We start from the raw sequence: 56665 nt of genomic DNA, 5'->3' as shown, positions 1-56665 counted from the left end.
GGGCTGCTGGTCGCCGGTACCACCTCCGACGCCGGCAAGAGTGTCGTCACCGCCGGGATCTGCCGGTGGCTGGTGCGGCAGGGAGTGAAGGTCGCGCCCTTCAAGGCGCAGAACATGTCCCTCAACTCGTTCGTGACGAGGGAGGGGGCCGAGATCGGGCGGGCCCAGGCCATGCAGGCGCAGGCCTGCCGGGTCGAGCCGACCGCGCTCATGAACCCCGTGCTGCTCAAGCCGGGTGGCGAGCAGAGCAGTCAGGTCGTGCTGCTCGGGAAGCCCGTGGGCGAGTTGAGTGCCCGGGGGTATCACGGCGGGCGGCAGCAGCAGCTTCTCGGGACGGTGCTCGACTGTCTCGCCGAGTTGCGGGGCACGTATGACGCGGTGATCTGTGAGGGGGCCGGGAGTCCGGCCGAGATCAATCTGCGGCGCACCGACATCGTCAACATGGGCATCGCCCGCAACGCCGGGCTGCCCGTGCTGGTCGTCGGGGACATCGACCGGGGCGGGGTCTTCGCCTCCTTCTTCGGGACCGTCGCGCTGCTCTCCCCCGAGGACCAGGCGCTGATCGCCGGGTTCCTCGTCAACAAGTTCCGGGGTGACGTCTCGCTGCTCGAACCCGGGCTCGACATGCTCCACGGGCTCACCGGGCGCCGTACCTACGGTGTGCTGCCCTTCCAACACGGGCTCGGGATCGACGAGGAGGACGGGCTGCGGGTCTCGCTGCGGGGCACGGTCCGGGAGTCGAACACCGCTCCGCCCGTCGGGGAGGACGTCCTGCGTGTCGCCGTCTGTGCCGTTCCCCTGATGTCCAACTTCACCGACGTGGACGCCCTGGCCGCCGAACCCGGCGTCGTGGTGCGGTTCGTGGACCGGGCGGAGGAGTTGGCGGACGCCGACCTCGTCGTGATCCCGGGGACCCGGGGGACCGTCCGCGCGCTGAAGTGGCTGCGGGAGCGGGGGCTCGCGGAGGCCATCGGCCGCAGGGTCGCCGAGCAGCGGCCCGTCCTCGGCATCTGCGGCGGGTTCCAGATCCTCGGCGAGCACATCGAGGACGAGGTCGAGAGCCGTCAGGGGCATGTCGAGGGGCTCGGAGTCCTGCCCGTGCGGGTGCGGTTCGCCCGCGAGAAGACCCTCACCCGGCCGGTGGGCGAGGCCCTCGGCGAGCACGTCGAGGGGTACGAGATCCATCACGGGGTCGCCGACGTCAGCGGCGGAGAAGCCTTCCTCGACGGCTGCCGCGTCGGCCAGACCTGGGGCACGCACTGGCACGGTTCGCTGGAGTCGGACGGGTTCCGGCGGGCGTTCCTGCGGGAGGTGGCGGCCGCCGCGGGCCGCCGGTTCGTGCCGGCCCCCGACACCTCGTTCGCCGCGCTGCGCGAGGAGCAGCTCGACCGGCTCGGCGACCTGATCGAACAGCACGCGGACACGGACGCGCTGTGGCGGCTCATCGAGTCCGGTGCGCCGCAAGGACTGCCTTTCATTCCACCGGGAGCGCCCGCATGAGCACAGTGTTGTTGTTGTCGACCGCCGACACGGATCTGCTGGCGGCCCGGGCCGCCTCGGATGCCGGGTACCGGATCGGCAACCCGACGCGCGTCGACGTCACGGACGAACTGCCCGCGCTCCTCGACGGCGCGGACATCGCCGTCGTACGGCTGCTCGGCGGCAAGCGGGCCTGGGAGGACGGGCTGGCCGCCCTGCGGTCCTCGGGCATCCCTACCGTGCTGCTGGGCGGGGAGGCCGTCCCGGACGCCGAGTTGATGGCGGACTCGTCGGTGCCCGCCGGTGTTGTGGCCGAGGCGCTGAAGTACCTCGTCGAGGGCGGGCCGGACAACCTCACCGAACTCGCCCGGTTCCTTTCCGACACCGTGCTGCTGACGGGCGAGGGGTTCGTCGAGCCGCGGAAGATGCCGGAGTACGGCGTCCACGGCTCGTACGCCTTCGAGGAGGGCCGTGCGACCATCGGCGTGCTCTTCTACCGGGCCCATGAACTCAGCGGCAACACCGCCTTCGTGGACACCCTGTGCGAGGCGATCGAGGCGCGCGGCGCCAACGCCCTTCCCGTGTACTGCGGTTCACTGCGCGGGGCCGACGCCGAGTTCTACGAGCTGCTGGCCAAGGCCGACTGCCTCGTCGCCACCGTCCTCGCCGCCGGCGGCACCCACGCCTCGCAGGCCTCGGCCGGCGGGGACGAGGAGGCCTGGGACATCGGCGCGCTGGCCGACCTCGACGTGCCGGTGCTGCAAGGGCTCTGCCTGACGTCGTCGAGGGCCCAGTGGGACGGGTCCGACGCGGCCCTCTCCCCCATGGACGCGGCGATGCAGGTCGCGATCCCGGAGTTCGACGGGCGGCTCATCACCGTGCCGTTCTCCTTCAAGGAGCAGGGACCCGACGACGTCCCGGTGTACGTGGCGGACCCGGAGCGGGCCGCGCGGGTCGCCGGGATCGCCGTGCGGCACGCGCGGTTGAAGTACAAGCCGAACGCGGAGAAGAAGCTCGCGCTGGTCTTCACCGCGTATCCGACCAAGCACTCGCGGGTCGGCAACGCGGTGGGTCTCGACACGCCCGCTTCGGCGGTGCGGGTCCTCGACTCGCTTCGGGACGCCGGGTACTCGCTCACCGAATACCCTTCAGGCGGCGACGAGTTGATCCACCGGCTCATCGAGGCCGGCGGTCACGATGTCGAGTGGCTGACCGAGGACCAGCTGGCGTCGGCGCCCGCGCGGGTGCCGCTCGCCGACTACCGGGCGTGGTTCGACACGCTCGACCCGAAGCTGCGGGACGCCATGCTGGAGGCGTGGGGCGAACCGCCGGGCTCGCTGTACGTCGACGGGGACGACATCGTGCTGGCCTCGCTGCAGTTCGGGAATGTCGTCGTGATGATCCAGCCGCCGCGCGGTTTCGGGGAGAACCCGATCGCGATCTACCACGACCCGGACATGCCGCCGTCGCACCACTACATGGCCGCGTACAGGTGGCTGGAGAACTCTTTCGGTGCCGACGCCGTCGTCCACATGGGCAAGCACGGCACGATGGAGTGGCTGCCGGGCAAGGGCCTTGGTCTCAGCGGGAGTTGTGCGCCGGACGCGGTGCTCGGTGAGCTGCCGTTGATCTACCCCTTCATCGTCAACGACCCCGGTGAGGGCACCCAGGCCAAGCGGCGCGGGCACGCCACCGTCGTCGACCACCTGGTGCCGCCGATGGCGCGTGCCGACACGTACGGCGACCTGGCCAAGCTGGAGCAGCTGCTGGACGAGTACGCGCTCGTCTCCGATCTGGACCCGGCCAAGGCCCCGGCCGTCCGGGCGCAGATCTGGACGCTGGTGAAGGCGGCCGAGCTCCATCACGACCTGCATGTCGACGAGCAGCCGGACGACACGGCGTTCGACGAGTTCGTCATGCACATCGACGGCTATCTGTGCGAGATCAAGGACGTGCAGATCCGTGACGGGCTGCACATCCTCGGCGGTGGTCCGGTGGGTGAGCCACGGGTCAACCTCGTGCTCGCCGTGTTGCGGGCCTCGCAGGTGTGGGGCGGTCAGGCCAACGCCCTGCCGGGGCTCAGGGCCTGCCTCGCGGCCCATTACGGGCTCGTGGAGAAGGAGTTGCTCGCCGAGCCGGGCGCTCCGGTGAAGGTCCCGGTCGAGCTGTCCGACCTCGTCGAGGGCCCGTCCCGTTCGGCCGCCGACGCGATCGACCTGCTGGAGCAGCTGTGCCGGCGCCTGGCGGAGCGGATGGAGGACCTCTCCTGGGACACGGCGGCGGCCGCGCCCCTCGTCCGTGACGTCCTCGGCACCGAACTCCCCGACGCCGTCGCGGTGTTGGAGTTCGCCTGCGACGAGGTCGTACCCCGGCTCGCGCGCACGACGGACGAGATCGACCACATCCTGAAGGCCCTGAACGGCGGCTTCGTCCCGGCGGGTCCTTCCGGTTCGCCGACCCGTGGGCTCGTCAACGTCCTGCCGACCGGCCGGAACTTCTACTCCGTCGACCCCAAGGCCATTCCCTCCCGGCTGAGTTGGGAGGTCGGACAGGCGCTCGCCGACTCCCTCGTGCAGCGGTACCTCCAGGACACCGGCGACTACCCGAAGTCCGTCGGCCTGACGGTCTGGGGCACGTCCGCGATGCGTACCCAGGGCGACGACATCGCCGAGATCCTGGCACTGCTGGGCTGCCGTCCGGTGTGGGACGAGGCCTCGCGCCGGGTCACCGGCTTCGAGGTGATCGGCCTCGCGGAACTCGGGCGGCCGCGCATCGACGTCACCGTCCGGATCTCGGGCTTCTTCCGGGACGCCTTCCCGCACGTGGTCGGGCTGATCGACGACGCCGTGCGCAGGGTCGCCGAGCTGGACGAGCCCGCCGAGCAGAACTTCGTGAAGGCGCACGCCGACGAGGACACCGCCGAGCACGGTGACCGGCGGCGGGCCACGGCCCGTGTCTTCGGGTCCAAGCCGGGGGCGTACGGGGCCGGGTTGCTCCCGCTGATCGACGCCCGCAACTGGCGTTCGGACGCCGACCTCGCCGAGGTGTACGCGGTGTGGGGCGGCTACGCCTACGGGCGCGGACTCGACGGGCGGGCGGCGCGCGGGGACATGGAGACCGCGTTCAGGCGGATCAACGTGGCCGCGAAGAACGTCGACACCCGTGAGCACGACCTCGTCGACGCCGACGACTACTTCCAGTACCACGGCGGCATGGTCGCGATGGTCCGCCACCTCACGGGCGCCAACCCCGAGGCATACGTGGGTGATTCGGCCACGCCCGACCAGGTGAAGACGCGGACGCTCGGCGAGGAGACCCACCGGGTCTTCCGGGCCCGCGTGGTCAACCCGCGCTGGATGGCGGCGATGCGTCGGCACGGCTACAAGGGCGCCTTCGAGATGGCGGCGACCGTCGACTACCTCTTCGGCTACGACGCCACGGCCGGCGTCGTCGACGACTGGATGTACGAGAAGCTCAGCGCGGAGTACGTCTTCGACCCGGAGAACCGGGACTTCATGAAGAAGTCCAACCCCTGGGCGCTGCGCGGCATCACGGAGCGGCTGCTGGAGGCCGCCGAGCGCGGACTGTGGGCCGAGCCGGACGCGGACACCCTGGAACGGCTGCGGGCCACCTACCTGGAGCTGGAAGGCGACTTGGAGGGCGACGACAAGTGAGTACCCCCTTTCCGTTCACGGCCGTCGTCGGCCAGGACGACCTGCGGCTCGCGCTGCTGCTGAACGCCGTGTCACCTGCGGTCGGCGGTGTGCTGGTGCGCGGCGAGAAGGGCACGGCCAAGTCGACGGCGGTGCGCGCCCTTTCGGCACTCCTGCCGGAGGTCGAGGTCGTCGCCGGCTGCCGTTTCTCCTGCGACCCGTCCGCTCCCGACCCCTCGTGCCCGGACGGCCCGCACGAGAGCGGGAACGGCGTCCGGCGCCCCTCCCGCATGGTCGAACTCCCCGTCGGCGCCTCCGAGGACCGGCTGGTCGGCGCCCTCGACATCGAGCGCGCGCTCGCGGAGGGCGTGAAGGCCTTCGAGCCGGGCCTCCTCGCCGACGCGCACCGCGGGATCCTCTACGTCGACGAGGTCAACCTCCTGCACGACCACCTCGTCGACCTGCTGCTCGACGCGGCCGCGATGGGGGCGTCGTACGTGGAGCGGGAGGGCGTCTCCGTGCGGCACGCCTCGAAGTTCCTGCTCGTGGGCACCATGAACCCCGAAGAGGGCGAGCTGCGGCCGCAGTTGCTCGACCGGTTCGGGCTGACCGTCGAGGTCGCGGCCTCGCGGGAGCCCGACCAGCGGGTGGAGGTCGTACGGCGACGGCTCGCGTACGACGACGATCCGGCGGGTTTCACGGCCCGTTGGGCGGACGAGGAGACGGCCGTACGGCAACGGGTCGTCGCCGCACGGGAGTTGTTGCCGTCGGTGCGGCTGGGCGACCCGGCGCTGCGGCAGATCGCGGCGACCTGCGCCGCGTTCGAGGTGGACGGCATGCGGGCCGACATCGTGATGGCCCGGACCGCCACCGCGCTGGCCGCCTGGGCCGGGCGGACGGACGTGCTCGCGGAGGACGTACGGCAGGCCGCGCTGCTCGCGCTGCCGCACCGCAGGCGCCGTAACCCCTTTGACGCGCCGGGACTCGACGAGGACAAGCTGGACGAGACGCTGGAGGAGTTCAGCGGCCCCGAGGACGATGACGAGCCGGATCCGGACGGACCCGGTGACGGCGGTGGGGACGGTGGGCAGCCGCCGTCGTCCGACGGGCCGCAGGCCGACGGTGACTCCGGTGCGCAGCCCGAGGCCGGTGAGGGCGGTGAGCCGCAGGCATCCGGCGCGGGGTCGGGTGAGCAATCCGCCGCGCGGGCTTCCGAGCCGTTCCGTACGAAGGTGCTCAGCGTGCCTGGACTCGGTGAGGGTGCCGCCGGGCGGCGGTCGCGGGCCCGGACCGAGCACGGACGGACGACCGGGGCGCGGCGGCCCCGCGGGGCCCTGACCAAGCTGCACCTGGCGGCCACCGTGCAGGCCGCGGCGCCGCATCAGCGGGCCCGGGGGCGGTCGGGGCGCGGTCTCGTCGTCCGGCGCGATGATCTGCGGCAGGCGACGCGTGAGGGGCGCGAGGGCAATCTCGTGCTGTTCGTCGTCGACGCCTCGGGGTCGATGGCGGCGCGGCAGCGGATGAGTGCGGTGAAGGGGGCCGTGCTGTCGCTGCTCCTCGACGCGTACCAGCGGCGGGACAAGGTGGGTCTGGTGACCTTCCGGGGGTCGGCCGCCGAGGTGGCGCTGCCGCCGACGTCGTCCGTCGATGCAGCGGCGGCCCGGCTGGAGACGCTGCCGACGGGTGGCCGTACGCCGCTCGCAGCCGGGCTGCTGCGGGCGCACGAGGTGCTGCGGGTGGAGCGGCTGCGGGATCCGGCCCGGCGGGCGCTGGTCGTCCTGGTGACGGACGGGCGGGCCACCGGAGGGCCCGAGCCGGTCGCCCTCGCGGGCCGGGCGGCCCGGCTGTTCGCCGCCGACGGGGTCGCCTCCGTCGTCGTCGACTGCGAGTCCGGGCCCGTGCGGCTGGGGCTGGCCGGGCAGCTCGCCGGTGAACTGGGAGGTACCGCCGTGACGTTGGACGAGTTGCGGGCGGACTCGATCGCAGGGCTCGTGAAGGACGTACAGAGGAGGGCCGCGTAATGCCTCAGGGGCAGCCGAGTGTGGTGCCGGAGGACGGACTGACGACCCGTCAGCGCCGTAACCGGCCGTTGGTGGTCGTGCACACGGGCGTCGGGAAGGGGAAGTCCACCGCCGCGTTCGGGCTCGCGCTGCGGGCCTGGAACCAGGGGTGGCCCATCGGGGTGTTCCAGTTCGTCAAGTCGGCGAAGTGGAAGGTCGGCGAGGAGAACGCGCTGCGGGTGCTCGGCGCCAGCGGTGAGGGCGGGTCCGTGGACTGGCACAAGATGGGCGAGGGCTGGTCCTGGGTCCAGCGGGACGCTCAGATGGACAACGAGGAGAAGGCCCGGGAGGGCTGGGAGCAGGTCAAGCGGGATCTGGCCGCCGAGACGTACAAGCTGTATGTGCTCGACGAGTTCGCGTACCCCATGCACTGGGGGTGGGTGGACACGGACGAGGTTCTTGATGTGCTGCGGGAGCGGCCCGGGACCCAGCACGTGGTCATCACCGGGCGGAACGCGCCCGACAAGCTCGTCGAATTCGCCGATCTCGTGACCGACATGTCCAAGGTGAAGCACCCCATGGACGCCGGGCAGAAGGGGCAGCGGGGTATCGAGTGGTGATGTCCTCATCCGATTCCGTCCCACGGCTGGTCATCGCCGCGCCCTCGTCGGGCAGCGGCAAGACCACCGTCGCCACGGGGCTGATGGCCGCGTTCGCCGCGCGGGGGCTCGCCGTGTCCCCGCACAAGGTGGGCCCGGACTACATCGATCCCGGGTATCACGCGCTCGCGAGCGGGCGGGTGGGGCGGAATCTCGACGCGTACCTGTGCGGGCCGGAGCTGGTGGCTCCGCTGTTCCTGCACGGGGCGCGGGGGTGTGACATCGCCGTCGTCGAGGGTGTGATGGGCATGTTCGACGGGGCCGCGGGGGAAGGTGAGCTGGCCTCCACCGCGCATGTGGCGAAGCTGCTGCGGGCGCCGGTGGTGCTGGTGGTCGACGCCTCCTCGCAGTCCCGGTCGGTCGCCGCGCTGGTGCACGGGTTCGCGTCCTGGGATCCGGAGGTGCGGGTCGGGGGCGTGATCCTCAACAAGGTCGCGTCGGATCGGCACGAGGCGTTGCTGCGGGAGGCGTTGGAGTCGGCCGGGGTGCCTGTGTTCGGGGTGTTGCGGCGGGTGGCCCAGGTGGACACGCCGTCCCGGCATCTGGGGCTGGTGCCGGTCGCCGAGCGGCGGGCGGCTGCGGTGGAGGCGGTTGCGGCGATGGCGGCGCAGGTCGAGCGCGGGTGTGATCTCGATGGGCTGATGCGTCTTGCGCGTGGCGCGGGGGTGTTGGCCTGTGCTGCTTGGGATGCGGCTGAGGTCTTGGTTTCCTCGCCCCCGCCGCCCCTACCCGTCCCGTCCTCCAGGGGCTCTGCCCCTTCGACCCCGCCCGGGGGGCTCCGCCCCCGGACCCCCGCTCCTCAAACGCCGGAGGGGCTGAGTCACCCAGGGGCGCGGGGAACTGCGCGACCAGCCCCCACTCAGCCGCACCAGACCGCCGACCGGCCCGTGAGGGTCGCCGTCGCCGGCGGCCCCGCCTTCACCTTCTCCTACGCCGAGCACAGCGAACTGCTCACCGCGGCCGGGGCTGACGTCGTCCCCTTCGATCCCTTGCGGGACGAGCGACTGCCCGACGGGACCGCCGGGTTGGTCATCGGGGGTGGGTTTCCCGAGGTGTACGCCGCTGAGCTGTCCGCCAACGAGCCGCTGCGGACGGCTGTTTCCGCGCTGGCGGAGAGCGGCGCTCCCGTCGCCGCCGAGTGCGCCGGGCTGCTCTACCTGTGCCGTGAACTCGACGGGCAGCCCATGTGCGGGGTGCTCGACGCCTCCGCGCGGATGGAGGAGACCCTCACCCTCGGGTACCGGGACGCCGTCGCCGTCAGTGACAGTTCGCTCGCCGTCGCCGGGACGCGGATGCGGGGGCACGAGTTCCACCGGACGGTCGTGGAACCGGAGGCGGGGGACGCCGCCGCGTGGGGTGTGCGGGTGCCCCGGCGGCGGCTCGAGGGTTTCGTACAGCGTGGTGTGCACGCGAGTTATCTGCACACGCACTGGGCCTCGGAGCCCGGTGTCGCCCGTAGGTTCGTGGAGAGGTGCCGGACGTCATGAGCAGCAGCAGGTTGATCGGGGTCGGGGTCGGGCCCGGGGATCCGGAGCTGGTGACCGTCAAGGGTGTCAACGCCCTGCGCGCCGCCGATGTGATCGTCGTGCCCGTCATGGACAGCGGGGAGCGGGGGCGGGCCGAGGCGACCGTTCTGCACTACGTGCCCGAGGACAAGGTCGTACGGGTCGTCTTCGCCCTCAACGAGCGCAGCGACCGGGGCCGGCGTGAGGCCGCCTGGGACGCCGCCGGGGAGCGGGTCGTCCAGTTGCTGGCCGCGCACTCGTCCGTCGCCTTCGCCACCATCGGCGACCCCAACGTCTATTCCACCTTCACCTATCTCGCGCAGACCATCGGCGAGCTCGTGCCGGACGTGGTCGTCGAGACCGTCCCCGGGATCACCGCCATGCAGGACCTCGCGGCCCGTTCCGGGGCCGTGCTGACCGAGGGCACCGAGCCGCTCGTCCTGGTGCCCGTCACCGCGGGGGCGGCCGTGCTCAAGGAGGCCCTGAGCGGGCCCGGGACCGTCGTCGCCTACAAGTTCGGGCGGCAGGCCGGCGAGGTGGTCGAGGCGCTGCGGGAGACCGGGCGGATCGAGGACGCCGTATGGGGATCGGCCCTGGGGCTGGAGGGTGAGTCCATTCGGCCCGCCGCGGAGCTCGACGGGGCCGCGTTGCCGTATCTGTCCACGCTCATCGCGCCCGCGCGGCGCGACGGTACCCGGGGCGGCAAACTGTGAGTCCCTCAAGAGCCGGCGGGTCAGCCCGCCAGGCCGACCACCAGCCAGATGAAGCCCACGCCCGCGACCGTGCACAGCAGGGTCGAGCGGGCGGGGTGTTCGTGGTGGGCCTCGGGGAGGATCTCGGCCGCCGCGAGATACAGGAGCGCGCCGCCGAAGAGGCCGAGATAGCCGCCGAGCAGGCCCTCCGGGATGGTCACGAACGCCGTCGAGGCCGCGCCCACGAGCGGGGCCACCGCGTCCGCGGCCAGCATGGCCAGCGCTTTGCGGCGGGCGTTCCCGTACAGGCTCGTGAGCGTGTACGTGTTGAAGCCGTCCGCGAAGTCGTGGGCGACCACGGCCAGCGCGACCGCCGTGCCCATGCCGCCGCCCACCTGGAAGGCCGCGCCGATCGCCACGCCGTCCATGACGCTGTGGCCGACCATCGCACCGGCGGCCGTCAGGCCCACCTCGGGCACCCGGCCGCCGTGCTCCGCACGTTCCTCGCCGCCGTGCGCGGCCTGGCGGGCGGCCAGCAGACGTTCCACCAGATGGGCCAGCAGGAAACCGGCCACGAAGAGCAGCAGGGCCGCCGGGACGCCGAAGATCTCCTCGCCTGCCGCGTGCAGCGCCTCCGGCAGCAGGTCCAGGCCGACCACGCCGAGCATCAGGCCGCCGGCCAGGCCCAGGACCAGATGACGGCGGTCGGTCACCCGCTGTGCCGTCCAGCCGCCGGCCAGCGTCATCAGGAACGCGCCGAGCGCGACGAAGACCGCCATAGGGCCTTGGTATCCGATCGACCCCCGTTCGCGCACATCCGGCCATCGCACCGGCGACACCCTTGACCCCTTTTGCAACGAGAGGACCGATTCCCATGGCCGATGCCCCCACCGGCAAGGTGACCTTCGTCGGTGCCGGCCCCGGCGCCGCCGATCTGCTGACGTTCCGGGCCGCGCGCGCCATCGCCGAGGCCGACGTCGTGATCTGGGCCGCGAGCCTGGTCCAGGCGGAGGTCCTCGACCACGCGCGCGCGGACGCGGAGATCCTCGACTCGGCGACCATGTCGCTGGAGGACGTGGTCGCGGTGTACGAGCGGGCCTGCGAGGAGGGTCTCAAGGTCGCCCGTATCCACTCCGGCGACCCCGCCCTATGGGGCGGCACGCAGGAGCAGCTCGACCGGTGTGCCCGGATCGGCATCGAGACGGAGGTCGTGCCCGGGGTCTCCGCCTTCTCGGCCGTCGCCGCGCTCGCCCAGCGCGAGCTGACGATCCCCGAGGTCGCGCAGTCCGTCGTCCTGACCCGGCTCGGTGGCGGCAAGACGCCGATGCCGCCCGGGGAGGAGGTGCGGGAGTTCGCCAAGCACGGCACCACCATGGCGATCTTCCTGTCCGCGGCACGCAGCGGGCAGCTGGTGCGGGAGCTGCTGGAGGGCGGCTATCCGACGTCCACCCCGGTCGTCGTCGCCTACCAGGCGACCTGGCCGGAGGAGCTCGTCGTGCGGTGCACGATCGAGACGCTGGAGGAGACCGTCAAGGAGCACAAGCTGTGGAAGCACACGCTGTTCCTGGTCGGCCCGGCGCTGGACGCCGAGGGCACCCGGTCGCACCTGTACCATCCCGGCCACTTCCACGGGTACCGCAAGGCCGACCCGGAGGCCCGGCGGGAGCTGCGGGCGCGCTCCGCTCGGGGGGCCGGTACATGATCACGGTCGTGGGTACGGGGACGGGGGCGCCGCCTCCGGAGTCCCTGGCCGGGGCCGAGCTGGTCGTGGGCGGGCGACGGCACCTGGACGCCGCGGCGGTCCCCGCGGATGCCGAGCGGGTCGTCCTCGGGCCGCTGGCACCGGCGCTGGACATCATCGAACGGCATCACGACAAGGGGAGTCGGATCGTCGTGCTGGCCTCCGGCGACCCCGGGTTCTTCGGGATCGTGCGGGTGCTGGCGGAGCGGTTCGGGTCCGATGCGCTGGATGTGCGGCCGGGGGTCTCTTCCGTCGCGGCCGCGTTTGCTCGCGTGGGGTTGCCGTGGGACGACGCGGTGGTGGTCAGCGCGCATGGGCGGGATCTGCGTACGGCGGTGAATGTGTGCCGGGCTCGTCCGAAGGTGGCGGTGCTCACGGGGCCGGGGGCCGGTCCTGCGGAGTTGGGAGCTGCGCTCGCGACAGGGGGTGCCGAGAAAGGTGGTCGGGCGACTGCGGCTGCGTCGGGGCTGGTCGCGCCCCGCGGCGGAGCCGCACATGGATACAGCCCCGCGCCCCTGGAGCGTGTTCTCGTGGTCGCTTCCGACCTGGGATCCGGCGACGAGCGTGTCGAGCGGCTCAGCCCCGCCGACGCCGCCGCCCGGGACTGGGGAACTGGTGTGAGTGTCGTGCTGTGTCTCGACGAGTCGCGGGTTCTCGGGGGTGTGCGTACCGTTGCCGGGCCTCCCCGGGCCCCCGCCCGATGGGCCCTGGAGGAAGGCGAGTTCGCGCACCGCGACTCGATGATCACCAAGTTCGAGGTGCGGGCACTGGCGCTGGCACGGCTGGGGCCGCGGCTCGGGGATCTCGTGTGGGACGTCGGGTCCGGGTCCGGGTCCGTGGCCGTGGAGTGTGCGCGGTTCGGTGCCGCCGTAGTCGCCGTGGAGAAGGCACCCGACGGAGTCGAGCGGATCCGTGCCAACGCGGCCGCGCACGGGGTCGACGTGCAGGTCGTGGAGGGGGCGGCGCCGGATGTGCTGACTCGACTCGACGATCCCGACGCCGTGTTCGTCGGTGGTGGTGGACACGAACTGCCCGGCATCGTCGCCGCCTGTGCGCGGCGGGCCCGGCGTGGTGTCGTCGTCGCCCTGGCCGCGCTCGACCGGGTGCCGGCCGTACGCGCGGCCCTCACCGGCGCCGGGCTGGACTGCGACGGCGTACTGCTCCAGTCGTCCCGGCTGGCGCCGCTGCCCGGGGACGTGACCCGGCTCGCGGCGACCAATCCGGTTTTCCTGCTGTGGGGCGTCAGAAACCCCGTGTATCGAGAGGGAGTTGCTCAGTGATCGGCCTTATTTCCGCCACCGCGGCGGGGGCGGCGGCACGCAACCGGCTGGCCGCGGCCTGGCCGGACCGCACGCGCGTGTACGACGGGCCCGTGGGGGACGCCGTACGGCGGGCGTTCGCGGAGTGCGAGCAGCTCGTGTGTTTCCTGGCGACGGGAGCGGTGGTACGGCTGATCGCGCCGCTGCTCGACTCCAAGGCGTCCGACCCGGGTGTGGTGTGTGTCGACGAGGGCGGCCGGTTCGCCGTGTCTCTGGTCGGCGGGCACGGTGGCGGTGCCAACGAACTCGCCCGCGAAGTAGGGGAGTTGCTGGATGCCGAGCCGGTGGTGACGACGGCGACCGACGCGGTGGGGATGCCGGGTCTTGACACCCTCGGGCTGCCGGTGGACGGTGCGGTGGCGGCCGTGTCGCGGGCCCTCCTGGACGGCGAACCCGTCGCCCTGCACAACGAGTCGGGCTGGCCGCTGCCCCCGCTGCCGGTGGCGGCGGACGGGGTCTACGGCATCCGTGTGTCGGACCGTCTCGTCGAACTGTCCGCACAGGAGGTCGTGTTGCGTCCGCCCACCCTCGTCGTCGGCGTCGGCGCCTCCAGGGGCGCGCCGGCCGAGGAGGTGCTGGAGCTGATCGAGGGCTCGTTGCGCGAGGCCGGGCTGTCCGTCAAGTCGGTCGCCGGGCTCGCCACCGTGGACGCCAAGGCGGAGGAGCCCGGGATCGTGGCGGCCGCCGAGCGGCTCGGCGTTCCCCTGATCACCTACTCCGCCGAGGAGTTGGCCGTCGTCGAGGTGCCCAACCCGTCGGAGGCGCCCCTCGCGGCCGTGGGCACCCCCTCCGTCGCCGAGGCCGCCGCACTGATCGGCGGCGGCGAACTCCTCGTCCCCAAGCGGAAGTCGGCCGCACAGCCCGCCATGGCGACCTGTGCCGTCGTACGGCGTCCCGTGCGCGGCAGGCTCGCGGTGGTCGGGCTCGGTCCTGGCGCCCGGGACCTGTTGACGCCCCGCGCGAAGGCCGAGCTCGAGCGCGCTTCGGTGCTGGTCGGGCTCGACCAGTACGTCGACCAGATCCGCGATCTGCTGCGGCCCGGCACCCTGGTCCTGGAGTCGGGGCTCGGGGCCGAGGAGGAGCGAGCGCGCACGGCCGTCGAAGAGGCCCGCAAGGGGCAGGCGGTCGCGCTCATCGGCAGCGGGGACGCCGGTGTCTACGCCATGGCCTCCCCCGCGCTCGCCGAGGCCTCCGACGACATCGACGTGATCGGCGTCCCGGGTGTGACGGCCGCGCTCGCCGCCGCCGCGATCCTCGGTGCCCCGCTGGGCCACGACCACGTGTCCGTCAGCCTGTCCGACCTGCACACGCCGTGGGAGGTCATCGAGCGGCGGGTGCGCGCTGCGGCCGAGGCGGACATCGTGGTCACCTTCTACAACCCCCGTTCCCGGGGCCGGGACTGGCAGTTGCCGAAGGCGCTCGCGATCCTCGCCGAGCACCGGGAGGCGACCACGCCGGTCGGTGTCGTACGGAACGCGTCCCGGCCGGACGAGTCCAGCCGGCTGACGACACTGGCCGCCCTCGATCCGGCGACGGTCGACATGATGACGGTGGTGACGGTGGGCAACACGGCGACCCGGGACATCGCGGGCCGCATGGTGACGCCGCGCGGCTACCGCTGGCAGGAGAGCGCGCGGCAGGAGGGCGCCCGGTGAACCGAGTGATCCATCCGATCGAGGTGGAGTCCTACCGGCGGCTGCGCGCCCGCCTGGACACCTCGCACTTCCCGCCGCTGACCCGGGCGGTGGTGGAGCGGGTCGTGCACTCCGCCGCCGATCTCGAGTACGCCACCGATCTCGTCCTGGACGAGGGCGAGTTGGAGAAGGCGCACGCCGCCCTGCACTCGGGTGCGCCCGTCGTCGTGGACGTCGAGATGGTCGCGGCCGGCATCACCCGGCGGGAGACCGTCTGCCGGCTGAGGGACGCCGAGTCCGGGCCGGGGCTGACCCGTTCGGCCCACGCGATCCGGCTCGCCCACGAGCAGGTCGGCCCGGGGGCGATCTGGGTGATCGGCAACGCCCCCACCGCGCTGGAGGAGTTGCTGACCCTGGACGCGGCACCGGCCCTCGTCATCGGGCTGCCGGTCGGCTTCGTCGGCGCGGTCGAGTCCAAGGCCGCGTTGCGCGAGAGCGGACTGCCCGCCGTGAGCAACGTGTCCGAGAAGGGCGGTTCGGCGGTCGCCTCCGCCGCGCTCAACGCCCTGCTGTACCACCCTCTTGAGGACCATCCTCTTGAGAAGCCCCTTGTCCGGAACACCGAGGAGACATCGTGACCACCCCCCAGCCCGCCCTGCTCATCGCCGGTCATGGCACCCGGGACGATGCCGGGGCCGAGGCGTTCCGTGACTTCGTCCGGGAGTTGGGGGCCCGCCACCCCGAACTGCCCGTCGCGGGCGGCTTCATCGAACTGTCGCCGCCGCCGCTGGGTGACGCGGTGGCGGAGCTGGTGGAGCGGGGCGTGCGCCGGTTCGCCGCCGTACCTCTCATGCTGGTGTCCGCAGGGCACGCCAAGGGCGACATCCCGGCGGCGCTGGCCCGCGAGAAGGAGCGGCACGTCGGCATCTCGTACACCTACGGCCGTCCGCTGGGCCCGCACCCGGCGCTGCTGAGCGTGCTGGAGCGGCGGCTCGAGGAGGCGCTGGGCGCCGGCGGGAACCGTGCGCCCCTGGACCGGGCCGACGTGACCGTGCTGCTCGTAGGCCGGGGTTCCACGGACCCCGACGCCAACGCCGAGGTGTACAAGGCGGCCCGGCTGCTGTGGGAGGGGCGCGGATACGCGGGCGTGGAGACGGCGTTCGTGTCGCTGGCGGCGCCGGACGTGCCGAGCGGCCTCGACCGGTGCGTGGCGCTGGGGGCCCGGCGGATCGTCGTACTCCCCTACTTCCTGTTCACCGGGATCCTGCCGGACCGGGTGAAGCAGCAGACCGAGGGCTGGGCGGCGGCGCATCCGGAGGTCGAGGTGTGCTCCGCGGAGGTCATCGGTCCGGAGCCGGAGCTGCTCGACCTGGTGATGGAGCGGTACCGGGAGGCCGTCGAGGGCGATCTGCGGATGAACTGCGACTCGTGCGTGTACCGCATCGCGCTGCCCGGCTTCGAGGACAAGGTGGGTCTGCCGCAGCAGCCGCACTTCCATCCGGACGACGACGGCCACCATCACCACGGACACCACCACGGCGCCCCCTCCCATGCGCACTGACCGGACCGGGAGCGGGCACGACCTGCGGCATCACGGCGACGCCGAGGTCCGGGACGACGGTGCGCGGCTGACCGACCTCGCGGTGAACGTGCGCGCGGACACTCCCCCGGTGTGGCTGCGGGAGCAAATCGCCGCGTCGCTCACGGGGCTCGCGGCCTACCCCGACGGGCGCCGGGCGCGGGCGGCGGTGGCGGCCCGGCACGAGGTACCCGTGGAACAGGTACTGCTCACCGCGGGCGCCGCCGAGGCCTTCGTGCTGCTGGCACGTGCGCTGACGGCCCGTCACCCGGTGGTCGTGCACCCGCAGTTCACCGAGCCGGAGGCGGCGCTGCGGGACGCCGGGCACACGGTCGACCGGGTGCTGCTGCGGGCCGAGGACGGCTTCCGGCTCGACCCGGCGGCCGTCCCCGAGGATGCCGACCTGGTGATCGTCGGGAACCCGACCAACCCCACGTCGATCCTGCACCCCGCCGCCTCGATCACCGAACTGGCCCGCCCGGGGCGGACGTTGGTGGTGGACGAGGCGTTCCTGGACGCCGTGCCGGGTGAGCGGGAGGCCCTGGCCGGGCGGACGGACGTGCCCGGGCTCGTCGTCCTGCGCAGTCTGACGAAGACGTGGGGTCTGGCGGGACTCCGGATCGGTTACGTCCTCGCCGCCCCGGAGACGATCGCCGAGCTCGAACGGGCCCAGCCGCTGTGGCCGGTGTCCACTCCGGCCCTCGCCGCGGCCCGGGCCTGCATGGAACCGCGGGCGCTCGCGGAGGCGGCCCACGCGGCCCACCGCATCGCCACCGACCGGGCCCATCTCGTCGCCGGGCTGCGGGAGTTCGCCCCGGACGGGCTCCGGGTGGTCGAACCGGCCGAGGGTCCCTTCGTCCTCGTACGACTGCCGAACGCCACCGCCGTACGACGTCAGCTGCGCGATCTCGGCTGGGCGGTGCGGCGCGGAGACACGTTCCCGGGGCTGGGTGAGGACTGGCTGCGGCTCGCGGTGCGGGACCGGGCGACGGTGAACCGGTTTCTGCAGGCGCTCGATCAGGCGGTGACCTTTGTGAGGAGTTGATGACTCGGCCTTTCCACAAGCGAAGTCGACCTTGGTGGTTGCTTGGGGCGACCTTGGTTGTCCGGGTCGGACACCGAGGGCGAGTCTGGATACGTCACGTGATCATGTGCGGGGGCGGGTCACGCGTGGCTTCCGGAGACCTGGAGACCTGGTACTCGCCGTCGCTGTGTGGACATGCCCTGTTTCTCCAGCGCAAAGGGTGGCCGTGCTCAGATCCAGCCTGTTCCTCAGATCCACGCTGCTCCTGTTCGCCCTGACGGGCGCCTCTCTGTTCGCCCTCCCCCAGACCGCCTCGGCGGTCGGCTGCCAAGGGGGCGACTGCACGGGAAAGAGTCCGGTCACCGAAGGGTGCGACACGGACGCCATGCTGATCGAGGAGTACGACGAGGGAACGTCGATCAGCCTCAAGTACTTCCGGTCGCCGGCCTGTGACGCCTCATGGGCCAAGGTGACACTCGACTTCGAGGAGACCGGCCTCCAGCCCCGGTCCGTGAGCCTGTTCTACGTACCGCAGCTCGGCGGCAGTGAGACGCTCCTGTCCGGTGGCTGGGTGGAAACCGGCGGCACGAACCCCGTCTTCGCCGCGCCCACTCCCATGATCGGCGGCGACGCCCTGGCCAAGGGCTGCTTCAGCGACCTGGACCTGGCCCAGGACCCGGCCCCGGAGACCTGGACGCAGTCCGGGACGAACGGAGCGTGCACCCAATGGCACTGACCCCCTTCAGCCGCACCCGGCGTGTGTCGCGGCGGACGGCCCGTGTCGCGCTGCTGGCCTGCGCGGCGCTCACCGCGTCCGTACTCGCCTCGACGACCACGGCACAGCCTGCCGCCGCCACCCCCAAGGCCGAGTCCCACACCGGCGGACGCCTGTTCAGCGCTCCTGACACCGCGCTGGGCAAGGGCTGGAAGACCTCCTCGGACCGTGCGGTGACCGGATCGGGTGACTCGGCGGGCTTCCACATCCTGGTGGCCGACGAGTCGGAGAAGTTCTCCTATCGGGAGGTCGCCGACCTCACCCAGGACGGCCTGGACGGCATCGGCCCGTGGACCGGGTACGTCTGCCAGACGGGCTCGGGCCGGTACGCGGCCGCCGTGTACGCTCCCTCGGCCGCCGTCAACACGCCGTCGCTGATGCAGCACGGCGGTTTCGCCGCCGTCGTCGACCTGGACACGGGAAAGGTCAGGCGGATCGCCTCGGGCATGCAGCTCGCCTACTTCTCTCCCGGCTGCGGCACCGGTGACACCGTCACCTTCACCCGCACCACGGTCGGGGACTCGGCGAAGGGCACCACCACACTCCTCGACGTCGACGCCGCGACCGGGAGGACGCTCACGAAGACCACCGTCGCCGGCCAGTTCACCAACCCGCTGCCGACGGCCGACGGCCATGTCGGTGTGCTCGGCGGGCGGCTCGTCGAAGTGGCCGCCCAGGGCGTGCCCCGGACGCTCACCACGCTTCCGGGCCGCCTGTTCGCGCTCGCCCCGTCCACCGGCGGTGCCCTCGATGTCGCCGTCGTGGCGAACGGCCAGGACGTGCTCCAGCGCTGGACGGGCCGGAAGCTGACGAAGCTGGGCACCGCGCCCCTCGGCAGGCTCGGCCTCTTCGCCCGACAGGGCGGCGACCTGGTCGCGGGCGATGTCACCGGCATCGGCACCGCTCCGGGCCTGGTGCGCGAGAGCGCCCAGGACAAGCCCGCGGCCGCCTCCCGCGAGGGCCACCTGCTCACCTACTCGGCGGGCTCCCGCGAGCTGAAGGGCATGACCTCGCGGATCGGTGCCGATGACGGCGAGGGAACCGGGATCATCGACGTGTCGGCCCTCGCCACCGAGTCGGGGACCGCCGCGACGACCGAGGTCACCACGGCGGCCGCCGCGGCCGACGTGGCGGACGACGTGGAACCCGACGTGGACGGCCAGTCGGAGAAGGTCGCACTCGCCTCGGCGGGTGTGTTCCCCACCGACCCCAACCCGCAGACCCACTACTCCAACTGTCTCGTCAAGCGCGACGACGTCAACGCCCAGGCACTCCAGCCGAGCACGAACATGGTCGAGTGGGCCGTCGACCAGGCCGTCCACGGTGATCTGGACATCACCCGGCCGGCGAACTACCTGGGCACCGAGAGCGAGGCGTACAACCCCGAGTCGCTGTTCCCGCGCGTGGCGCTGACCGGCGGCGGCACGGTGCCCGCGCAGGTGATGCTCGGCATCCTCGCCCAGGAGTCCAACTTCAAGCAGGCGTCCTGGCACTCGGTCCCCGGCGACGGCGGCAACCCGCTGACCGGCGACTACTACGGCAACGCCGACAGCATCCACTACTACCCCAACAACGGGGCCGCGGACTGCGGTTACGGCATCGCCCAGGTCACCGCGGGCATGAACGAGGCCAAGCCGGACCCGTACGAGCCGACCCAGGCGTACGCCATCGCCACCGACTACGCGGCCAACATCGCCGCGGGCCTGCAGATCCTGAGCAAGACGTGGAACGAGCTCAAGGGCCTCGACATGAACGTCAACACCGGCGACTCGACGTACATCGAGAACTGGTTCATGGCGCTGTGGGGCTACAACAGCGGTGTCTACAGCGACACTTCGCAGAACGGCGGCCACATCGGACTCGGCTGGCTCAACAACCCGGCCAACCCCAACTACCGGGCCGACCGGCTGCCGTTCCTGCGTGCCTCCTACGACGACGCCTCGCACCCGGCGGACTGGCCGTACGAGGAGAAGGTCATGGGCTGGATCGAGACCCCGCAGATGACCTACAACGCGCAGGAGTCGTACACCCGTCCGCTGTTCCCGGTGGGCAGCAGCCTCCCGGCCGAACAGCTCTACCTGAGCACCGACTACCGCGCCTACTGCGGCAGTTCCAACAACTGCGACCCCGACGCGGCCACCGGCACCGACCCGTGCGCGGCCGAGAACGAGACCTGCTGGTTCGACCACTCGGTCGACTGGGGCGCGGGTGAGAACAGCGCCACGGGGTCCACGGAGAACCTGGCCTACTCCCTCGGCAGCGGTGAACCGGCGCTGAAGCGGCAGTACGACGCGGGCCCCTGCGGTGGCGCCCCGTCCGGACTGCTGATCGACGACGTGCCCAAGCCGAACGACAACACACAGGGCTGCACGGACTCCACGAAGATCGACGGGAAGTTCAACCTCCAGCTCGGCGACAACTTCACCTACCAACGCGCCGACGGCAGTTGGCGGGCCACCGGGGACATCGCGCCGATCGACCTGCACCAGTTGGGCGCCGGATACGACGGCCATGTCTGGTTCACGCACACCTACCCGGGCGGCAACGGCGGCGCGGCAAGCGATGCCGACCTGTGGCACAAGGTGAGCGCGACCTGGACACCGTCCCCGGAGCTGATGGCGCAGTCCGGAACCACCGGTGTGCTGTACAACATCTACGTCCATCTGCCCAACCACGGGGCCCAGGGCAAGGTGGCGTACAACGTGCACGTCGGCAACAGCGGTCAAGGGGTCGCCGAACTGCATTCGTGCCCGATCACCCAGCAGACGTGGAGCGCCGGCAAGGACACCTGGCTCTCGCTGGGCACCCTCAGGCTCTGGGAGGGCGCCTACATGCAGGCGGACAACACGTCGTTCGCGGGCGCGACCGGTGATCTGGACGTGGCCTACGACGCGGCGGTCTTCCAGCCGACCACGACCGCGGCCACCGGTCCCTGCTTCGACGGTTCCTGATCCCACCCGACACCGCGTCCACGGCCCGGAACCCACCGGGCCGTGGACGCCCTCCCCCCTCTCCCGCGGAGCCCCACCATGCACCTCCCGCCCCACCACCCCCGGTACGCCGTCGCCGTGCTGGTCGTCGCCGCGCTGGCCCTTGCCGGCTGCTCGGCCGGGCACGACACCGACGGCGCCGGTGCGTCCGCGACACCGGACCCGGCCCCCTCCACGAGCACCTCGCCGAGCACCTCCCCCGGCGTCCCGAGTCCGCAGGCCCGCCCCACGAGCCTCGCCGACTGGCCGACCGCCCCCGCATCCCCGCAGGACGTCCCCACCGGCACCAAGTCCCAGGTGATCGCGGCGGGTTACACCGGACAGGCCTTCCTCGAACGGCTCGCGGCCGACTGGCACCTCACGCTCGGGAAGCAGAAGAAGCTCACCTCCGGCGAGCCGGCGCTGTACGTCGGAGCCGAGGGGCATCCGACGAAAGGCAGCGAGCTGAGTGTGGGGGCGATCCGCGATCTCGCCGGCGACCTCAGATCGTTCGAGTGCGAGGCGACCGCCGACGCTCCCCGCTACGAGGAGTTCCTGCGGGCCTGCGTCGGCCTCGACTACCCCGGCTCCGACCCGAAGGCCGCGGCCACCTGGCTGACCGGTGTGAAACCCCAGGTGGACAAGGTGTTCAAGGAGGAGAAGGTGAAGGCCCCCATCACGAGCCCCCTCCTGCGCGCGGGCACCGCGGACACCTTTCTCTACAAGGGCAACTACTCCCCTTCGGGCACCTACACGGTGCGCCTCTTCGGTGCCGCCGGCTCCGGGAAGTGACCGCCCTCCCCGCCCCTACGCCCCCACCCGCTCCCGCACCCCGTCCGGAAACCGCACCTCCACACCCCCCTCGGCATCGACCCGCGCGCTCGCCCCGGTGTACGCCCCGGTGCCGAGCATCACGAGGGTGACCAGGAGCGGCCCTGTGCCTTCGAGCACGGGGGTGGCCGAGTAGCGGCCGTACGCGTTGGTGTCCTCGGCCGCCACGACCGTCCCGGCGCCCTCACCCCAGCCGTACAGCCCTACGACGGCACTGGTCAGCCCGTCGGTGCGGCGGGTCAGTGCCCAGCCGGGCCCGGACTCGGCGACGGGCGGTGCGGTGTCGTCGGCGAGGGCCCAACCTCCTTCTCTCACCTGTCCGTCGTGCGTCTCGTCGATGCGGTGCACGCGGATCTCCCAGGGCCCGTGGACCACACTCACCGTCTCGACGCGATGGCCGTGGGCCTCGTGCCAGGAGGCTGCGCTACGGCCCCCGCAGCGCAGCGGGTGGATGCGGCCGCGTGGGGAGGGCGTGCCGTCGGGGGCGATCAGGGCGAGGTGGTTGTCGGGACCCAGGGGGGTCTCGGGGGCCGTGGCGGTGGAGTACGCGAGCTTGGCGTAGTGCGGGCTGTCGGCGTCCGTCGCGGGCGGTGGCGGAAGGCGGTCGGAGCCGTGGTTGACGAGGCGGACGATCCCGTCGGAAACGGTCGAGTGGATCAGCCAGCCAGGGGCGGGGAGGGCGAGGACGGAATCGGCGGTGTCGACGGGTCCGGGTTCCTCGGGGGCCGTCCACACCGGGTGGCCCTCCGGCAGCAGCAGACCGAGGAAGGCCTTGCTGGCCCAGTACGGCGAGGCGGGGCCCGAGTAGCGCTGGAGGACTCCCGGGAACGGCCGGTACCAGCCGAGGGTGAGCAGACCGCGTTCGTCGGGGGCGCCCCGCTCGGCGAAGTGCTTCAGGGCGCCGGAGGCGAGGCGGCGGGTGCGGCCCGGCGGCAGCGGGGTGGCGTCGGCGAGGGCGCCGGCCCAGAGGGGGGCGGCGGCCGCGAAACGGTAGGTGAGGGAGCGGCCGTGGTGGACGGGGGCGCCGTCGGAGCCGAGGAAGAGCTGGTGGACGCCGAGGAACTCGCGCAGTCTGGCGCGGTGCCGGGCCACGGTGTGCGGGTCGGCGCGCGGGCCTGCGATCCGGGACCACAGCACCGGGTACAGGTGCAGCGCCCAGCCGTTGTAGTAGTCGAACTTCTTGCCGTCCCCGTCGGTGTACCAGCCGCCGCCCCGGTACCAGTCGTCCAGCCGGGCGAGGCCGGCGTCGATCTCCTCCCGGCTGTGCGGGGCGCCGACGGAGGCGAGGAACTCCTCCGTGATCACCTGGAAGAGCCGCCAGTTGGAGTCGTTGGCCGTCGCCCCGACGAAGTGGCCGAGCCACTCGACCACTCGGCCACGCACCCTGTCATCCAGTTGGTCCCACAGCCAGGGCCGGGACTCGTGCAGCGCGAGGGCGACGGAGGCCGCCTCGACCATCGGCTGGCTGCGGTCGGCGATGGGCGGCCAGTGCTCGGGGTGCTGCGGATCGGTGCCGGCGGCGAGCCCGACGGCGTACCGCTCGATGAGCTCCGGCCCCACCCGCCCCTTCGATCCGGCGATCCGGAAGGCCGCCAGCAGGAAGGACCGGGCGAACCCCTCGAGCCCGTCGGACCAGGCCCCGGAGTGGCTGGGCGGCCCGGGCAGCCGGTACTGGGCGAAGCCCGGGGTGGCGTAGGGCAGCAGCCCGTCGAGGAGCCGGTCGGCGAGGGCCTCCCAGTGGGCCCGGGTCCAGCCGGTGACCGGGGAGAGCGCGAGGTCGTCCGGGGGCAGGGCGGCGAGCGGCACGTACGGCGCGGTCATACGGGGGTGATTCCTCCGTCAGCAGGGGGTGGGGCGACGCTTCGGCGTACGACGATGTGGGTGCCCAGCAGATGGTGGCTGCCGGCGGCGTGCTCGGGGTCGCGCAGGGCGATGCGTACGGCGGCCCGGCCGAGTTCCTCGGCGGGTGTGCGGACCGTGGTCAGGGGCGGGTTGAAGTCCTCGGCCAGGGGGATGTCGTTGTAGCCGACGACGGAGATGTCGTCGGGAACACCGAGCCCTGCGTCGGCGATGGCGCGCAGCGCGCCCGCGGCGACCATGTCGTCCCCGGCGACGACGGCCGTGAACTCCCTTGTCTCCTTGAGGAGTTCGGCCATGGCCCGCAGACCGGCGGCCCGGCCGAGTCCGCAGTCGACGACCCGTGCGGCCGCCGCGGGCAACCCGTGTTCGGCGAGCGCGGCCCGGTACCCGGCCACCCGGGCGTCCAGCGCGGTGTTGCCGGGAAGCCCGCCGAGGAAGACGATCCTCCGGTGCCCGGCCGACAGCAGATGCCCGGTGATCGCCCGGGCGCCCGCCTCGTTGTCGAACTCGACGACCAGCGCCGGGATTTCGGGATCGGGAGCGGGACGGCCGCACAGGACGAGCCGCGCCCCCGAGGAGTCGAGGGCCTGCGCGTAGTGGGCCACGCGTGAGCGGTACGCCTCGTCCTCGACGACGCCCCCGACCAGGATCACCAGCCGTGCCCCCTCCTCCCGCATCAGCTGCACGAACTCCATCTCACGCTGCGGATCCCCGCCGGTCGCCCCGACGACACACAGCCATCCGCGGTCGGCGGCCTCGGCCTCCACGCCCTCGGCGACCTGGGCGTAGAAAGGGCTGGTGACCTGCCGGACGACGACGGCGGCCATCTTGCGGCCGCCGCCGACCAGCGCCCGGGCGTGCGCGTTGGCGACGTAGTCGAGGTCGCGGGCGGCGCGCAGGACACGGGCCCGGGTCGCGGCCGGCACCGGATGGTTGCCGCTGAGCGCCCGCGAGGCCGTCGCCATCGACACCCCCGCCCGCTCGGCGACCTCGCGGATCGTGACCCGTCCCTTGCCTGTCATCCCGTTCTCCATCCCCCGCGCTGCCCGTTCCACCGGCGGCGCCTCATGTGTTGGCCGCGTAGTCCTTCGCGAGCTCCGCCGCCATTGTGTCGCCGCCCTGAGCACGCCATTTCTTGACCACCCCGTCCCACTCCGACAGGGGCAGCCGCCCGGCGACGATCCCGGTCACGGCGTCGTCGAGCATCGCCTTGAGCGTGGTGCCCTGGGCGTTCCTGGTCCGGGACTGCAGCCCGAAGGAGGCGTCCCGGATGGCGAGCGGCACCACCTTCTGCTGCCAGGCGTGCAGGGCCCGTACGGCATCGGGCATGCCCGGCACGAACAGCACCTGGGGGCCTTCGGCGAGGTACTTCCACGGCAGGTTGGTGTTGTTCTCGACCTCGCCGAGCTCGGTGGGCACGGGTGAGCCGTCCTTGCCGCGGGTGAAGTGGGTGCCCTCGACGCCGTAGTGGACGAGCTCCCATTCCTGGCTGCCGAAGGGGGCGGCGAGGTAGTCGAGGATGCGCAGGAGCAGCTCGACGCGTTCCTTCTTGGCCTTCTTCAGGACGGTGTAGCCGAAGGAGCGGCGGGCGGCGACGATCCCGCCGGGCTCCCCGCCGACGCTGTACGGCAGTGCGGCGGCCGGGGTCAACTTGCCCTGTGTCTCACGGTACTTGGGCAGGTAGGCGCCGAAGCCGTCCTGCATCGATCCGACGGTGCCGTTGTAGAAGAGGGTCGTCAGGTCGATCTGGGAGACGGAGGTGGCGTCGGGGTAGTAGGAGCCGTTCTTGCGGAGCTGGGCCTGGAAGGCGATGGCCGCCTTGTAGCGGTCGTCGGCGCAGCCCGGCTGGAAGGTGCCGTCCTTGGCGACCGCCCAGTTCTGGGGCGCGTTGTGGGCGGAGGAGTGCACGGCGTTGCCGAACAGGGAGCCCTGGGCCGCACCGAGTGCGTAGGTACGGCCGCTGGTCGCCCGCTTCGCCACGGCCGCGAAGTCCTCGGAGGTCCAGCCCTCCTTCATTCCGGCGTCGGCGAACATGCCCTGGTTGGTCCAGAGGGTGGAGCCGGGCAGCGGGCGTTCCAGCGGGATGCCGTAGACGCGGCCGCCGATGCGGCCCATGTCCTTCCAGGCGTGGGTGGGAATGCCCGCGAGGTTGGGATAGTCGGCGACGGCCTCGCCGGAGAGGTACGGCGTGAGGTCCTCGGCGCGGCGCTGCACGAACTCGGCCTCGCGGGGCAGGACGAAGCCGGAGAACATGTTGATGATGTCAGGCAGGGCGTCGGCGTCGCCCGCCATGACGGTGGCCATCTTCTTCTGGTAGTCGGCCTGGGAGATGATCGTGTACTCGATCTTCACACCCAGCGCCTTCTCGACGGCGGCCCAGAACCGGTTGGCAGAGGCCGGCTTGGGCGGGGTGCCGAAGGACACCGACATGACCTTGACGGTGGAGCCGTCGCCGGGGGTGCGGGCGACGGACCTGACGAGGTCGGTGGGGTAGGCGGTGTATCCGGCCTGGACGCCGGCCTCGGTGGCGGCGAGGTCCGGCTTGGGGCCGCTCGCGGGCTTGTACGCCGGCCAGGGGGCCAGCTTCTTGCCCGCGTTGGAGACGTCGCTGTCGCCGGATCCGGTGGAGCAGGCGGTCAGCACACCGGGGACGGAGACCGCGGCCGCGGACAGCAGCAGGGTGCGTCGGGACAGGCTGGGCATGGATGGATCACCTCGTGTCGGCTTGAGTGAGCTCGGGTCAGCTCTTGATGGCGCCGGTGAGCACGCCCTTGGTGAAGTACTTCTGGAGGAAGGGGTAGATCAGCAGGATCGGCACGGTCGCGATCACCAGGACCGCCATCTGCACGGTCTGCGGGGCGGTGACGGTGCCCTCGCCGGTGGTGGCGTCGGTGAGCCCGGAACCGGCCACCACGTAGGTGCGCAGCACCTGTTGGAGGGGCCAGTGGTCGCTCTCCAGGTAAAGCGAGGCGTAGAACCAGGAGTTCCAGTAGGCCACCGCGTAGAAGAGCCCCACGACGGCCAACGCGGCCTTGGACAGCGGCAGTACGACGGAGACGAGGACCCGCAGGTCGCCCGCCCCGTCGAGGCGCGCGGCCTCGTACAGCTCCTCGGGGATGCCCTGGAAGAAGCCGCGCAGGACGACCAGGTTGAAGACGTTCACCAGGACGGGCAGGACCAGCGAGGCGTAACTGTCCAGCAGGCCCAGCTCCTTGACCAGCAGGAAGCTCGGGATCATGCCGGGCGGGAAGAGGAAGGTGAACAGGACAAGCAGCAGCACGGGCCGGCCGCCGAGGACGCCGGGGCGGGCGAGGGCGTAGGCGAGGGTGACCGTGCACAGGAGGCTCAGCAGGGTTCCGACGACGGTGACGCCGACGCTGACGCCGAGGGCGTGGGTGACGATGCCGCCGTCGAGGATGTCTCGGTAGGCCTTCAGTGAGGGGTCCGTCGGCCACAGCACCCAGCCGCCGTTGGCGACGACCTCGTCGGTGGAGGCGAGCGAGGTCGACACGATGACGAGGAACGGCACGCACACCAGCAGGACGACGACGGCCAGGGCCACCGCCTTCGCGGCCTGCGTGACGGGCCTCGGCCGCTCCATCCAGCCGGGCCGGTTGGAGGGACGCCGACCTGGTGGGCGCCTGACAGGGTTGCGCCGTACGGGAGTTGACGGGACCGGGCGGACGGGGGTGCGGGAACCGGCGCTCACTTGTAGACCCCCTGCTCGCCCAGGCGGTGGGCGACCTTGTTGGCGGCGTAGACGAGGAGGGCGCCGACGACGCCCTTGAACAGCCCTGCGGCTGCGGCGAATCCGTAGTCGCCGCCGACGATGCCCCGGTAGTAGACGAAGGTGTCGATGATCTCGGAGGCCTCGGGGCCGACCGCGTCGCGCTGGAGCAGCATCTGCTCGAAGCCGACGGAGAGGATGTCGCCGAGCCGCATGATCATCAGCAGCACGATCACCGGCCGGATGGCCGGCAGGGTGACGTGCCAGAAGCGCCGCCAGGGTCCGGCGCCGTCGATCGCGGCGGCCTCGTACTGCTGCTCGTCGACCTGCGCGAGGGCGGCGAGGAAGATGATCGTGCCCCAGCCTGCGTCCTTCCAGATGACCTGCGCGACGACGAGCGGCTTGAAGGCGTCGGGGTTGCCGATGATGTCGACGGTGTGCAATCCCATGCCGTCCAGGCCGGAGTTGAGCAGTCCGGTGTCGCCGAGCAGTTGCTGGAAGAGCGCGACGACGATGACCCACGAGATGAAGTGCGGGAGATAGGCCACCGACTGCACGAACCGGCGCACGCTGCTCCAGGTGAGGCTGTGCAGCAGCAGGGCGAGGCCGAGCGGGACCGGGAAGTAGAACACGAGCTGGAGGACGGCGATCCAGACGGTGTTGAACACCGAGTCCCAGAACGCGGTGTCCTCGAACATCCGCTGGAAGTTGGCGAGTCCGGTCCAGGGGCTGCCCCACAGCCCGTCGAAGGGGACGTACTCCTTGAACGCGATGACGTTGCCGACCAGCGCGCCGTAGTGGAAGAGCAGGAAGTAGGCGAGGCCGGGCAGCATCAGGAGCAGCAGAGCCCGGCTCTGGAAACCTTTTCTTCGGACAACTGCCAAGGTGCTCCCTCTTCCCGGGTCGATCTGGGCGAAGAGGAAGTTAAAACGTTTTCATGCATGGGTCAACAGTTCTGACAAAGGTGGGTAGTTGAAGCACGTCAGAGCGGTGCCCGAACAGTCGGCGGTCGATGAAAACGCTCTCAGTGAGCTGTGGACCGGCGGGCCAGGAGGACGCTCACGACGGCCACCCACACGCCCGCGAGCATGAAGGCGAAGAAGCCGACCCAGGGGATGAAGACCAGGACGCCGAGGGCGACGGCGGCCCAGCTCAGCCAGCGCGGCAGGGGCGAGTCGGCGACGCGGACCGTGGCCAGGCCCGTGGCCAGCAGCATCAGGCCCATACCGGCGACGAACGGGATGAAGAAGTCCTCGTTGACGGCGTTCAGTGCCTGGAGCGCCGGACCGGAGGCCGAGGACTTGTCCGCGAGGTCCAGCAGGGCCAGGGTGAGGGCCGCTCCGACCAGGAAGCCCGCGGCGAGCAGCACGCCGCCCGCGAGGACGACGCGGTGCAGCCAGCCGCCGCCGGACGGGAGGGCGTCGCGGACCACGCGGGCCAGGCAGGCGGCGAAGAAGACGAACAGGACCGCGGCGATGGCCAGGAGATACAGGCTCACCCCGACCTGCGCCCGGTGGTCGTCGTAGAACGACCTGACCTCGCGGCCAGAGGCGCCGACCCCGGGGGTGTCGCCGAACAGGAGGAAGCCGACGACCGTGATCACCACGGCCACCAGACCGGTCAACGGTGCGACGCGCATGGGGACCTCCTACGCCCCCCTGCGGTGCCTGCCCCTCGTATCCACGGTCCCAGAGGTACGGCCATTGCGCCATCCGGGTGGGTACGGGTGCCCCGGCCCATGGTCCGCCCTCAGCCGCGCCGCCTCGCCAGCGCCACCCCTCCCCCGCCGGCCACGAGCAGGACGATCGCCCCGCCGGCGATGTACGGCGTCAGGGAGCCGCCTCCGGTCTCGGCCAGGCCCGCCTCCTCGGCGGGGCCGCCCTGCGGTTCGACGTCGTCCGCGGGAGCCGTTGACGCCGGTGGCGCCGCCGGTGCTTCGCAGCTCACCTTCGCGAGGGTCAGGGTGCCCTCGACCACGGCCACGTTCAGCTTCAACGGGTTGACGGAGACCTTGAGTTCGAGCGCGGTCGCGGCGGCCGTGCGCGAGGTCGTCATGCTCTTCGACAGGTCGAGGCGGACCTCGCCGACACCGGGCACCTTGACGTCCGTCGGGCCGCCGGCGGTGACCGTGACCTTCTTGCCGAGCACCGTCACCGCGCCGGGCAGGTTCGAGGAGGCGGTCGGGGCCCTGCCGGCCTCGCAGGTCGCTCTTGAGGTGACGCCCTCGATCTCGATGAGCGAGAGCAGCGGCAGGCCCGGCACGTGGAGCTTGGCGTGGGTGAGCCGGGTGGAGGCCTCGGCCTTCGCGCCGGTGACCGTCGCCATCGCGTCGGCGGCCTCGGCGTCGAGCACGCGGAACGGCTGTCCGCCGTCCACTCCGTCCAACTCGGCTGTCAGCGCGGTCCGTCGGGCACTCCGCGGCGCCTGGACCTCGTTGAGGGCGACCGCGAGCGGGATGTTCGCGCTCTTGTCGAGCAGGGAGACGTCCAGCCCGGTGCGCAGGACGACGGCGCTCGCGCGCCCCTGGCCGCCGGTCGCGTGCGCGGCGGTCGCGTGCGCGGCGCCCGCGCCGGTCAGCGCCATGGGACCGGCGGCCAGGGCGGTGGCCGCGGCAACCGTGGCGAGACGGCGTGCGGGCATGCGGAAGTTGGTGCTGTTCAAGGTGGTGGGCTCCCCAGAGAGACTCGCTTGGGACCTCGAAAGGATGTCGCACCGTTGGCCGTTCGACAGCGTTCCCACGGGAGTTCACACGATCGTGGCGCATCCGGGCACGCTTTCGACTCCGCTGCCACAAAAGGGAGTTGCACGAACGGGAGTTGCGGATGTCAGACGACGAGCCCGTTCAGCACCACCCGCACCGGGTCCGCGAGGACGCGGACGTCCGCGCGGGGGTCCTGCGCGTACACCACGAGGTCGGCCGGCGCGCCCTCCTCCAGGCCGGGGCGCCCCAGCCATGTCCGGGCGTTCCACGTCGTCGCCGACAGGGCGTCCAGCGGGGGGATGCCGGCCGTCACCAGTTCCGCGACCTCCGCCGCCACCAGGCCGTGCGGGAGGGTGCCGCCCGCGTCGGTGCCGACGTAGACCGGGATGCCGGCGTCGTAGGCGCCCCGGACGGTGTCGTAGCGGCGTTCGTGCAGGCGCCGCATATGGGCGGACCAGCGGGGGAACCTGGACTCGCCGCCCTCCGCCAGCTTGGGGAAGGTCGCGATGTTCACGAGGGTCGGGACGATCGCGACGCCCCGGGAGACGAAGAGGGGGATCAGGTCTTCCGTGAGACCCGTGGCGTGTTCGACACAGTCGATACCCGCCTCGACCAGGTCCCGCAGGGAGTTCTCGGCGAAGCAGTGCGCGGTGACGCGGGCGCCGAGGCGGTGGGCCTCCGTGATCGCCGCCTCGACTGCGTCCCTGGGCCAGCTGGGGGCCAGGTCGCCGGCCTCGCGGTCGATCCAGTCGCCCACCAGCTTGACCCAGCCGTCTCCTCGCCGGGCCTCCTGGGCGACGTACGCGACGAGGTCCTCGGGCTCGATCTCCCAGGCGAAGTTCCTGATGTAGCGGCGGGTGCGGGCGAGGTGACGGCCGGCCCTGATGATCTTCGGGAGGTCCTCGCGGTCGTCCACCCAGCGGGTGTCGGAAGGTGACCCGGCGTCGCGGATCAGCAGGGTGCCGGCCTCCCGGTCGGCCAGGGCCTGCTTCTCGGCCACCTCCTGGTCGACGGGGCCGTGCGCGCCCAGGCCCACATGGCAGTGCGCGTCCACCAGGCCGGGCAGCGCCCAGCCCGACACCGTGCGGATGTCGCGGGCGGCGACGGGACGGTCGTAGGAGATCCGCCCTCCGACCACCCACAACTCGTCCCGGACGTCCTCCGGGCCGGCCAGGATCCGGCCCTTCACGTGCAGCACCGTGTGATCGCTCATGCACGGCACCCTAGGGCCTGTCGTCACTCCACCCAGGGTGGTGGTCCCTCGAAGGCGATCTGGTGCACGTCGAAGAGGACCGCCGCCTCGACGCCGAGAGCGGGTCCGCCCTGCCGGGCCGCCCAGGTCAGGAAGGGGCGCGGCTCGAAGGCTCCCGCTCCGAGGCCCTTGGTGTACTCGGCGTGCGCGGTCAGCGAGGCGATGCCCCGCTCCAGCGGTTCGCCGGTGACGTCCACGCCGTGGGTGGGATGCGCGGAGCCGGCCACGGCCACGAAACGGACCCCGCCCCAGGGTTCGAGGCCCTCGTCGGCGAGTTCGGGGAAGACCCACCGGTTGCCGGCGTCGCGTGCCGCGTCGAGCGCGGCCAGGCCCACCACGCGGTGGTCGGCCTGGTTGACCACACCGGCGACCATCCGCACGGTGAAGGCCCCCGTCACCACCACCTCCGGCCGGTGCCTGCGGATCGCCCGCACGATGTCGCGGCGCAGAGCCGGGCCGCCCTCGACCGTGCCGTCCCGGTGGTCGAGGAACTCGACCGTGTCCACGCCCACTTCGCGTGCTCCGGCCCGCTCCTCGGCCTCCCTCAGCGGGGCGGCCTCGTCCGGGTGCAGCCCGTCGATGCCCGCCTCGCCGCGGGTGACCAGCAGGTAGCTGACGGTCTTGCCCTGGGTCGTCCAGCGGGACACCGCGGACGCCGTCCCGTACTCGATGTCGTCCGGATGCGCCGCCACGGCCAGACAGCGCTCCCAGTCCTCCGGCAGCGGGGGCAGTGTGCCGCCCGCCGCGAAGCCGCCCGTGTTGTCGAGAGTCGTCATGCCCGAATGATGACGGTTATCGGACTGTGATGGACAGGGGAACGTATGTCCGTTTCAGGTGTCGTTCTCCTCCACGTCGGCCATCGCGGGATCAAGGAGGCGGGAGAGGAAGTGCCGGGTGCGCTCGTGGCTGGGGGCGCCGATGACCCGGTCCGGGGTGCCGTCCTCGACGATCGCTCCGTCGTCCATGAAGACGACCCGGTCGGCGACCTCGCGGGCGAAGCTCATCTCGTGGGTGACGACCATCATCGTCATGCCCTCCCGGGCGAGCATCCGCATGACCGCGAGCACGTCACCCACCAGCTCCGGGTCCAGGGCCGACGTGGGCTCGTCGAAGAGCATCACCTCGGGGCCCATGGACAGGGAACGGGCGATCGCGACCCGCTGCTGCTGGCCGCCGGAGAGGGAGGAGGGGTAGGCGTCCGCCTTCTCGGCGAGACCCACGCGTTCCAGGTTCTCGGCGGCCACCTGCGCGGCCCGCGCCTTGCCCCGTTTGAGGACCCTGCGCTGCGGCAGCGTGAGGTTCTCGGTCACGGTGAGGTGCGGGAAGAGGTTGAACTGCTGGAAGACCATGCCGATACGGCGGCGCACGGCGTCGATGTCGACGTCGGGGTCCGTGAGTTCGGTGCCGCCGACGAAGACCTGCCCCTTCGTCGGCTCCTCCAGGAGGTTCACGCACCGCAGCAGCGTCGACTTCCCCGAGCCCGAGGGACCGATCACGCAGACGACCTCGCCCCGGCCGATCTTCAGGTCGATGCCCTTGAGGACCTCGTTGTCGCCGAACGACTTGTGCAGGCCGCGTACTTCGATCTCCGGACGCCGCGCAGTGGACTCCTCGCTCATTTCACGGCCTCCCCGGCCTTCGCCTCCATACGACGGACCACGAACCCGAGCGGGATCGTCACCAGCAGATAGCACAGGCCGGCGACGAGGATGGGCGTGGAGTTGGCGGTCGTGCTGGCCAGGTCACGGCCGTACTTGGACAGTTCGCGCTCCTCCAGGGTGACGCCGAGGAACAGCACCAGCGACGAGTCCTTGAAGAGCAGCACGAGTTCGTTGGTCAGCGGCGGCAGGATGATCCTGAACGCCTGCGGGACGACGATCGAGATCATGGCCCGGGCGGGCGAGAAGCCCAGCGAACGGGCCGCCTCCAACTGCCCCTTGGGCACCGCCTGGATGCCCGCACGGATCGTCTCCGCCATGTAGGCCGCCGCCACCAGACCGAGGGCGAGGGCGACCTTGCCGTACGTGCCGCCGATGATCTCCGTGCCCGGGAACGCCAGTGGCACCGCGACGCCGATGAAGATGAAGATCAACAGGGCGGGCAGGCCGCGGAAGATCTCGATGTACACACCGGCGAACCAGCGGTACGGGCCGACCGACGACAGCCGCATCAGCGCGATGACCATGCCGAGTGCGAGTCCGACGACGAAACCGGACAGCGTGTAGAGCACGGTGTTCTTCAGCGCCAGTGTGATGACGTCCGGGAACATCTGGTCGGCGATGTCGGCCTGCGCGAACTGGTTCTTCAGCCGCCCCCAGTCCGCCGAGACCGCGAAGGCGATCACGACGCCGACGAAGACGACGTACTGCGCGCCGCGGGACAGGCTGCGCTTCTGACGCCGGGTCAGTCCCTTTTTGCGGGGCTGGAGTTGTGTGTCCGCCGCCGTCATGAGGCGGAGGGGGACGCGGCCGACTCGTCGTACGGGCCGATCCACTTCTCGTACAGCTTCTTGTACGTGCCGTCCGACTTCGCGTCCGAGATCGCCTTGTTGACGGCGGCCAGCAGCTTGGTGTTGCCCTTCTTCACCGTGAAGCCGTACTCCTCACCGGTGTTGATCTGCTCGGCGAGCTGGAAGGCGTCGGCGTTGGCCTTGGTCTTCAGCCAGCCCTGGACGACCGGGTAGTCGATGACGACGGCCTTGACCTGGCCCGCGCGCAGGCCGTTGAGGACGGCGTCGGAGGACTCGAAGGAGACCGGGTCGAAGCCCTGCCCCTTGACGTAGTCCTCACCGGTGGTCTGCGCCTGCGCGCCGAGCTCGGCCTTCTTCGCCTTGGCGTCGGCGAGCGAGGTGATCCCGCTGCCCTTGGCGACCAGGAGGGCCTGGGTGGCGTCGAAGTAGGGGTCCGAGAAGTCGACGTTCTTCTTGCGCTCCTCGGTGATGGTCATGCCGGCCGCCGCCAGGTCGCATCCGCCGGAGTTGAGGAGGGCGCCGGTCTTGAAGTTCTCGAAGGGGGTGTCGAGGATCTTCTGCTTCACGCCGAGGTTCTTCGCGACCAGGTCGATCATCGAGACGTCGAAGCCCTGGACCTTGCCGTCGATCTCCGACTGGAAGGGCGGGTACGGCAGGTGGGTGCAGGTGGTGAGCTGTCCGGCCTTGACCAGTTCGACCCCGCCCGCGGCGGTCTTCGAACCGCTGCCGCCGTCGTCGGTGGAGGTGCACCCGGAGAGGGCGACAGCGACGAGCAGGAACCCGGCCGTCGCGGTGGTGGCGGACAGGACGCGGGTCCGGCGCCCGGAGCGGTTGTTCACGGGAGGCCTCCTGTGGGGGAACTGTGGGTTCCGATTATAAGGAGAAGTTTGGGTCTCTCAAATCAAACCGATGGTTCCGAGGCCGTTCAGCCTAAGAAGTCGCCAGTCAATGAGGGGGCGCCCCAGAGGGCTACCCTCGATCACCTCTACCCCGGCAAGCGAAAGAGCACCGTCGTGACGCACCCCTTCCTGGATCTGGCCCCGCTGAGCGCGGCGCAGTTCGCCTCGATCGAGGACCGTGTGGCGCGGCTGCTGCGCACCGAGCAGGACGTCGTGGTCATGCAGGGCGAGGCGCTGCTGCCGCTGGAGGGCGCGATTCGCGGTACGGCCGGTCCGGGTACGACCGCGCTGAACGTCGTCACCGGCCCGTACGGGCAGACCTTCGGGGACTGGCTGCGGGACTGCGGTGCGACCGTGATCGATCTCGCGGTGCCCTTCCACACGGCGGTGACGGCGGAGCAGGTCTCGGCAGCCTTCACGGAGCACCCGGAGATCGACTTCGTGTCGCTGGTGCACGCGGAGGCGGCGACCGGCAACACGAATCCGGTCGCGGAGATCGGGGAGGTCGTACGGCGGCAGGGTGCGCTGTTCTATCTGGACGCGGTCGCCTCCGTCGGGGCCGAGCCGGTGCTGCCGGACGCGTGGGGTGTCGACCTGTGCGTGATCGGGGCGCAGAAGGCGATGGGCGGGCCCGCGGGTGTGTCGGCGGTGTCGGTGAGCGAGCGGGCGTGGGCGCGGATGGCCGCGAATCCGGCGGCGCCGCGACGGTCGTACCTCTCCCTTCTCGACTGGAAGGAGCGCTGGATCGACGGCGGCCGCAAGGCGCTGCTGCACGCGCCCGCCCAGTTGGAGATGCTGGCGCTGGAGGCGTGCGTCGAGCGGATCGAGGCGGACGGTCTTGACGCGGTGATGGGCCGGCACCGGGCGGCCGCCGCGGCGACCCGGGCGGGGGCGCGGGCGCTGGGCGGGGGGCTTGAGCCGTACGTCCACGCGGATCATGAGGCGGCTCCCGTCGCGACCACGCTTCGGGCACCGGCGGGGACCGTCGCTTCGGAGCTGGTGTCGCGGGCCCTGTCCTCCGACCCCGCGTTGCCGCTGGCCGCGGGCGGGGGTGCGTTGGCCAAGGAGATGATCCGGGTCAACCACTACGGGGTGGACGCGACGCGGGGAGCGGTACGGGCGAGCCTGGCGGCGTTGGGGGCGGCGCTGGCTGAGCAGGGGCTCACGGTGGATGTGGAGGCGGCGCTCCGGGGCGCGGACACCGCCTGGCACTGACCGCCTCGACGCGCCGCCCCCGGCCGTCGTCCAGCTGCCGCGCCGTCGTGGCCGGTCGCGCAGTTCCCCGCGCCCCTGGGAGGGCGCCCGACCGCACCGCGCACGGTCGACGGGCGACTGCCGCGCCGTCGTGGCTGGTCTTGCGCAGTTCCCCGCGCCCCTAGAGAACGCGCCCGACCGCGCGGTCATGGCTGGTGTCGCGCAGTTCCCCTCGCCCCTGGCTGGGCGGACTTGCGCTCGCGGCTGAACGGGGGCGGCGGGCAGGGGGCGCTGGCAGGCTCGGGGCATGACGACGCATACGCTTCCCGACGGCCGCCCCGTTCCCCTGTTGACCGGTGACGAACGACCCATGCTGGAGAGCTGGCTCGACTTTCACCGGGCCACTCTGGAGGTCAAGTGCCGGGGGCTCGGCGACGCGCAGGTGCGGGTCGCGTCCGCCGAGCCGTCCGCGCTCACGCTGCTCGGGCTCGTGCAGCATCTCGCCGAGGTGGAGCGGAACTGGTTCCAGCGGGTGGCCGGCGGGCTCGACGTGCCGACCGTGTACGAGGAGGAGAGCGGGTACGTCCTCGATCCGGGTCGTGGGCTCGACGAGGCGCTCGCCGTCTGGCGGCGGGAGATCGCGCGGGGGCGCCAGGTGTGCGCCGGGCGGTCGCTGGACGAGGTCGGGCTGATCGTCGACGGACCCATGCGCGGGCTCGAGGTCAGTCTGCGGTGGGTGCACATTCACATGATCGAGGAGTACGCGCGCCACAACGGACATGCCGACATATTGCGGGAACGCATAGACGGGGTTACCGGAGCATAATCCGGAGAGTAATTCCGGAGTTTATCGAAGAACAGCTTCCCGTATTCTTCTGCCCGCTTTCCTCCAACCTAAACGCAAAGATTCTGCGAACGCGAACCGGAGGAATTCGGGTGGATGTCATGGGGGTTACACGGCTGTGACGCGTTACACATCTTGATCAATTTGCCCCTTATTTGCGGGTCATAACTGGACAGAACAGTCGACTCTCGCGCGTTCGTACGCGCCCGCGTGATAACACAGGAAGCGCGCGTCCGTAACCCCACCCGGCGATGCAATTTCGAATTTCCCTCGGTAAATTCAATTCGCATGACTGCCGCACAAGCAGACCTGCAAATCGACCGGCCGACGGTCGCGGACGGAGCCGCACTCTGGCGGATCGCCCGCGACTCGAAGGTCCTCGACCTGAACTCGTCGTACAGCTATCTGCTGTGGTGCCGCGACTTCGCCGCCACCTCGGCCGTCGCACGGAACGAGAACGGGGAGCCGGTCGGCTTCATCACCGGGTACGTCCGCCCGGACCGGCCCGGCACCCTGCTCGTCTGGCAGGTGGCGGTGGACTCGGCGTACCGCGGCCGCGGACTCGCCGCCGCCCTGCTCGACGGGCTGACCGCGCGGCTCGCCGCCGAGCGCGGGCTGACCGCCGTCGAGACCACCGTCACGCCGGGCAACACCGCCTCCGAGCGGCTGTTCACGTCGTTCGCCGAACGCCGTGGCGCCGCCCTGGAGCGCGAGGTGCTGTTCGACACGAGCCTGTTCCCCGACGGGCCGCACGACCCCGAGGTCCTCTACCGGATCGGTCCGCTCTCCCCCTGACGACCGACCACCCCGCACTCCCCCTCCCCTCACGCCCCCGCACTCTCCCCCACGCACCCGAGGAGCGATTCGTCGTGACCATCACCCAGCCCGACCTCAGCGTCTTCGAGACCCTCGAGTCCGAGGTACGCAGCTACTGCCGCGGCTGGCCCACCGTCTTCGACCGCGCGCAGGGCAGCCGTATGTACGACGAGGACGGCCACGCGTACCTGGACTTCTTCGCAGGCGCCGGTTCACTCAACTACGGCCACAACAACCCCGTGCTGAAACGGGCGTTGATCGACTACTTGGAGCGCGACGGCGTCACGCACGGGCTCGACATGTCGACCACCGCCAAGCGGGCCTTCCTGCAGGCCTTCCAGGACCACATCCTGCGGCCGCGCGACCTGCCCTACAAGGTGATGTTCCCGGGCCCGACCGGCACCAATGCCGTGGAGTCGGCCCTCAAGCTGGCCCGGAAGGTCAAGGGCCGCGAGTCCATCGTGTCCTTCACCAACGCCTTCCACGGCATGTCGCTGGGTTCGCTCGCGGTGACCGGCAACGCCTTCAAGCGGGCCGGCGCCGGTATCCCGCTGGTGCACGGCACGCCGATGCCGTTCGACAACTACTTCGACGGCGCCGTCGAGGACTTCCTGTGGTTCGAGCGGCTCCTGGAGGACCAGGGCTCCGGGCTCAACAAGCCGGCCGCCGTGATCGTGGAGACCGTGCAGGGCGAGGGCGGCATCAACGTGGCCCGCAAGGAGTGGCTCCAGGCGCTCGCCGCGCTGTGCGAGCGGCAGGACATGCTGCTCATCGTCGACGACATCCAGATGGGCTGCGGCCGCACCGGTGCCTTCTTCTCCTTCGAGGAGGCGGGCATCGTCCCGGACATCGTCACCGTGTCCAAGTCCATCAGCGGCTACGGCCTTCCGATGTCCCTGTGCCTGTTCAAGCCGGAGCTGGACATCTGGGAGCCGGGCGAGCACAACGGCACCTTCCGCGGCAACAACCCGGCCTTCGTCACCGCCACCGCCACCCTGGAGCAGTACTGGGCGGACGGTTCCGCGATGGAGAAGCAGACCAGGCAGCGCGGGGAGCAGGTCGAGCAGGCCCTCATCTCCATCACCGAGGAGAACCTCGCCGACGTGAAGGAGTACCGCGGCCGCGGGCTGGTGTGGGGCCTGGAGTTCCACGACAAGGCGCGCGCCGGCAAGGTGGCGCACCGCGCGTTCGAACTCGGGCTGCTCATCGAGACGTCGGGCCCCGAGAGCGAGGTCGTGAAGCTGCTTCCGGCGCTCACGATCACCCCCGAGGAACTGGACGAGGGCCTGAGCGTCCTGGCCCGTTCCGTCCGGGAGACCGTCTGAGATCCCGTCTCAGCGAACCGTCCAACTAGGAGGCATCGCAGCACCGTGATCGTCCGTTCGTTCAAGGACATCGAAGGCACCGACCGGCATGTGAAGGCCGCGTCCGGCACCTGGGAGAGCAAACGCATCGTGCTCGCCAAGGAGCGGGTCGGTTTCTCCCTGCACGAGACCATCCTGTACGCGGGTACGGAGACGTCGATGTGGTACGCGAACCACGTCGAGGCCGTCGTCTGCGTCGAGGGCGAGGCCGAGCTGACCGACCACGAGAGTGGGCAGACCCACTCGATCACGCCCGGGACCATGTACCTCCTGGACGGGCACGAGCGGCACACGCTGCGGGTGAAGGAGGACTTCCGCTGCCTCTGCGTGTTCAACCCGCCCGTGACCGGCCGGGAGGACCACGACGAGAACGGCGTCTACCCGCTGCTCACCGAACCCGACCTCACCGCATCCGAGGAGGTGTGACCGCATGACCACCACCGTCACCGATCTCTACCCCAGCCGCGGCGCCACCGAGGTGTCGACCCCCCGCAAGGACCCGGTCCTCTGGTCGTCGCCCGACACACCGGGACCGATCGCCACGGGCGAGCTCGAGTCCTTCGAGCGCGACGGCTTCCTCGCCGTGGACCAGATCATCGGCCCTGACGAAGTACCCGTCTACCAGCGCGAGTTGGAGCGGATCATCAGCGCTCCGGAGATCCGCGCGGACGAGCGCTCGATCATCGAGCCGCAGTCCAAGGAGATCCGGTCCGTCTTCGAGGTGCACAAGATCAGCGAGGTGTTCGCGAATCTGGTGCGTGACGAGCGGGTCGTCGGCCGGGCCCGGCAGATCCTCGGCTCGGACGTCTACGTCCACCAGTCGCGGATCAACGTCAAGCCCGGCTTCGGGGCCAGTGGCTTCTACTGGCACTCCGACTTCGAGACCTGGCACGCCGAGGACGGCCTGCCCAACATGCGCACGGTGTCCGTCTCGATCGCGCTGACCGAGAACTACGACACCAACGGCGGCCTCATGATCATGCCGGGGTCGCACCGCACCTTCCTCGGGTGCGCAGGGGCCACCCCGAAGGACAACTACAAGAAGTCGCTGCAGATGCAGGACGCGGGCACGCCGTCGGACGAGGCGCTGACCGAGATGGCCTCGCAGTACGGCATCAAGTTGTTCACGGGCAAGGCAGGTTCGGCCACCTGGTTCGACTGCAACTGCATGCACGGCTCAGGGGACAACATCACGCCGTTCCCGCGCAGCAACGTGTTCATCGTGTTCAACAGCGTGGAGAACCAGGCCGTCGAGCCGTTCGCGGCTCCCGTACGGCGTCCCGAGTTCATCGGCGCGAGGGACTTCACCCCGGTGAAGTAGCCCTGTGCCACGGTGAGTTGACCCTCACAGCCACGACAGCGACGCGGCCCGCTCCAGTACGTTCCCTGCGGCGGCCGCGTCGCCCGTGGTGTGTCGGGGCACGGTGTCCGGCGCTTGCCGCCCGCCCACCAGCAGGCAGAAGTCGACGGGGTCCAGGGTGAGTTCGGCGGCCACGGGATCGCTCTGCGACCCCAGGACCCACTGCTCACCGCTCATGGCACCGCCTCCGGCACCGCCCTTGAACGCCAACAGCACCGGTGCCGCCCCGGCCCCCAGGACCGTGCCGAGAATCCGTACGGCCAGTCGCACCAGCTGCCCCAGATGCTCCTCGGGCGGTGGCGGAACGGCCAGGCCCAGGGCGCGGCCGATGTCGTCGGTGTGGATCCACGCCTCGAAGGCGCGCGCCAGGAAGTGCTCGGTGACGGGCAGCCTGATCCCCATCGACAGCGCGGTACCGGCGGCGAGTTCGGGGTCGAGGGCGTACGGGGTGCCGAGCAGCGCGGCCGCCTGCGCGGACCAGTCGGCGACGGTCTCCTCGGGGGTACGGCCGTACTCGTGGGCGATCACCTCGGCGCTGCGCCGGTCCCAGGCGTCCGACCAGTTCGCGTCCTCGTCGATCCGCGCGCCCGGCACCCGGGCGTCGATGCCGAGCCGTACGGCGAGGTGCTCGTCGGCGGCGAGCAGATGGGCGACGGTGGCGTGCACGTCCCAGTCGTGCACGACGGGGGTGGACCAGCGCCCCCGCATCTCGGGCAGCAGTGCCTCGATGCCGGCGACGGCGGCGGCGTAGGGGGCGGCGTGCCGGGCTACGCGGAACGGGGCCGGGCGGGCGCGGAAGGCGCCGGTCAGGAGCGTGTCGAGGGGGGACGCGGCGGCGGACGGCGGCTCGTCGAGCGGCGGGCCGTCCAGCAGCTGTACGGTCTCGCGCAGCCGTTCCGCCTCGGCGGCGCAGCTCTGGCACGCGGCGAGGTGGAGCAGGAGCGTCCGCTCGTCGGCCGGTTCCAGGGCGCCGAAGGCCCAGGCGGCCAGCAGGTCGCGTGCGTCGTCGTGATCGGTCACCGCTCGCCCCCTTCCCCGTGTTCCCCTGCCGCCATCATGCGCCCTTCTCCCACACCGGGTCGGGTGGGTCGGCCAGACTCTCGGCCAAGGTGCGCAGCGCGGTGCGCAGCCGGGTCTTCGCGGTGCCCTCGGGGATGCCGAGTTCGACGGCTGCCTGCCGGTAGGTGCGGCCCGCGAAGTAGGCGAGGTGCACCACCTCCCGCTGGGGTTGCGGGAGTTCGGCGAGTGCGGTGTGCAGCAGGAGGGAGCGCTCCCGGTCGACGACGGCCTCGGCGGGGCCGGGGGCGGAGTCCGGGATGGTGTGCAGCGCGAGGTCGTCGGCGCGGGCGTCCTTGCGGTGCCGGGCCTCGCTGCGCACCCAGTCGACGGCCCGGCGGTGCGCCAGCAGCGACAGCCAGGTGCGCAGGCTGCCCCGGCGCGCGTCGAAGGCGTACGGCCTGCTCCACAGCTGCGCGAAGACCTCCTGCGCCACGTCCTCGGCGGCGGCCCCGCTGCGGGTCACGCGTACCGCGACCGCCCGCACCAGCCCGCCGTACGCGCCGTACGCCTCGGCCAGCGCGGACTCGTCGCCGTACACCAGCCGCCGGTGCAGCTCCGCGTCTGCGGGTCGCTGCACGGACCTCGTCCCGCCCGTGGACTCCACGGCACCACCACCCCTTGGTGCCCTTCCTAGCGTCCCGGGCGGTCCGGCGCCAGCGGTTCAGGGAGACAGGGCGTCCAGAAGCCGGTCGACATCCGCGGCCGTGTTGTAGAGGTGGAAGGAGGCGCGCAGGTTGCCGGCACGGTTGGACACCTCGATGCCCGCGGCGCTCAACTCGGGTTGTTGTCCGCCGAGTCCGGGCACGGACACGATCGCCGAGCCGGGGGCCGGCAGGGGTTCGCGGCCGAGTTCGGCGAGTCCGGCGCGGAAGCGGTCCGCGAGGGCGAGGTCGTGGGCGCGTACGGCGTCCACGCCCAGTTCCTCGAGGAGTTCGAGGGAGCGACGGGTTCCGGTGTAGGTGAACAGGGCCGGGCTGACGTCGAACCGGCGGGCGGAGTGGGCCAGTTCGGCGACGGGGCCGTAGCAGCTGTCCCAGGGGACCTCGCCCGCGACCCATCCGGCGAGCACCGGCCTCAGGTCGCCGAAGTCCTCGGGTACGACGAGGAAGGCGGCGCCGTGCGGGCCGAGCAGCCACTTGAAGGTGGTGCAGACGGTGTAGTCGTACGACTGCGCGTCCACCGGGAGCCAGCCCGCGGCCTGCGAGAAGTCGACGTAGGTGCGGGCGCCGTGTTCGGCCGCCGCCGCGCGCAGGGCGGGCAGGTCGGCGATCCGGCCGTCGGCGGACTGCGCGGCGCTGACCGCGACGAGGGCGGTGCCGGGGCGGACGGCGTCGGCGAGCCGTTCCAGCGGCACGATGCGGACCTTGAGGTCGCCGCGGGTGTGGAAGGGGTTCACCACGGAGGTGAAGTCGTCCTCGGCGGTGAGGACTTCGGCGCCCGCGGGCAGCGATGCGGCGACGACACCCGAGTGGGTGGAGACGGAGGGCCCGGCCGCGACCCGGCCGACCGGGACGCCCGCGAGAGCGGCGAAGCTCGCGCGGGAGGCCTCCACGTCCTGGAACAGCGGGTCCAGCGGCCTGCCCTCGGCGCGGATCAGCGCGGCCTCGTGGAGGGCGGTCACGGTACGGGCGGGGAGCAGGCCGCTGCTCGCGGTGTTGAGGAAGGTGTTCTTCGGGGTGAACTCGGCGCGGACGAGGCTCTCGAAGGTCTCCATGGGTCCACTGTGGGGCCGGGAGACCTGTCGGTCCATTGCGATTTTCTACGGGGTTCCGCCAAGGAACGCTTATACGTCCGCGCCGACCTGCGTGTTCGTCAGTGCTGCTGCGGCACGGCGCACCCGTCGGGGCCGCAGGCCTCCGCGCTCGCGTCGCCCTGGTCGATCAGCTTCAGCGGGGAGCGGTTGCCCCAGGCCTGGGTGAGGGCCTGGGTGAAGACCTCGGCGGGCTGGGCGCCGGAGATGCCGTACTTGCGGTCCAGGACAAAGAAGGGGACGCCGTTCGCGCCGAGCTCGGCGGCCTCGCGCTCGTCGGCGCGGACGTCGTCGGCATAGGCGGTGGGGTCGGCGAGGACCCCGCGGACCTCGTCGGCGTCGAGGCCGGCCTCGACGGCGAGGTCCACGAGCCGTTCGTCGCCCTCGCTGAACAGGGACCTCTCCTCGGCGAAGTTGGCACGGTAGAAGATCTGGACGAGCTCGTCCTGCCTGCCCTGCTCCTTGGCGAAGTGCAGAAGCCGGTGCAGGTCGAAGGTGTTGCCGTGGTCGCGGTCACGGGTGCGGTAGGCGAGGCCCTCGGCGGCGGCCTGGCTGCCGAGGTTCTCCTCGCCGGCCTGGGCCTGCGCCTGGCTCATGCCGTACTTCTTGCTGAGCATGGCGAGGACGGGCTGGACGTCGGCCTTGTCCCGGCCCGGGTCCAGCTCGAACGACCGGTGGACCACCTCGACACCGTCACGGTACGGGAAGGCCTCCAGCGCCTTCTCGAAGCGGGCCTTGCCCACATAGCACCAGGGGCAGGCGATGTCGCTCCAGATCTCGACGCGCATGTCTTCGGCTCTCTCCAGGTCGACGGGTACGGAGACACCCTCCGCTGAGTCCATGAACGTTCAAGCAGCGGGTTCCATTCCCGGCAGGGACGTGCCGAGCCGGCTGAACTGTGTGCGGTACGCGCTCGGTGTCAGACCGGTCCGCCGGACCAGGTGGCCGCGCAGGGAGTCCGCCGTGCCCAGACCGCAGGCGCGGGCCACCTGGTCCATGGGGAGGGCGGTCGTCTCCAGGAGTTCCTTCGCCCGCTCGATCCGCTGGTGCAGCAGCCACTGGAGGGGGCTCACGCCGCTCTCCGCGTGGAAGCGGCGGGTCAGTGTGCGCACCGAGACCCCCGCGTGCCGGGCCAGGTCGGTGAGGGTCAGCGGCTTGTCCAGGTTGCGCATGGCCCAGCCCCTGGTGTCCGCGCAGGCCGTGCCCCGCTCCGGGGGCAGGGGGGTCTGGGTGAACTGGGTCTGGCCGCCGGGGCGGACGGGGGCGACCAGGGCCAGGCGGGCGACCTCGTTGGCGACGGCGGCGCCGTAGTCGGTGCGGATGATGTGCAGGCACAGGTCGATACCGGCGGCGTAGCCGGAGGAGGTCAGGACGGAGCCGTCCTGGACGTAGAGGACGTCGCCGCACAGGTCGACTCCGGGATGGCGGCGGCGGAGCTCCTCCGCGTGCTGCCAGTACGTCGTGGCCCTGCGTCCGTCCAGCAGCCCGGCCTGCGCCAGCGCGAAGGCGCCGGTGCAGAGCGACGCGATCCGCTTGCCCGCGGCGGCCGCCGCGCGCAGGGCCGCCTCGGTGCGCGGGTCGGCGCCGTAGAGCGCTCCGGTTCCGGCCACGAGCACCGTGTCCGCGTCCCGCACGACGTCCAGCCCGTGCCGTACGTACAGGTCGAGCCCTCCGGTGGTCGGGACCGGTCCTGGTTCCGGGGCGCAGATCAGGACCTCGTAACCGGGGTACCCGTCGACCTCGACCTTGTCGAACAGCAGCTCGGGAATGGCGAGGTTGAACATCGAGACGGGCGCGGGGGCCACGACGGCGACACGGCGCATGGCCAGAACCTCCGGGTGTATGGCATTCAGGCCACTACTGTACGTCGCCGTGGCTCCGCACCATGGAGCCATGCCCATCGACCAGACCCCCGAGGACAAGCAACTCACCCCACTTGAAACCGAGTTGATGAACAGAACGCCCTCCCCCGCGCTCACCCTCGCTACCGCCCTGCTCGGCTTCGCCCTGATCACGCTCGACGCGTCCGTCGTGAACGTGGCGCTGCCCGCCATCGGCTCCACGCTCGGCGGCGGGATGTCCGGTCTCCAGTGGGTGGTGGACGCCTACACGCTCACCTTCGCGGCCCTGATGCTCTCCACCGGGGCGTTCTCGGACCGGGCCGGGGCGAGCCGGGCGTACGCGATCGGTATCTCGGTGTTCACGCTCGCCTCGATGGTCTGCGGGCTGGCCCCGAACCTGCCGGCGCTGATCGGGGCGCGGGTGGTGCAGGGAGCGGCAGCGGCCGTAGTACTGCCGGCCTCCCTGGCGCTGGTGCGGCAGGCCTACACGGAACCGGCCCACCGGGCCCGTGCGGTGGCCATGTGGGCGGCGGGCGGTTCGGTGTCGGTGGCGCTGGGCCCGGTGGCGGGCGGCGCGCTGACGACCGTCTGGGACTGGCGGGGCATCTTCTTCATCAATCTGCCGATCGGTGCGGTGGCACTCGCCCTGCTGTTCCGGGCTCCCCGTTCGGAGCGCCGCCCCGCCCCGCTGGACCTGCCGGGCCAGGTGACGGCGGTGGTGACGCTGGCCGCGCTGACCCTCGGGGTGATCGAGGGCGGTGCGACGGGGCTGGCCTCCTTCGCCGTCGCAGCCCTCGCCGGCGTGTGCTTCCTGTGGATCGAGGCACGACACGCTCATCCCGTGGTCCCGCTCGGTCTCTTCCGCAACCGGACCGTCTCCGTGGCCGTCGCCGTGGGATCGGCGAACAGCGTCGCCTTCTACGGCGTGGTGTTCGCGTTCTCCCTCTTCTTCCAGCAGGTGCAGGGCCGTTCCGCCCTCTACGCCGGGCTGATGTTCCTGCCGATGACCGGGCTGATCGGAGTGACGAACGTGTTCTCGGGCAAACTGGCGAGCCGCTACGGCGCCCGGCTGCCGATCCTGCTGGGCCAGGGGCTCGCGGTCGCCGGGCTGCTGGGTCTGCTGTACGTCGACACCGGGACGTCCGCCTCCCTGGTCTCCGTCCTGCTCGTACCGCTGGCCGTCGGCTGTGCGCTGATGGTGCCGCCGCTGACGGCGGCGATGCTGGAGGCCGTACCGGCCGAGCGGGCCGGGCTGGCGGCGGGTGTTCTCAACTCGGCCCGTCAGGTGGCCGGAGGACTGGCCGTCGCCGTGTTCGGGGTGCTGATCGCCGACGGGTTCGAGACCGGCCTGCGGCTGAGTCTGGCGATCAGTGCCGGTCTGCTGCTCCTGACGGGTGCGCTCAGCTTCCGTCTCTCAGGTCGTTCGGCCAGTCGGACCTGAACTCGATGTGGTCGTAGGTCACCACACAGCCCTCCCCCATCGGCGACTGGGACATGAAGCCGACCAGGGCGGCGCCGGTCTCCTTCTCGTCGCCCAGGGTGAACAGGCGGACGAAGGTCCAGCGCTTGCCGTCCCGGGAGGCGTGGAAGGCGAAGGCCCGGCCGGTGCGGCTGATCCGGAGCCAGACCGAACTGCCGTCCACGGTGAAGGAGTTGCAGTCGTCGGAGTGTCCCCGGGTGACGACCGTGCAGACGGTCGGTACGTCCGGGGAGTTCTCCAGGCAGAGCTTGGCCCAGGCCCGCTCGCCGACATGGACGTACAACACCCCTGCGTCGAAGGACGCGTTGAAGCCGACGGTGACGCGGGCTATCAGCTGGAAGTCCCCCTCGGGGGCGCCGAGCAGCCGGGGCGCGTCGGCGGCGGGATCGAGTCCCTCCCCGGTCGGCGGCACGAACCGGTCCTGCCGCGGCCCTGCCCATCCGGAGAGGATCCCGTCCTCGTAGAGCCAGTGCCCGTCCGGGCCATAGGTGCGGAGCGGAAAGGGCAGTTCGGAAAGTTCGACGTCCATCCGCCGATTCTTTCAGGTCCAGTCGAGTGCTTTCAGGGGCGCGGGGAACTGCGCGACCAGCCACAACGGACTGACAGCCCGCAGTCCACCGCACCCCTACGGCGCTACCGCTCCAACTGACCGTTGAACCGCCGCGGCAGCCCCAGCGGGTTCTCGTCCCGCAGCTCCGGCGGCAGCAGGGCCGAGGGAGTGTTCTGGTACGCCACCGGCCGCAGCCACCGCTCGATCGCCGAACCGCCGACCGACGTCGAGTTCGAGGTCGTAGCCGGGTAAGGACCGCCATGCTGCTGGGCCGGGGCCACCGCCACACCCGTCGGCCAGCCGTTCACCAGAACCCGGCCGGCGAGCGGGGTCAACTCCGCGAGGATCTCGGCACCACGGCCCTCGCCCGCGGCCTCACGCGTCGACAGGTGGACCGTCGCGGTGAGGTTGCCCGGGAGCCGGGACAGCACGGCCCGCGCCTCGTCGTCGTCCTCGTAGCGGGCCACCACGGTCACCGGGCCGAAGCACTCCTCCAGGAGCAGGTCGTACGCCCCCTCGGTGGCCAGCTTCTCCGCCGCCACCGTGAGGAAGCCCGCGCTCACCGTGTGCTCGCCGCCCGCCCCCGGCGTCACCGGCGACTCGACGTCCGGCAGCCGGGTGCGCTCCGCGACCCCGGCGACGAAGTTGTCCCGCATGCGGTGGTCGAGGAGGACGCCCGCGTCGGTGTCGCTGACGGCGTCGGTGAGGGACTTCAGCAGGCCGTCGCCCGCCGCGCCGGAGGGCACGAGGACCAGACCCGGCTTGACGCAGAACTGGCCGACCCCGAGGGTCATGGAGCCCGCGAGCCCGGCGCCGATGGCCTCGGCCCGCTCGGCGGCGGCCTCCTCCGTCACCACGACGGGGTTCAGCGAGCCCAGCTCGCCGTGGAAGGGGATCGGCACCGGGCGCGCGGCCGCCGCGTCGAACAGGGCACGGCCGCCCTTCACCGAGCCGGTGAAACCGGCCGCGGCGACCAGCGGGTGCTTGATCAGCTCGATACCGGCCTCGAGGCCGTGGACGAGGCCGACCACGCCGGCGGGGATGTCGTGCTCGCCGGCGGCCCGGCGCAGCGCCGCGGCGACCAGCTCGGACAGCGCGGGGTGGTCGGGGTGGGCCTTGACGACGACCGGGTTGCCCGCGGCCAGCGCGCTCGCGGTGTCACCGCCGGCCACGGAGAAGGCGAAGGGGAAGTTGGAGGCCGAGTAGACGGCCACGACGCCCAGCGGGATCTTGTAGCGGCGCAGGTCCGGGATCGGCGGGGTCGCGGTGTCGTCGGGGTGGTTGATGACCACGCCGAGGAACTCGCCCTCGTCGACGATGTCCGCGAAGGCGCGCAGCTGGTAGCAGGTGCGGGCGAGCTCGCCGGTCAGCCGGACCGGGCCGAGCGCGGTCTCCGCGTCGGCGGCCTCGACGAGGTGGTCCTTGGAGGCTTCCAGTTTGGCGGCCGCGGTGCGCAGGAAGGCCGCGCGGACCGTGCGGTCGGCGAGAGAGGCGCGCGCCTCGTGAGCGGCGCGGACGGCGGCGTCGACCTCCTGGGCTGTGGCCTCCACCGCAACCTGTTCGCGCTGCTTCCCGGTTCGAGGGTCGACACTCCAGACTGGTGCTGCTGCCACCGCGGGTCCCTCCACATGTATCTGGGTCATCCACCAGGAACGTTCGATATGCTGAACGCTGTCTCCGGTGGTGAATATGCTGTCGGAGTCTATAACTCTGGTTCTCGTCCAACAAAGGGGTCAAGGGCGATGTCGGCAGGCGAGACGGGCGGCGGGGCACAGGTCAAGTCCGCGGTACGGACGGTTGAACTGCTCGAATACTTCGCCGGGCGCCCCGGCATGCATTCTCTGGCGTCGGTCCAGGAGGCCGTCGGGTATCCCAAGTCCAGCCTCTACATGCTGCTGCGCACACTGGTGGAGCTGGGCTGGGTGGAGACGGACGCGACGGGCACGCGGTACGGCATCGGGGTGCGGGCGCTGCTCGTCGGCACCTCGTACATCGACGGCGACGAGGTGGTCGCGGCGGCCCGGCCGACGCTGGACCGGCTCTCCGACGACACCACCGAGACCATCCACCTCGCGCGTCTGGACGGCACCAACGTCGTCTATCTCGCCACCCGCCAGTCGCAGCACTACCTGCGGCCCTTCACCCGGGTCGGCCGCCGGCTCCCGGCGCACTCCACCTCCCTCGGCAAGGCGCTGCTGAGCACGTACTCCGACGAGCAGGTCCGCAAGATGCTGCCGGAGACCCTGCCCGCGCTCACCGAGCACACGATCACCGACCGGGAGAAGCTCATCGAGGAGCTGCACCAGATTCGGGAGCAGGGCTTCTCGGTGGACCGCGAGGAGAACACGCTCGGGCTGCGCTGCTTCGGTGTGGCGATCCCGTACCGCACGCCCGCGCGGGACGCGATCAGCTGCTCGGTGCCGGTGGCGCGGCTGACCCCGGCCCACGAACAGCTGGTGAAGGACGCCCTGTTCGACGCGCGGGACCGGCTGACACTGGCCACCCGTAGGCTCTGAGGCATGCAGATCGCGCTCCGAGAGGTCCACGACAGCGATCTGTCGGTCTTCTACCGGCAGATGAACGATCCCGAGTCCCTGCGGATGGCGGCCTTCACCCCGAAGGACCCGACCGACCGGGACGCGTTCGACGCCCACTGGAAACGGATCCGGGCCTCCGGGGACGTGCTGCGCACGGTCCTCGCGGACGGGGACGTGGTGGGCAGCGCGGCGGTGTACGGCGAGCCGGGCGAACGCGAGGTCACCTACTGGATCGACCGCGCCTACTGGGGGCGGGGCATCGCCACGGCGGCCCTCGGGGAGCTGGTCGCCCAGGTGCCCGAGCGCCCGCTGTACGCCCGCGCGGCCACCGACAACGAGGGCTCGCTGCGGGTCCTGCAGAAATGCGGCTTCCGGGTGAGCGCCCGGGCCTCCGGGTACGCCAACGCGCGCGGCGCGGAGATCGACGAGTTCGTACTCACGCTGGACGCCTGACGCCGTCGTATCAGCAGTCCCGGATGAGCGTTCGATGAGAAAAGCGGACGCATGGGAACGATTCGCTTCCGCCTGATCGTCCTCTGTGTGAGATGAACAAGACGATCAGGCGCGCATCGGTCTTCGCGCTGCTCCTGGTGTTCGCTCTGCTGATCCGAGCGACCTGGGTGCAGTTCTACGAGGGCCAGGCACTCGCGGACGACAACGACAACCGACGGAACGCGATCGAGACGTACTCCTCGCCGCTCGGGAACATCATCGTGGCCGGAAAGGCGGTCACGGGTTCCGCGAGGACGAAGGACAGCGACCTCGCGTACAAGCGGACGTACACGAACGGCAAGCTGTACGCGGCGGTGACGGGCTATGCCTCGCAGGCGTACGCCCCGACCCAGCTGGAGGGCATCTACGCCGATCTCCTCAACGGCACGGACAGCCGGCTGAAGACCGTCATGGACACGGTCACCAACCAGCGGGCCGAACCCGGAGACGTGATCACCACGATCGTTCCGGCCGTCCAGAAGGCGGCGTACGACGCCCTCGGCGACACGAAGGGCGCGGCCGTCGCGATCGACCCGAAGACCGGCAAGATCCTGGCGGTCGTGTCGACACCGTCGTACGACCCGTCCTCGCTGACGGACGCCAACACCGCGGGCAGTGCCTGGAAGCAGCTCACCACGGACTCCGACAAGCCGCTGACCAACCGTGCGCTGCGGCAACCGCTGCCGCCCGGCTCGACGTTCAAGCTGGTGGTGGCGGCAGCGGCGCTGGAGGACGGCCTGTACTCCTCGGTGGACGAGAAGACGGTCAGCCCGGACCCGTACACCCTGCCGGGCACGGTGACCCCGCTGGGCAACGAGAACTCCTCGGCGCCCTGCGAGAACGCCTCGATCCGGGTCGCGCTCGAGTACTCCTGCAACACCGTCTTCGCGAAGATGGCCGTCGACCTCGGCCAGGACAAGGTGAAGGCGATGGCCGAGAAGTTCGGCTTCAACAACTCGGCACAGGACGTCCCGGTGCGGGCGTACGAGAGCGTCTACCCCTCCGGCATGAACAAGTCGTCGACGGCCCTGACCGGCATCGGCCAGTTCGACGTCACGGCCACCCCGCTCCAGATGGCCATGGTCTCCGCGGCCATAGCCAACGGCGGCGAGCTGGTGACGCCCCACATGGTGTCCACGATCACCGACAGCGGCGGCGACGTCCTGAAGAACTACGACGACGAGGCGGCCACGACCCGGATCGTCAGCTCCGACACGGCGGAACAACTCCAGTCGGCGATGCAGTCGGTGATCCAGGACGGCACCGGTACCAACGCCAGGATCGCCGGGGTCACGGTGGGCGGCAAGACGGGCACGGCCCAGCACGGCGAGAACAACAGCAAGACGCCGTACGCCTGGTTCACGTCCTACGGCAAGGCCGACGGCAAGGAGGTCGCCGTGGCGGTGGTGGTGGAGCAGTCGAACGCGGCCCGGTCCGAGGTGAGCGGCAACGGGCTGGCCGCCCCCGTGGCCAAGGCCATGATGGAGGCGGCCCTCAAGAACTGAGGCTTCCCGGTGGCTACTTGGCGCCGAGCACCTGCTCGATGGGGTCGATCGCGAAGTACACGAGGAACAGCGCCGAGGTGGCCCACAGCAGCCAGTGGATCTCCTTGGCCTTCCCCAGCACCACCTTGATCACGACGTAGGCCAGGAACCCGGCCCCGATCCCGTTGGTGATCGAGTACGTGAACGGCATCACGGCGATGGTCAGGAACGCCGGGATCGCGATCTCGTACTTGTCCCAGTCGATGTGCTTGACCTGGGTCATCATCAGGAACCCGACGGCGACCAGGGCGGGCGCGGCGGCCTGCAGCGGCACGATCGTGAGCAGCGGGGTCAGGAACAGCGCGAGCCCGAACATGCCGCCGGTGACCAGGTTCGAGAAGCCGGTGCGCGAGCCCTCGCCCACGCCCGCCGCCGACTCGATGTACGCCGTGGCGGAGGAGGCCGACGCCGCACCGCCGGCGACCGCGGCGGCCCCGTCGATCAGCAGTACCCGGCCGAGGTTGGGCACCTTGCCCTCCTCGTCCAGCAGTCCCGCCTCCGCGCTGATGCCGACGACGGTCCCCATGGTGTCGAAGAAGTCGGACAGGATCAGCGTGAAGATCAGCAGGACGACGGTGACCACACCGACGCCCGCCGCGTTGAACGCCCCGAACAGGCTGAAGTGGCCGATCAGTCCGAAGTCGGGGGTGTCGACGATCTTGTCGGGCCACGCCGGTGTGGTCAGCCCCCAGGCCTTGACGTCGGCGATCGAGTTGATGATCATCGCGAGGACCGTCATGGTCACGATGCTGATCAGGATCGCGCCCTTGACCTTGCGGGCGAGCAGACCGATCGTCAGCAGCACTCCGAGGCAGAAGACCAGGATCGGCCAGCCGGTGAGCGCGCCGGTGCCGCCCAGCTGAACCGGCACGGTGGTGTTCGCGGCGTCGGGGATACGGCTCACGAATCCCGCGTCGACAAAGCCGATGAACGCGATGAACAGGCCGATCCCGACGCTGATCGCCTGCTTCAGCGCTTGCGGGATGGCGTGCATGACGGCCTCGCGCAGACCGGTCACCACCAGCACGCAGATGAGCAGGCCTTCGAGGACGACCAGTCCCATCGCGTCGTCCCAGCTCATCAGCGGGGCGATCTGGAAGGCGACGACGGCGTTCAGCCCGAGTCCGGCGGCGAGCGCGAGCGGCAGGTTGCCGCCCACGCCCATGACGATCGTCATCACCGCGGCCACCAGAGCCGTCGCGGTGGTCAGCTGAACCGCATCCAACGTGTGCCCGAACTTGTCCTTGGCGCTGCCGAGAATGATCGGGTTCAGGACAAGGATGTAGGCCATCGTGAAGAACGTGGCGAAGCCGCCGCGTATCTCACGGGCGAAGGTGGACCCCCGCTCGGAGATCCTGAAGTACTGGTCGACGGACATGTCTGCTTGCTCCTCGATGCCTGGTGGAACGGTGTGCGGATGCTGGCTGGATTGTTCCCTTGTTGAACCTGTTTCAGGTTTTCTCCGTGTTACGGAATCGGACTCGGCGCACCATGGAAGCGTTCCCGGACAGCCGGACCCCGCTCGAAGACCCGTACGAAATCCTGCACACGATCACTGCTACGCTTCCCGATCTCGCACCGGCACGCCCGGAATGGCCACATGTCATACACATGACACACATAGTGAGGAGAGGTATCCCGTGGGCACTGTCGTCGACGACGCCGCCTCCGTGGAGTTCCATGCCTTCTTCGAGCGCCACTACGCCGAACTGTCCCGCCTGGCCCATCTGCTGACCGGCGAGTCGGACGCCGCCGACGACCTGGCGGCGGACGCGCTGCTGGCGCTGTGGCACCGCTGGGACCGGGTGCGCGCGGCCGACCATCCGGCGGCCTACGCCCGCGGGGTGGTCGCCAACCTGGCCCGTACCCGCATCCGCAGCGCGGTCCGTGAGCGCCGGCGCATCGCCCTGTTCTGGTCCCAGCGCGAGGAGAAGGTCGAGAACCCGGATGTGGCGGGCGTGGTCGACGTCCAGGAGGCGCTGCGCAGGCTGCCGTTCCGCAAGCGGGCGTGTGTCGTGCTGCGGCACGCGTTCGACCTCTCGGAGAAGGACACCGCGCTGGCCCTGGGTGTGTCTGTCGGTACGGTTAAGAGCCAGACCTCGAAAGGGATGGCCGAGTTGCAGCGCCTGCTCGGCACTCAGAAGACTCCGCTGAAGGTGCACGCGACGATGGTGCGTACCGGTGACGCCGGAGGAAGGGACCGATGACCATGCAGCGGGACGTGCACGGCGAACTGCGCGCCCGGCTGAAGGACTCGGCCGCGGCGCACGAACCGAACCGCGAGCGGATCCTGGCCCGCGTCGAGCGGGGCATGTCGGAACAGGCCCGCCCCGACCACCGGGCGACCCGGCCGCCGGTCTACGGCTGGGTGCGGGTGGTGAGCGCCACCGCGGCGGTCGCCTGCGTGCTGGGCTTCGGCGGATACGCGGTGGCGTCCGCGGTGAAGGACGAGCCCGCGCAGACATCGGTCGCCACCACGGACACCCCCACCCCGTCGCCCGACGCGACGAGCCGCGCACCCGTCCCACCGGTGGTTCCGACCCCGCGCACCACCCCGACGCGGAAGACCGAGCGGCCCAGCGGCACGCCCTCGCCCACGTCGGGCGCCGCCACCGAGGTGCGGGCCTCCGGTACGAAGGACGGCCCGCTCTGGTCGGACGGCTCGGTGGACCCGCACAGCAACGACTTCTGGGCGCAGAGCAATCTGACCTTCAAGACCTCCGAGCAACTCACCGCCCTCACCGTCGAGTTGAAGATCGCCGAGACCGGTGGCGTCACCAACGCCGGAGCCTGGCGCTCGCTGCCCGAGGACGACTTCACGCTGACGGTCGCCGAACGGGACGGCTTCCTCGTCTACACCTGGGTGCTCAAGGACGGCCGTACGGTCCCGAAGGGCGAGTGGGTGTTCGCCGGGCAGTACAGCCACGAGCGGGGCGGCCGGGACGCCAAGGACGACAGCTACACTGCGACGGCGACCGCGAAGTCGGGGGACCTCGCGGTGAAGGGCGATTTCGCCGCGCACGACGACGGTTCGGCGAACGAAGGGGACTCCTGACCGAGTCCTTCCCGGTGTGGCTGAAAAATCTTCCGCCGGTGGAGCAACCCTTCTGCCCTCAGCGGCGACTTACCGGCGCAGGGTCCTCCTGATGATCGAGCACAGCCGAACAGAAACAACCACACGCTCACTTTTCACGTCCCTAACAGTGCATGGACCTGCTGGCCTGAGCCCCCCTCGGCCAGCAGCTGCCGGCGGAGCCCCCCTCGGCCGGCACGAGGAACGCCCCGCCTGTGACGACAGGCGGGGCGTTTTCGTCGTATCCCCGTTCAGTGCGTCGCGTTCAGTCCATCGTCGCTCCGATGGTGGTGGAGCCGGTGGTCAGGAAGATCGTCGCGGGCAGCGAGCCGTCCGGCCCGCGGGTCCCGTACGCCGTTGCCGGGTCCACGGACCTGAAGGACGGCGTGGCGACACCGCCGTCCCAGTTGTTCGCCGCCGAGACCGTCGACGACCCCCGCTTCGACTGCCCGCCCTTGTTGCCCACCGCCAGGTTCCGGGCCAGCCGGGCCTTGCCCGTGGCGAAGTAGAACCCGGCCTCGCTGTTCGCGTAGGCCGTGTTGCGGTTCAGCGCGATCGCCCCGGTGTTGGAGTTCTCGGTGAACCCGTTGAGCGCGTTGTCCCAGGCCGCGTTGTCATTGACGCGGTGCGCCACCGCGACGCCCCCGCCGCCCAGCTTGAACCCGTTGCCGTTGCCCTCGAAGGCACTGTCGGCCCAGCGGTTCCTGCCGTTCCCGAAGGCCCAGGAGTGCTCGACGGTGACCGGCGAGGAGAACTGCCACAGGTCGAGACCGTCGTCGGAGTTGTCGTACAGCCTCGCGCCGGTGATCCTGTTGCCGGTCCCGGAGCCGAACTTCACGGCGATGCCGTCGGCGTTCTGGCCGTGTCCGACGGGGTCGTAGTTGCCGTGACTGTCCAGGTTCTGCACGAGGTTGTCGCTGGTGCCGTCGCCGCGCAGGGTGAACCCGGAGTCCCCGTTGTCCGCGGTGACGAGGTTCTTGAAGACACCGCCGACCGACGAGGTCGCGACGAAACCCTGGGCCGGGGAGTTCTGGAAGGTGAGGTTCTGGACGGTCCAGTAGTCGCCGTAGATCCCGGCCAGCCAGGACCCGTCGGGCAGCCTGGACCCGTCGATCCGCACCTTCTCGCTGCCGTGCGCCCGCAGGGTGATCCGTGCCGAACTCGTGCCGTTCGCCGTGGACTTGAGGGTGGCCGAGGGTGTGTACGTGCCCGCGCGGACCTCGATCGTCGTGCCGGCGGTCGCGTTCTTGACGGCCGCTTCGAGCTGAGCGGTGCCGGAGACCAGGACCGTCGTCGACGCGGCCTGGGCCCCACCGCCCGACAGGCCCAGGCCGACGCCGCCCGCACCCGCGGCGACGGCGACGGCCGCGGCGATGGAGAGCGTGCGGGTGCGGCGGTGGCGTCCGGTGCTGTGACGCACGGGGCGTTCCTTTCCTTGGGGACGGGGACGCCCTGCAGTCGCCGCCACGGCCCGGCGAGGTTGCCGCGCTTCAACGAAAACAACCGAAACTTTCGCTGCTTCTCCTCGCGCGCTCATCGATTGACGTGCTGTTTCGCACTGACAACACTCCGAAGGCGCGCACAGTCCCCAACACAAACCCCCACACCCCCACACTCGCAGGAGCGGCATGCGCTCTCGTATCCTCCTCGTCGCCTGTCTCTCGCTACTCCTCGCGCTTCTCACCGCACCGCCCGGTTCCGCCCACTCAGGAGCACCACCCGTGAACCAACCCAAGTACGCCGGCTATCTCTTCGCCTACTTCACCGGCGAGGGCACCGCCGACGGCGAGCAGATCCGTTACGCCCTCAGCCGCGGCAACGACCCCCTGCACTGGCGTGAGCTGAACCAGGGCAAGCCCGTCCTGACGTCGACGACCGGCGAGAAGGGCCTGCGCGACCCGTTCGTCATCCGCTCCCCCAAGGGCGACAGGTTCTATCTGATCGCCACGGATCTGCGCATGTACCGCAACAGCAGCGGCAGTTGGGACGAGG

50 protein-coding genes (2 of these 50 cut by a window edge) are annotated in these 56665 nt (G+C 71.1%); 28 read left to right on the top strand and 22 right to left on the bottom strand.

Translation table 11 applies throughout. The features are described 5' to 3' along the window. The 6 genes in view from ACFYRX_RS36085 to cobI are tightly spaced (each overlapping or abutting the next) and all read left to right on the top strand, a layout consistent with a single transcriptional unit that may run on beyond the window. Positions 1-1500, top strand: the 3' portion of a protein-coding gene (locus ACFYRX_RS36085; protein WP_389109316.1) for a cobyric acid synthase. The gene continues 12 nt to the left of window position 1, outside the view; the window shows 1500 of its 1512 coding nt (coding positions 13-1512); its start codon lies off the left edge, out of view; it ends in the stop codon at positions 1498-1500. Further along, on the top strand, positions 1497-5153 hold the full coding sequence (gene cobN / locus ACFYRX_RS36080; RefSeq protein ID WP_389109313.1) for a cobaltochelatase subunit CobN: 3657 nt from the start codon (positions 1497-1499) through the stop codon (positions 5151-5153). The genes ACFYRX_RS36085 and cobN overlap by 4 nt, the downstream gene beginning before the upstream one ends. Next, positions 5150-7153, top strand: a complete 2004-nt coding sequence (locus ACFYRX_RS36075; RefSeq protein ID WP_389109310.1) for a putative cobaltochelatase — start codon at positions 5150-5152, stop codon at positions 7151-7153. The genes cobN and ACFYRX_RS36075 overlap by 4 nt, the downstream gene beginning before the upstream one ends. Beyond that, complete coding sequence (gene cobO / locus ACFYRX_RS36070; protein ID WP_389109308.1) at positions 7153-7752, top strand: cob(I)yrinic acid a,c-diamide adenosyltransferase; 600 nt, start codon at positions 7153-7155, stop codon at positions 7750-7752. Before ACFYRX_RS36075 ends, cobO begins: the two co-directional genes overlap by 1 nt. Beyond that, on the top strand, positions 7752-9278 hold the full coding sequence (locus ACFYRX_RS36065) for a cobyrinate a,c-diamide synthase (protein ID WP_389109305.1): 1527 nt from the start codon (positions 7752-7754) through the stop codon (positions 9276-9278). Before cobO ends, ACFYRX_RS36065 begins: the two co-directional genes overlap by 1 nt. Further along, a complete protein-coding gene (gene cobI / locus ACFYRX_RS36060) occupies positions 9263-10009 on the top strand; it encodes a precorrin-2 C(20)-methyltransferase (RefSeq protein WP_389109302.1) in 747 nt (248 codons plus the stop codon). The genes ACFYRX_RS36065 and cobI overlap by 16 nt, the downstream gene beginning before the upstream one ends. A 20-nt stretch (positions 10010-10029) precedes the next feature. On the opposite strand, the gene ACFYRX_RS36055 is transcribed toward cobI, so the two are convergent. Then, a complete protein-coding gene (locus ACFYRX_RS36055; protein WP_389109299.1) occupies positions 10030-10767 on the bottom strand; it encodes a ZIP family metal transporter in 738 nt (245 codons plus the stop codon). Positions 10768-10862: 95 nt separating this feature from the next. On the opposite strand from ACFYRX_RS36055, the gene cobM reads away from it, so the two are divergent. The 9 genes from cobM (at position 10863) to ACFYRX_RS36010 (ending at position 21821) form a co-directional block, all read left to right on the top strand. Continuing rightward, the gene (cobM, locus tag ACFYRX_RS36050; protein ID WP_389109297.1) at positions 10863-11690 is read left to right on the top strand and encodes a precorrin-4 C(11)-methyltransferase; all 828 of its coding nucleotides are present in this window, start codon (positions 10863-10865) and stop codon (positions 11688-11690) included. Then, positions 11687-13009, top strand: a complete 1323-nt coding sequence (gene cbiE, locus ACFYRX_RS36045) for a precorrin-6y C5,15-methyltransferase (decarboxylating) subunit CbiE (RefSeq protein ID WP_389109295.1) — start codon at positions 11687-11689, stop codon at positions 13007-13009. The genes cobM and cbiE overlap by 4 nt, the downstream gene beginning before the upstream one ends. Continuing rightward, entirely contained in the window at positions 13006-14703 is a 1698-nt protein-coding gene (cobJ, locus tag ACFYRX_RS36040) for a precorrin-3B C(17)-methyltransferase (protein ID WP_389109293.1), read from the top strand. The genes cbiE and cobJ overlap by 4 nt, the downstream gene beginning before the upstream one ends. Continuing rightward, positions 14700-15320 (top strand): precorrin-8X methylmutase, encoded by a 621-nt coding sequence (locus ACFYRX_RS36035; RefSeq protein ID WP_389109290.1) that lies wholly within the window; start codon positions 14700-14702, stop codon positions 15318-15320. The genes cobJ and ACFYRX_RS36035 overlap by 4 nt, the downstream gene beginning before the upstream one ends. Further along, the gene (locus ACFYRX_RS36030) at positions 15317-16243 is read left to right on the top strand and encodes a sirohydrochlorin chelatase (protein ID WP_389109288.1); all 927 of its coding nucleotides are present in this window, start codon (positions 15317-15319) and stop codon (positions 16241-16243) included. The genes ACFYRX_RS36035 and ACFYRX_RS36030 overlap by 4 nt, the downstream gene beginning before the upstream one ends. After that, positions 16233-17306: an Rv2231c family pyridoxal phosphate-dependent protein CobC gene (gene cobC, locus ACFYRX_RS36025; RefSeq protein ID WP_389109285.1), complete on the top strand. Its 1074-nt coding sequence runs from the start codon at positions 16233-16235 to the stop codon at positions 17304-17306. Before ACFYRX_RS36030 ends, cobC begins: the two co-directional genes overlap by 11 nt. A gap of 205 nt (positions 17307-17511) precedes the next feature. After that, complete coding sequence (locus tag ACFYRX_RS36020) at positions 17512-18021, top strand: DUF2690 domain-containing protein (RefSeq protein WP_389109283.1); 510 nt, start codon at positions 17512-17514, stop codon at positions 18019-18021. Then, positions 18012-21011, top strand: a complete 3000-nt coding sequence (locus tag ACFYRX_RS36015; RefSeq protein WP_389109280.1) for a hypothetical protein — start codon at positions 18012-18014, stop codon at positions 21009-21011. Before ACFYRX_RS36020 ends, ACFYRX_RS36015 begins: the two co-directional genes overlap by 10 nt. A gap of 78 nt (positions 21012-21089) precedes the next feature. Continuing rightward, a complete protein-coding gene (locus ACFYRX_RS36010) occupies positions 21090-21821 on the top strand; it encodes a hypothetical protein (protein WP_389109277.1) in 732 nt (243 codons plus the stop codon). A 15-nt stretch (positions 21822-21836) separates the two neighbouring features. On the opposite strand, the gene ACFYRX_RS36005 is transcribed toward ACFYRX_RS36010, so the two are convergent. The 12 genes from ACFYRX_RS36005 to ACFYRX_RS35950 form a co-directional block, all read right to left on the bottom strand. Further along, positions 21837-23681, bottom strand: coding sequence for a DUF2264 domain-containing protein (locus ACFYRX_RS36005; protein ID WP_389109275.1), 1845 nt, complete (start codon positions 23679-23681; stop codon positions 21837-21839). Next, positions 23678-24742 (bottom strand): LacI family DNA-binding transcriptional regulator, encoded by a 1065-nt coding sequence (locus ACFYRX_RS36000; protein ID WP_389109272.1) that lies wholly within the window; start codon positions 24740-24742, stop codon positions 23678-23680. Before ACFYRX_RS36000 ends, ACFYRX_RS36005 begins: the two co-directional genes overlap by 4 nt. A gap of 43 nt (positions 24743-24785) precedes the next feature. After that, on the bottom strand, positions 24786-26423 hold the full coding sequence (locus tag ACFYRX_RS35995) for a sugar ABC transporter substrate-binding protein (protein WP_389109269.1): 1638 nt from the start codon (positions 26421-26423) through the stop codon (positions 24786-24788). Between the two features lie 37 nt (positions 26424-26460). Continuing rightward, positions 26461-27321: a carbohydrate ABC transporter permease gene (locus tag ACFYRX_RS35990; RefSeq protein WP_389109267.1), complete on the bottom strand. Its 861-nt coding sequence runs from the start codon at positions 27319-27321 to the stop codon at positions 26461-26463. 104 nt (positions 27322-27425) lie between these two features. Further along, the gene (locus ACFYRX_RS35985) at positions 27426-28280 is read right to left on the bottom strand and encodes an ABC transporter permease (RefSeq protein ID WP_389109343.1); all 855 of its coding nucleotides are present in this window, start codon (positions 28278-28280) and stop codon (positions 27426-27428) included. Positions 28281-28471: 191 nt separating this feature from the next. Beyond that, positions 28472-29086 (bottom strand): hypothetical protein, encoded by a 615-nt coding sequence (locus ACFYRX_RS35980; RefSeq protein ID WP_389109265.1) that lies wholly within the window; start codon positions 29084-29086, stop codon positions 28472-28474. Between the two features lie 110 nt (positions 29087-29196). Further along, positions 29197-30108 (bottom strand): SCO1860 family LAETG-anchored protein, encoded by a 912-nt coding sequence (locus ACFYRX_RS35975; RefSeq protein ID WP_389109262.1) that lies wholly within the window; start codon positions 30106-30108, stop codon positions 29197-29199. 164 nt (positions 30109-30272) lie between these two features. After that, complete coding sequence (locus ACFYRX_RS35970) at positions 30273-31361, bottom strand: amidohydrolase family protein (protein ID WP_389109260.1); 1089 nt, start codon at positions 31359-31361, stop codon at positions 30273-30275. Between the two features lie 23 nt (positions 31362-31384). Beyond that, the gene (locus tag ACFYRX_RS35965) at positions 31385-32176 is read right to left on the bottom strand and encodes a PIG-L deacetylase family protein (protein ID WP_389109257.1); all 792 of its coding nucleotides are present in this window, start codon (positions 32174-32176) and stop codon (positions 31385-31387) included. A 54-nt stretch (positions 32177-32230) separates the two neighbouring features. After that, positions 32231-33019 carry an amino acid ABC transporter ATP-binding protein gene (locus ACFYRX_RS35960; RefSeq protein ID WP_389109254.1) on the bottom strand — a complete coding sequence of 263 codons (789 nt, stop codon included), beginning with the start codon at positions 33017-33019 and terminating at the stop codon, positions 32231-32233. Further along, positions 33016-33849, bottom strand: coding sequence for an amino acid ABC transporter permease (locus tag ACFYRX_RS35955; RefSeq protein WP_389109251.1), 834 nt, complete (start codon positions 33847-33849; stop codon positions 33016-33018). The genes ACFYRX_RS35960 and ACFYRX_RS35955 overlap by 4 nt, the downstream gene beginning before the upstream one ends. Further along, entirely contained in the window at positions 33846-34709 is an 864-nt protein-coding gene (locus ACFYRX_RS35950) for a transporter substrate-binding domain-containing protein (protein ID WP_389109248.1), read from the bottom strand. The genes ACFYRX_RS35955 and ACFYRX_RS35950 overlap by 4 nt, the downstream gene beginning before the upstream one ends. Before the next feature lie 174 nt (positions 34710-34883). On the opposite strand from ACFYRX_RS35950, the gene ACFYRX_RS35945 reads away from it, so the two are divergent. The 6 genes from ACFYRX_RS35945 to thpD all read left to right on the top strand — a co-directional run bounded on the left by ACFYRX_RS35945 (position 34884) and on the right by thpD (position 40308). Continuing rightward, positions 34884-35984: a pyridoxal-phosphate-dependent aminotransferase family protein gene (locus ACFYRX_RS35945; protein ID WP_389109245.1), complete on the top strand. Its 1101-nt coding sequence runs from the start codon at positions 34884-34886 to the stop codon at positions 35982-35984. A 286-nt stretch (positions 35985-36270) separates the two neighbouring features. Then, a complete protein-coding gene (locus ACFYRX_RS35940; protein WP_389109244.1) occupies positions 36271-36789 on the top strand; it encodes a DinB family protein in 519 nt (172 codons plus the stop codon). Between the two features lie 306 nt (positions 36790-37095). Then, positions 37096-37602: a diaminobutyrate acetyltransferase gene (ectA, locus tag ACFYRX_RS35935; protein ID WP_389109241.1), complete on the top strand. Its 507-nt coding sequence runs from the start codon at positions 37096-37098 to the stop codon at positions 37600-37602. Between the two features lie 74 nt (positions 37603-37676). Further along, positions 37677-38948, top strand: a complete 1272-nt coding sequence (ectB, locus tag ACFYRX_RS35930; RefSeq protein ID WP_389109239.1) for a diaminobutyrate--2-oxoglutarate transaminase — start codon at positions 37677-37679, stop codon at positions 38946-38948. A 45-nt stretch (positions 38949-38993) separates the two neighbouring features. Then, on the top strand, positions 38994-39413 hold the full coding sequence (locus tag ACFYRX_RS35925; protein WP_389109237.1) for an ectoine synthase: 420 nt from the start codon (positions 38994-38996) through the stop codon (positions 39411-39413). Positions 39414-39417: 4 nt separating this feature from the next. After that, on the top strand, positions 39418-40308 hold the full coding sequence (thpD, locus tag ACFYRX_RS35920; protein WP_389109234.1) for an ectoine hydroxylase: 891 nt from the start codon (positions 39418-39420) through the stop codon (positions 40306-40308). Between the two features lie 24 nt (positions 40309-40332). Here the strand turns inward: thpD and ACFYRX_RS35915 are convergent, their stop codons facing one another. From ACFYRX_RS35915 to ACFYRX_RS35895, 5 genes are all read right to left on the bottom strand, one after another. Then, positions 40333-41367: a maleylpyruvate isomerase family mycothiol-dependent enzyme gene (locus ACFYRX_RS35915; RefSeq protein WP_389109232.1), complete on the bottom strand. Its 1035-nt coding sequence runs from the start codon at positions 41365-41367 to the stop codon at positions 40333-40335. Between the two features lie 34 nt (positions 41368-41401). Further along, positions 41402-42010, bottom strand: coding sequence for an RNA polymerase sigma factor (locus ACFYRX_RS35910; RefSeq protein WP_389109230.1), 609 nt, complete (start codon positions 42008-42010; stop codon positions 41402-41404). 57 nt (positions 42011-42067) lie between these two features. Next, on the bottom strand, positions 42068-43120 hold the full coding sequence (locus ACFYRX_RS35905) for an aminotransferase class V-fold PLP-dependent enzyme (RefSeq protein ID WP_389109227.1): 1053 nt from the start codon (positions 43118-43120) through the stop codon (positions 42068-42070). Between the two features lie 98 nt (positions 43121-43218). After that, positions 43219-43944, bottom strand: coding sequence for a DsbA family oxidoreductase (locus ACFYRX_RS35900; protein WP_389109341.1), 726 nt, complete (start codon positions 43942-43944; stop codon positions 43219-43221). 60 nt (positions 43945-44004) lie between these two features. Next, positions 44005-44979 (bottom strand): GlxA family transcriptional regulator, encoded by a 975-nt coding sequence (locus ACFYRX_RS35895; RefSeq protein ID WP_389109224.1) that lies wholly within the window; start codon positions 44977-44979, stop codon positions 44005-44007. A gap of 70 nt (positions 44980-45049) precedes the next feature. On the opposite strand from ACFYRX_RS35895, the gene ACFYRX_RS35890 reads away from it, so the two are divergent. Then, the gene (locus ACFYRX_RS35890; RefSeq protein WP_389109221.1) at positions 45050-46438 is read left to right on the top strand and encodes an MFS transporter; all 1389 of its coding nucleotides are present in this window, start codon (positions 45050-45052) and stop codon (positions 46436-46438) included. On the opposite strand, the gene ACFYRX_RS35885 is transcribed toward ACFYRX_RS35890, so the two are convergent. Then, on the bottom strand, positions 46398-47006 hold the full coding sequence (locus ACFYRX_RS35885) for a DUF1349 domain-containing protein (RefSeq protein ID WP_389109218.1): 609 nt from the start codon (positions 47004-47006) through the stop codon (positions 46398-46400). The two genes, ACFYRX_RS35890 and ACFYRX_RS35885, sit on opposite strands and share 41 nt — an antisense overlap. 104 nt (positions 47007-47110) lie before the next feature. Continuing rightward, positions 47111-48640 (bottom strand): aldehyde dehydrogenase (NADP(+)), encoded by a 1530-nt coding sequence (locus tag ACFYRX_RS35880; RefSeq protein WP_389109215.1) that lies wholly within the window; start codon positions 48638-48640, stop codon positions 47111-47113. Positions 48641-48769: 129 nt separating this feature from the next. Here ACFYRX_RS35880 and ACFYRX_RS35875 point away from each other — a divergent pair, with 129 nt between their 5' ends. From ACFYRX_RS35875 to ACFYRX_RS35865, 3 genes are all read left to right on the top strand, one after another. Further along, positions 48770-49543 carry an IclR family transcriptional regulator gene (locus ACFYRX_RS35875; RefSeq protein WP_389109212.1) on the top strand — a complete coding sequence of 258 codons (774 nt, stop codon included), beginning with the start codon at positions 48770-48772 and terminating at the stop codon, positions 49541-49543. A 3-nt stretch (positions 49544-49546) separates the two neighbouring features. Continuing rightward, complete coding sequence (locus tag ACFYRX_RS35870) at positions 49547-50017, top strand: GNAT family N-acetyltransferase (RefSeq protein ID WP_389109209.1); 471 nt, start codon at positions 49547-49549, stop codon at positions 50015-50017. A 92-nt stretch (positions 50018-50109) separates the two neighbouring features. Continuing rightward, on the top strand, positions 50110-51561 hold the full coding sequence (locus ACFYRX_RS35865; protein WP_389109208.1) for a peptidoglycan D,D-transpeptidase FtsI family protein: 1452 nt from the start codon (positions 50110-50112) through the stop codon (positions 51559-51561). A 13-nt stretch (positions 51562-51574) separates the two neighbouring features. Here ACFYRX_RS35865 and ACFYRX_RS35860 read toward each other — a convergent pair whose 3' ends face one another. Then, entirely contained in the window at positions 51575-52978 is a 1404-nt protein-coding gene (locus tag ACFYRX_RS35860; RefSeq protein ID WP_389109206.1) for an NCS2 family permease, read from the bottom strand. 262 nt (positions 52979-53240) lie between these two features. Here ACFYRX_RS35860 and ACFYRX_RS35855 point away from each other — a divergent pair, with 262 nt between their 5' ends. Continuing rightward, entirely contained in the window at positions 53241-53807 is a 567-nt protein-coding gene (locus ACFYRX_RS35855; protein ID WP_389109204.1) for a SigE family RNA polymerase sigma factor, read from the top strand. Continuing rightward, complete coding sequence (locus ACFYRX_RS35850) at positions 53804-54655, top strand: hypothetical protein (RefSeq protein WP_389109202.1); 852 nt, start codon at positions 53804-53806, stop codon at positions 54653-54655. The genes ACFYRX_RS35855 and ACFYRX_RS35850 overlap by 4 nt, the downstream gene beginning before the upstream one ends. Positions 54656-54938: 283 nt before the next feature. Here ACFYRX_RS35850 and ACFYRX_RS35845 read toward each other — a convergent pair whose 3' ends face one another. Beyond that, positions 54939-56093 (bottom strand): right-handed parallel beta-helix repeat-containing protein, encoded by a 1155-nt coding sequence (locus tag ACFYRX_RS35845; RefSeq protein WP_389109200.1) that lies wholly within the window; start codon positions 56091-56093, stop codon positions 54939-54941. 208 nt (positions 56094-56301) lie between these two features. Here ACFYRX_RS35845 and ACFYRX_RS35840 point away from each other — a divergent pair, with 208 nt between their 5' ends. Then, on the top strand, positions 56302-56665 hold the start of the coding sequence (locus ACFYRX_RS35840) for a family 43 glycosylhydrolase (protein ID WP_389109197.1). 1835 nt of this gene lie beyond the right edge of the window; 364 of the gene's 2199 nt are visible here — the first part of the coding sequence; the start codon lies at positions 56302-56304; the stop codon falls past the right edge of the window.

Source organism: Streptomyces sp. NPDC005374 (assembly GCF_042872225.1).
Taxonomy (GTDB): domain Bacteria; phylum Actinomycetota; class Actinomycetes; order Streptomycetales; family Streptomycetaceae; genus Streptomyces.
The sequence above is the reverse complement of the archived record's forward strand: the minus strand, read 5'-3'. Positions and strand labels throughout refer to the sequence as shown.

Bases quoted from the DNA above. Each gene is read 5' to 3' on its own strand.
- ACFYRX_RS36055 (WP_389109299.1), bottom strand. From the start codon at position 10,767: ATGGCGGTCTTCGTCGCGCTCGGCGCGTTCCTGATGACGCTGGCCGGC.
- cobM (WP_389109297.1), top strand. From the start codon at position 10,863: ATGGCCGATGCCCCCACCGGCAAGGTGACCTTCGTCGGTGCCGGCCCC.
- ACFYRX_RS35980 (WP_389109265.1), bottom strand. From the start codon at position 29,086: ATGCGCGTCGCACCGTTGACCGGTCTGGTGGCCGTGGTGATCACGGTC.
- ACFYRX_RS36005 (WP_389109275.1), bottom strand. From the start codon at position 23,681: ATGACCGCGCCGTACGTGCCGCTCGCCGCCCTGCCCCCGGACGACCTC.
- ACFYRX_RS36010 (WP_389109277.1), top strand. From the start codon at position 21,090: ATGCACCTCCCGCCCCACCACCCCCGGTACGCCGTCGCCGTGCTGGTC.
- ACFYRX_RS35860 (WP_389109206.1), bottom strand. From the start codon at position 52,978: ATGTCCGTCGACCAGTACTTCAGGATCTCCGAGCGGGGGTCCACCTTC.
- ACFYRX_RS36065 (WP_389109305.1), top strand. From the start codon at position 7,752: ATGTCCTCATCCGATTCCGTCCCACGGCTGGTCATCGCCGCGCCCTCG.
- thpD (WP_389109234.1), top strand. From the start codon at position 39,418: ATGACCACCACCGTCACCGATCTCTACCCCAGCCGCGGCGCCACCGAG.
- ACFYRX_RS35965 (WP_389109257.1), bottom strand. From the start codon at position 32,176: ATGACGACTCTCGACAACACGGGCGGCTTCGCGGCGGGCGGCACACTG.
- ACFYRX_RS35905 (WP_389109227.1), bottom strand. From the start codon at position 43,120: ATGGAGACCTTCGAGAGCCTCGTCCGCGCCGAGTTCACCCCGAAGAAC.
- ACFYRX_RS35970 (WP_389109260.1), bottom strand. From the start codon at position 31,361: ATGAGCGATCACACGGTGCTGCACGTGAAGGGCCGGATCCTGGCCGGC.
- cbiE (WP_389109295.1), top strand. From the start codon at position 11,687: ATGATCACGGTCGTGGGTACGGGGACGGGGGCGCCGCCTCCGGAGTCC.
- cobO (WP_389109308.1), top strand. From the start codon at position 7,153: ATGCCTCAGGGGCAGCCGAGTGTGGTGCCGGAGGACGGACTGACGACC.
- ACFYRX_RS36000 (WP_389109272.1), bottom strand. From the start codon at position 24,742: ATGACAGGCAAGGGACGGGTCACGATCCGCGAGGTCGCCGAGCGGGCG.
- ACFYRX_RS35895 (WP_389109224.1), bottom strand. From the start codon at position 44,979: ATGCGCCGTGTCGCCGTCGTGGCCCCCGCGCCCGTCTCGATGTTCAAC.
- ACFYRX_RS35885 (WP_389109218.1), bottom strand. From the start codon at position 47,006: ATGGACGTCGAACTTTCCGAACTGCCCTTTCCGCTCCGCACCTATGGC.
- cobC (WP_389109285.1), top strand. From the start codon at position 16,233: ATGCGCACTGACCGGACCGGGAGCGGGCACGACCTGCGGCATCACGGC.
- ACFYRX_RS35875 (WP_389109212.1), top strand. From the start codon at position 48,770: ATGTCGGCAGGCGAGACGGGCGGCGGGGCACAGGTCAAGTCCGCGGTA.
- ACFYRX_RS35940 (WP_389109244.1), top strand. From the start codon at position 36,271: ATGACGACGCATACGCTTCCCGACGGCCGCCCCGTTCCCCTGTTGACC.
- cobN (WP_389109313.1), top strand. From the start codon at position 1,497: ATGAGCACAGTGTTGTTGTTGTCGACCGCCGACACGGATCTGCTGGCG.
- ACFYRX_RS36015 (WP_389109280.1), top strand. From the start codon at position 18,012: ATGGCACTGACCCCCTTCAGCCGCACCCGGCGTGTGTCGCGGCGGACG.
- ACFYRX_RS35865 (WP_389109208.1), top strand. From the start codon at position 50,110: ATGAACAAGACGATCAGGCGCGCATCGGTCTTCGCGCTGCTCCTGGTG.
- ACFYRX_RS35985 (WP_389109343.1), bottom strand. From the start codon at position 28,280: ATGCTGCCCGGCCTCGCCTACTTCCTGCTCTTCCACTACGGCGCGCTG.
- ectA (WP_389109241.1), top strand. From the start codon at position 37,096: ATGACTGCCGCACAAGCAGACCTGCAAATCGACCGGCCGACGGTCGCG.
- ACFYRX_RS35890 (WP_389109221.1), top strand. From the start codon at position 45,050: ATGCCCATCGACCAGACCCCCGAGGACAAGCAACTCACCCCACTTGAA.
- ACFYRX_RS35995 (WP_389109269.1), bottom strand. From the start codon at position 26,423: ATGCCCAGCCTGTCCCGACGCACCCTGCTGCTGTCCGCGGCCGCGGTC.
- ACFYRX_RS35850 (WP_389109202.1), top strand. From the start codon at position 53,804: ATGACCATGCAGCGGGACGTGCACGGCGAACTGCGCGCCCGGCTGAAG.
- ACFYRX_RS35955 (WP_389109251.1), bottom strand. From the start codon at position 33,849: ATGACGGCGGCGGACACACAACTCCAGCCCCGCAAAAAGGGACTGACC.
- ACFYRX_RS35960 (WP_389109254.1), bottom strand. From the start codon at position 33,019: ATGAGCGAGGAGTCCACTGCGCGGCGTCCGGAGATCGAAGTACGCGGC.
- ACFYRX_RS35900 (WP_389109341.1), bottom strand. From the start codon at position 43,944: ATGCGCGTCGAGATCTGGAGCGACATCGCCTGCCCCTGGTGCTATGTG.
- ACFYRX_RS35990 (WP_389109267.1), bottom strand. From the start codon at position 27,321: ATGGAGCGGCCGAGGCCCGTCACGCAGGCCGCGAAGGCGGTGGCCCTG.
- ACFYRX_RS35870 (WP_389109209.1), top strand. From the start codon at position 49,547: ATGCAGATCGCGCTCCGAGAGGTCCACGACAGCGATCTGTCGGTCTTC.